The 57120-nt window shown below is 42.0% G+C and carries 60 protein-coding genes (1 of these 60 cut by a window edge); 23 read left to right on the top strand and 37 right to left on the bottom strand.

From position 1 onward, the window contains the following. Positions 1 to 653, bottom strand: partial view of a phosphoethanolamine transferase family protein gene (locus HR060_RS05175; protein WP_174199217.1) — the 5' portion only. The gene continues 883 nt to the left of window position 1, outside the view; only the first 653 of its 1536 coding nucleotides appear in the window; the start codon lies at positions 651 to 653; its stop codon lies beyond the left edge, outside the window. Beyond that, entirely contained in the window at positions 638 to 1438 is an 801-nt protein-coding gene (locus HR060_RS05180; protein ID WP_174199218.1) for a PI-PLC domain-containing protein, read from the bottom strand. The genes HR060_RS05175 and HR060_RS05180 overlap by 16 nt, the downstream gene beginning before the upstream one ends. A 509-nt stretch (positions 1439 to 1947) precedes the next feature. On the opposite strand from HR060_RS05180, the gene HR060_RS05185 reads away from it, so the two are divergent. Both HR060_RS05185 and HR060_RS05190 read left to right on the top strand, forming a co-directional pair. Continuing rightward, positions 1948 to 2757 carry a PhzF family phenazine biosynthesis protein gene (locus HR060_RS05185; RefSeq protein ID WP_174199219.1) on the top strand — a complete coding sequence of 270 codons (810 nt, stop codon included), beginning with the start codon at positions 1948 to 1950 and terminating at the stop codon, positions 2755 to 2757. A gap of 114 nt (positions 2758 to 2871) precedes the next feature. Then, a complete protein-coding gene (locus tag HR060_RS05190; RefSeq protein WP_174199220.1) occupies positions 2872 to 3327 on the top strand; it encodes a hypothetical protein in 456 nt (151 codons plus the stop codon). A 47-nt stretch (positions 3328 to 3374) separates the two neighbouring features. Here HR060_RS05190 and HR060_RS05195 read toward each other — a convergent pair whose 3' ends face one another. Both HR060_RS05195 and HR060_RS05200 read right to left on the bottom strand, forming a co-directional pair. After that, positions 3375 to 3659: a hypothetical protein gene (locus HR060_RS05195; RefSeq protein WP_174199221.1), complete on the bottom strand. Its 285-nt coding sequence runs from the start codon at positions 3657 to 3659 to the stop codon at positions 3375 to 3377. Next, on the bottom strand, positions 3656 to 4333 hold the full coding sequence (locus tag HR060_RS05200; protein ID WP_174199222.1) for an HAD-IA family hydrolase: 678 nt from the start codon (positions 4331 to 4333) through the stop codon (positions 3656 to 3658). Before HR060_RS05200 ends, HR060_RS05195 begins: the two co-directional genes overlap by 4 nt. Positions 4334 to 4540: 207 nt before the next feature. Here HR060_RS05200 and HR060_RS05205 point away from each other — a divergent pair, with 207 nt between their 5' ends. From HR060_RS05205 to HR060_RS05215, 3 genes are all read left to right on the top strand, one after another. After that, positions 4541 to 5299 (top strand): DeoR/GlpR family DNA-binding transcription regulator, encoded by a 759-nt coding sequence (locus tag HR060_RS05205; protein WP_174199223.1) that lies wholly within the window; start codon positions 4541 to 4543, stop codon positions 5297 to 5299. 82 nt (positions 5300 to 5381) lie between these two features. Continuing rightward, positions 5382 to 6227, top strand: a complete 846-nt coding sequence (locus HR060_RS05210; protein ID WP_174199224.1) for a GGDEF domain-containing protein — start codon at positions 5382 to 5384, stop codon at positions 6225 to 6227. 184 nt (positions 6228 to 6411) lie between these two features. Beyond that, complete coding sequence (locus HR060_RS05215) at positions 6412 to 6918, top strand: GNAT family N-acetyltransferase (RefSeq protein WP_246283086.1); 507 nt, start codon at positions 6412 to 6414, stop codon at positions 6916 to 6918. A 6-nt stretch (positions 6919 to 6924) separates the two neighbouring features. Here the strand turns inward: HR060_RS05215 and HR060_RS05220 are convergent, their stop codons facing one another. The 6 genes from HR060_RS05220 to HR060_RS05245 form a co-directional block, all read right to left on the bottom strand. After that, positions 6925 to 7617 (bottom strand): pirin family protein, encoded by a 693-nt coding sequence (locus HR060_RS05220; protein WP_174199226.1) that lies wholly within the window; start codon positions 7615 to 7617, stop codon positions 6925 to 6927. A gap of 212 nt (positions 7618 to 7829) precedes the next feature. After that, the gene (locus HR060_RS05225) at positions 7830 to 8018 is read right to left on the bottom strand and encodes a DUF6435 family protein (protein WP_174199227.1); all 189 of its coding nucleotides are present in this window, start codon (positions 8016 to 8018) and stop codon (positions 7830 to 7832) included. A 60-nt stretch (positions 8019 to 8078) separates the two neighbouring features. Beyond that, positions 8079 to 9698 carry a cryptochrome/photolyase family protein gene (locus tag HR060_RS05230; RefSeq protein ID WP_343044169.1) on the bottom strand — a complete coding sequence of 540 codons (1620 nt, stop codon included), beginning with the start codon at positions 9696 to 9698 and terminating at the stop codon, positions 8079 to 8081. A 2-nt stretch (positions 9699 to 9700) separates the two neighbouring features. Next, positions 9701 to 9853: a DUF2256 domain-containing protein gene (locus tag HR060_RS05235; RefSeq protein WP_174199228.1), complete on the bottom strand. Its 153-nt coding sequence runs from the start codon at positions 9851 to 9853 to the stop codon at positions 9701 to 9703. A gap of 63 nt (positions 9854 to 9916) precedes the next feature. Further along, positions 9917 to 11383 (bottom strand): FAD-binding domain-containing protein, encoded by a 1467-nt coding sequence (locus HR060_RS05240; RefSeq protein WP_174199229.1) that lies wholly within the window; start codon positions 11381 to 11383, stop codon positions 9917 to 9919. Positions 11384 to 11392: 9 nt separating this feature from the next. Next, on the bottom strand, positions 11393 to 12763 hold the full coding sequence (locus tag HR060_RS05245) for a DASH family cryptochrome (RefSeq protein WP_174199230.1): 1371 nt from the start codon (positions 12761 to 12763) through the stop codon (positions 11393 to 11395). 223 nt (positions 12764 to 12986) lie between these two features. Between HR060_RS05245 and HR060_RS05250 the strand changes: the two genes are divergently transcribed. The 10 genes from HR060_RS05250 (at position 12987) to HR060_RS05295 (ending at position 22238) form a co-directional block, all read left to right on the top strand. Further along, on the top strand, positions 12987 to 14243 hold the full coding sequence (locus HR060_RS05250) for an MFS transporter (protein WP_174199231.1): 1257 nt from the start codon (positions 12987 to 12989) through the stop codon (positions 14241 to 14243). Between the two features lie 24 nt (positions 14244 to 14267). Then, entirely contained in the window at positions 14268 to 14585 is a 318-nt protein-coding gene (locus HR060_RS05255; protein WP_174199232.1) for an antibiotic biosynthesis monooxygenase family protein, read from the top strand. 22 nt (positions 14586 to 14607) lie between these two features. Further along, positions 14608 to 15246, top strand: a complete 639-nt coding sequence (locus HR060_RS05260; protein ID WP_174199233.1) for a glutathione S-transferase family protein — start codon at positions 14608 to 14610, stop codon at positions 15244 to 15246. Positions 15247 to 15393: 147 nt separating this feature from the next. Next, positions 15394 to 17226, top strand: coding sequence for a ChbG/HpnK family deacetylase (locus HR060_RS05265; protein WP_174199234.1), 1833 nt, complete (start codon positions 15394 to 15396; stop codon positions 17224 to 17226). A gap of 110 nt (positions 17227 to 17336) precedes the next feature. Beyond that, entirely contained in the window at positions 17337 to 18059 is a 723-nt protein-coding gene (locus HR060_RS05270; RefSeq protein WP_174199235.1) for an alpha/beta fold hydrolase, read from the top strand. 144 nt (positions 18060 to 18203) lie between these two features. Beyond that, entirely contained in the window at positions 18204 to 18872 is a 669-nt protein-coding gene (locus HR060_RS05275; protein ID WP_174199236.1) for a hypothetical protein, read from the top strand. 162 nt (positions 18873 to 19034) lie between these two features. Beyond that, positions 19035 to 19223, top strand: a complete 189-nt coding sequence (locus tag HR060_RS05280; RefSeq protein ID WP_174199237.1) for an AraC family transcriptional regulator — start codon at positions 19035 to 19037, stop codon at positions 19221 to 19223. A 504-nt stretch (positions 19224 to 19727) separates the two neighbouring features. Beyond that, a complete protein-coding gene (locus HR060_RS05285) occupies positions 19728 to 20168 on the top strand; it encodes a GyrI-like domain-containing protein (protein ID WP_174199324.1) in 441 nt (146 codons plus the stop codon). A 73-nt stretch (positions 20169 to 20241) separates the two neighbouring features. After that, positions 20242 to 20778: a DinB family protein gene (locus tag HR060_RS05290; protein ID WP_174199238.1), complete on the top strand. Its 537-nt coding sequence runs from the start codon at positions 20242 to 20244 to the stop codon at positions 20776 to 20778. Positions 20779 to 20903: 125 nt separating this feature from the next. Continuing rightward, positions 20904 to 22238: an ABC1 kinase family protein gene (locus HR060_RS05295; protein ID WP_174199239.1), complete on the top strand. Its 1335-nt coding sequence runs from the start codon at positions 20904 to 20906 to the stop codon at positions 22236 to 22238. Between the two features lie 20 nt (positions 22239 to 22258). Here the strand turns inward: HR060_RS05295 and HR060_RS05300 are convergent, their stop codons facing one another. Continuing rightward, positions 22259 to 22702, bottom strand: a complete 444-nt coding sequence (locus HR060_RS05300; protein ID WP_174199240.1) for a hypothetical protein — start codon at positions 22700 to 22702, stop codon at positions 22259 to 22261. Positions 22703 to 22853: 151 nt separating this feature from the next. Beyond that, positions 22854 to 23396, bottom strand: a complete 543-nt coding sequence (locus HR060_RS05305; protein WP_174199241.1) for a prepilin-type N-terminal cleavage/methylation domain-containing protein — start codon at positions 23394 to 23396, stop codon at positions 22854 to 22856. Between the two features lie 220 nt (positions 23397 to 23616). On the opposite strand from HR060_RS05305, the gene HR060_RS05310 reads away from it, so the two are divergent. Further along, positions 23617 to 25923: a TonB-dependent receptor domain-containing protein gene (locus HR060_RS05310; protein ID WP_174199242.1), complete on the top strand. Its 2307-nt coding sequence runs from the start codon at positions 23617 to 23619 to the stop codon at positions 25921 to 25923. Between the two features lie 182 nt (positions 25924 to 26105). Here the strand turns inward: HR060_RS05310 and HR060_RS05315 are convergent, their stop codons facing one another. From HR060_RS05315 to HR060_RS05325, 3 genes are all read right to left on the bottom strand, one after another. After that, positions 26106 to 26693, bottom strand: a complete 588-nt coding sequence (locus tag HR060_RS05315) for a hypothetical protein (RefSeq protein ID WP_174199243.1) — start codon at positions 26691 to 26693, stop codon at positions 26106 to 26108. A 14-nt stretch (positions 26694 to 26707) separates the two neighbouring features. Further along, positions 26708 to 27160 (bottom strand): hypothetical protein, encoded by a 453-nt coding sequence (locus HR060_RS05320; protein WP_174199244.1) that lies wholly within the window; start codon positions 27158 to 27160, stop codon positions 26708 to 26710. Positions 27161 to 27292: 132 nt separating this feature from the next. Continuing rightward, positions 27293 to 28207: a LysR family transcriptional regulator gene (locus HR060_RS05325; protein ID WP_174199245.1), complete on the bottom strand. Its 915-nt coding sequence runs from the start codon at positions 28205 to 28207 to the stop codon at positions 27293 to 27295. 131 nt (positions 28208 to 28338) lie between these two features. On the opposite strand from HR060_RS05325, the gene HR060_RS05330 reads away from it, so the two are divergent. From HR060_RS05330 to HR060_RS05340, 3 genes are read left to right on the top strand one after another with little or no spacing between them, the layout of a single operon-like run. Beyond that, positions 28339 to 28956 (top strand): glutathione S-transferase family protein, encoded by a 618-nt coding sequence (locus HR060_RS05330; RefSeq protein ID WP_174199246.1) that lies wholly within the window; start codon positions 28339 to 28341, stop codon positions 28954 to 28956. Between the two features lie 2 nt (positions 28957 to 28958). Further along, positions 28959 to 29333 carry a nuclear transport factor 2 family protein gene (locus tag HR060_RS05335; protein ID WP_174199247.1) on the top strand — a complete coding sequence of 125 codons (375 nt, stop codon included), beginning with the start codon at positions 28959 to 28961 and terminating at the stop codon, positions 29331 to 29333. A 14-nt stretch (positions 29334 to 29347) separates the two neighbouring features. Further along, positions 29348 to 29563 carry a 2-hydroxymuconate tautomerase family protein gene (locus HR060_RS05340; RefSeq protein ID WP_174199248.1) on the top strand — a complete coding sequence of 72 codons (216 nt, stop codon included), beginning with the start codon at positions 29348 to 29350 and terminating at the stop codon, positions 29561 to 29563. Here the strand turns inward: HR060_RS05340 and HR060_RS05345 are convergent. The 3 genes from HR060_RS05345 to HR060_RS05355 form a co-directional block, all read right to left on the bottom strand. Further along, complete coding sequence (locus HR060_RS05345; protein ID WP_246283092.1) at positions 29560 to 31221, bottom strand: ABC transporter ATP-binding protein; 1662 nt, start codon at positions 31219 to 31221, stop codon at positions 29560 to 29562. The two genes, HR060_RS05340 and HR060_RS05345, sit on opposite strands and share 4 nt — an antisense overlap. A gap of 241 nt (positions 31222 to 31462) precedes the next feature. Beyond that, entirely contained in the window at positions 31463 to 32665 is a 1203-nt protein-coding gene (locus tag HR060_RS05350) for an acyltransferase family protein (RefSeq protein ID WP_174199250.1), read from the bottom strand. 175 nt (positions 32666 to 32840) lie between these two features. After that, positions 32841 to 34901: a TonB-dependent receptor plug domain-containing protein gene (locus HR060_RS05355; RefSeq protein WP_174199251.1), complete on the bottom strand. Its 2061-nt coding sequence runs from the start codon at positions 34899 to 34901 to the stop codon at positions 32841 to 32843. A gap of 104 nt (positions 34902 to 35005) precedes the next feature. Here HR060_RS05355 and HR060_RS05360 point away from each other — a divergent pair, with 104 nt between their 5' ends. After that, positions 35006 to 35863 carry a LytTR family DNA-binding domain-containing protein gene (locus HR060_RS05360; RefSeq protein ID WP_174199252.1) on the top strand — a complete coding sequence of 286 codons (858 nt, stop codon included), beginning with the start codon at positions 35006 to 35008 and terminating at the stop codon, positions 35861 to 35863. 2 nt (positions 35864 to 35865) lie between these two features. Here the strand turns inward: HR060_RS05360 and HR060_RS05365 are convergent, their stop codons facing one another. The 8 genes from HR060_RS05365 to HR060_RS05400 form a co-directional block, all read right to left on the bottom strand. Beyond that, complete coding sequence (locus HR060_RS05365) at positions 35866 to 36210, bottom strand: hypothetical protein (RefSeq protein WP_174199253.1); 345 nt, start codon at positions 36208 to 36210, stop codon at positions 35866 to 35868. Continuing rightward, positions 36210 to 36776 (bottom strand): hypothetical protein, encoded by a 567-nt coding sequence (locus tag HR060_RS05370; RefSeq protein ID WP_174199254.1) that lies wholly within the window; start codon positions 36774 to 36776, stop codon positions 36210 to 36212. Before HR060_RS05370 ends, HR060_RS05365 begins: the two co-directional genes overlap by 1 nt. A gap of 165 nt (positions 36777 to 36941) precedes the next feature. Then, positions 36942 to 37622 (bottom strand): pentapeptide repeat-containing protein, encoded by a 681-nt coding sequence (locus tag HR060_RS05375; protein WP_217434878.1) that lies wholly within the window; start codon positions 37620 to 37622, stop codon positions 36942 to 36944. A gap of 73 nt (positions 37623 to 37695) precedes the next feature. Next, a complete protein-coding gene (locus HR060_RS05380) occupies positions 37696 to 38919 on the bottom strand; it encodes a S41 family peptidase (RefSeq protein ID WP_174199255.1) in 1224 nt (407 codons plus the stop codon). A 25-nt stretch (positions 38920 to 38944) separates the two neighbouring features. Next, on the bottom strand, positions 38945 to 39325 hold the full coding sequence (locus tag HR060_RS05385) for a hypothetical protein (protein WP_174199256.1): 381 nt from the start codon (positions 39323 to 39325) through the stop codon (positions 38945 to 38947). A gap of 3 nt (positions 39326 to 39328) precedes the next feature. Continuing rightward, positions 39329 to 40105, bottom strand: a complete 777-nt coding sequence (locus HR060_RS05390) for an alpha/beta hydrolase (protein ID WP_174199257.1) — start codon at positions 40103 to 40105, stop codon at positions 39329 to 39331. A gap of 111 nt (positions 40106 to 40216) precedes the next feature. Next, positions 40217 to 40588, bottom strand: a complete 372-nt coding sequence (locus HR060_RS05395; protein ID WP_174199258.1) for a hypothetical protein — start codon at positions 40586 to 40588, stop codon at positions 40217 to 40219. A gap of 238 nt (positions 40589 to 40826) precedes the next feature. Further along, positions 40827 to 41867: an alpha/beta hydrolase gene (locus HR060_RS05400; protein WP_174199259.1), complete on the bottom strand. Its 1041-nt coding sequence runs from the start codon at positions 41865 to 41867 to the stop codon at positions 40827 to 40829. Between the two features lie 243 nt (positions 41868 to 42110). Between HR060_RS05400 and HR060_RS05405 the strand changes: the two genes are divergently transcribed. Next, entirely contained in the window at positions 42111 to 43154 is a 1044-nt protein-coding gene (locus HR060_RS05405; protein ID WP_174199260.1) for an AraC family transcriptional regulator, read from the top strand. Here the strand turns inward: HR060_RS05405 and HR060_RS05410 are convergent. From HR060_RS05410 to HR060_RS05440, 7 genes are all read right to left on the bottom strand, one after another. Further along, the gene (locus tag HR060_RS05410; protein WP_343044173.1) at positions 43138 to 43698 is read right to left on the bottom strand and encodes a sugar O-acetyltransferase; all 561 of its coding nucleotides are present in this window, start codon (positions 43696 to 43698) and stop codon (positions 43138 to 43140) included. The two genes, HR060_RS05405 and HR060_RS05410, sit on opposite strands and share 17 nt — an antisense overlap. A 75-nt stretch (positions 43699 to 43773) precedes the next feature. Beyond that, positions 43774 to 44673, bottom strand: coding sequence for a carbon-nitrogen hydrolase family protein (locus HR060_RS05415; RefSeq protein ID WP_174199261.1), 900 nt, complete (start codon positions 44671 to 44673; stop codon positions 43774 to 43776). A gap of 3 nt (positions 44674 to 44676) precedes the next feature. Then, complete coding sequence (locus HR060_RS05420) at positions 44677 to 46008, bottom strand: adenosylcobinamide amidohydrolase (protein WP_174199262.1); 1332 nt, start codon at positions 46006 to 46008, stop codon at positions 44677 to 44679. Next, positions 45998 to 46351 (bottom strand): DUF2149 domain-containing protein, encoded by a 354-nt coding sequence (locus tag HR060_RS05425; RefSeq protein WP_174199263.1) that lies wholly within the window; start codon positions 46349 to 46351, stop codon positions 45998 to 46000. Before HR060_RS05425 ends, HR060_RS05420 begins: the two co-directional genes overlap by 11 nt. Next, on the bottom strand, positions 46344 to 46838 hold the full coding sequence (locus tag HR060_RS05430) for a MotA/TolQ/ExbB proton channel family protein (RefSeq protein WP_174199264.1): 495 nt from the start codon (positions 46836 to 46838) through the stop codon (positions 46344 to 46346). The genes HR060_RS05425 and HR060_RS05430 overlap by 8 nt, the downstream gene beginning before the upstream one ends. A 4-nt stretch (positions 46839 to 46842) precedes the next feature. Then, on the bottom strand, positions 46843 to 51294 hold the full coding sequence (locus HR060_RS05435; protein ID WP_174199265.1) for a cobaltochelatase subunit CobN: 4452 nt from the start codon (positions 51292 to 51294) through the stop codon (positions 46843 to 46845). A gap of 395 nt (positions 51295 to 51689) precedes the next feature. Continuing rightward, complete coding sequence (locus HR060_RS05440) at positions 51690 to 52076, bottom strand: hypothetical protein (protein WP_174199266.1); 387 nt, start codon at positions 52074 to 52076, stop codon at positions 51690 to 51692. A gap of 213 nt (positions 52077 to 52289) precedes the next feature. Between HR060_RS05440 and HR060_RS05445 the strand changes: the two genes are divergently transcribed. Next, entirely contained in the window at positions 52290 to 53012 is a 723-nt protein-coding gene (locus HR060_RS05445; RefSeq protein WP_174199267.1) for a response regulator transcription factor, read from the top strand. Positions 53013 to 53061: 49 nt separating this feature from the next. After that, entirely contained in the window at positions 53062 to 53244 is a 183-nt protein-coding gene (locus tag HR060_RS05450; protein WP_174199268.1) for a hypothetical protein, read from the top strand. 122 nt (positions 53245 to 53366) lie between these two features. Here the strand turns inward: HR060_RS05450 and HR060_RS05455 are convergent, their stop codons facing one another. The 4 genes from HR060_RS05455 to HR060_RS05470 form a co-directional block, all read right to left on the bottom strand. Further along, positions 53367 to 53921 (bottom strand): hypothetical protein, encoded by a 555-nt coding sequence (locus HR060_RS05455; protein WP_174199269.1) that lies wholly within the window; start codon positions 53919 to 53921, stop codon positions 53367 to 53369. After that, the gene (locus HR060_RS05460) at positions 53921 to 54913 is read right to left on the bottom strand and encodes a cytochrome d ubiquinol oxidase subunit II (RefSeq protein ID WP_174199270.1); all 993 of its coding nucleotides are present in this window, start codon (positions 54911 to 54913) and stop codon (positions 53921 to 53923) included. Before HR060_RS05460 ends, HR060_RS05455 begins: the two co-directional genes overlap by 1 nt. Continuing rightward, complete coding sequence (locus HR060_RS05465; protein WP_174199271.1) at positions 54906 to 56303, bottom strand: cytochrome ubiquinol oxidase subunit I; 1398 nt, start codon at positions 56301 to 56303, stop codon at positions 54906 to 54908. The genes HR060_RS05460 and HR060_RS05465 overlap by 8 nt, the downstream gene beginning before the upstream one ends. A gap of 130 nt (positions 56304 to 56433) precedes the next feature. Beyond that, complete coding sequence (locus tag HR060_RS05470; RefSeq protein ID WP_174199272.1) at positions 56434 to 56976, bottom strand: GbsR/MarR family transcriptional regulator; 543 nt, start codon at positions 56974 to 56976, stop codon at positions 56434 to 56436. Positions 56977 to 57120 lie beyond the last annotated feature (144 nt).

Consider the following 57120-nt stretch of genomic DNA (forward strand, 5'->3'; position numbering starts at 1 on the left):
GATTCACCTATTACAACAACATAAATATCTTTTTGAATACCTTGATTTGATACATCTAACCAATCAGATTTCACATGCTTTAATTGTTCATTTTCTATTTTTTTATAATGACGATAATCTTGTATAGATATAAAAGGATTGGTAAAAATATTTTTCTTAAGTAACTGAAATCCATTTTTAATAGAATGGTGGGAGTAGAGTATTATTGTTAATAAGACAAAAGGGAGGGTGAAGCAAAGTTTAGAACCAAAGCTGAGGTTGGCAATTAACTGATCAGCCTTTGTGATAACAACTATAAAAATGATGATTAGAACTATTGTAAAAGTGATTAGCAATTTACTAGTAGATTGAAAAAATTCTAATGCTTCTGTTCTATTGGTCTCTACGATTGATGCTATGACTCCTACATCCATAGATCCGTAATTTATAGAGTAATATAGGTTAAACCCGTAAATAAGAGATAAAGTTAAATAGATCGGTAATTTAAATATACTTTTGTTTAGTGCAAAAAAAGCTATAAGGATACTCAAACTGTATGTTGTATTTAAGAATACGCCGCCTAAGCTTCTCCCTTGGTTTATGGTTAGCAGTAAAATACAAAAAAATAGAATTGATATGTAAATGAGGGCTTTTTTAATTAGTAGGTGTTGCATTTTTCACCTTTTGCAATGCAGGATTTGTTTTTTAAGCTCCAATAATCTGTATAAAAGGCCGAAGCAGTTACCCCTAGATTGTCCCTAATATAATTGTCATTATTAGATGTATACACTAAGCTGAAAAAACCCGCTTTAATGAGGTCTTGAGCTTTGTTTTTAGCAAACTTTTCTTCTAATAACTTTGAACTAAAAGTTATTGTTTTTATTTTATTTCTTGTTAAATACTGTTTCAAATCCTTTCTTGTGAAGTCTTTCAAATTTAGTGCCACATATTTTAAGTTTGCTTCTTGAGCTTTTTTACACTCATAAAGATCAAAGCACTCGACAATTACTCTGTTAAGAAATTTAAATGATTTTGCAAGTAGTTTGTAGTCTCTTGTTTTGTCTGTAATTAGTATTAAGTCAGGATGATTTTCAAAAATTACATTCAAGTCAAATATATCAACTGGATAAAAACGACTCCTTAATCGATATTTTTTAAAATCATCATACGATATGGAAGCATTTGTTGAATCGTTTGTGATTTTTAAGGATTTTTTTAATTTTTTCCATGTATGCGCGCCAATCAAAATACCATCTGACGTTGTTTTTAAATCGATCTCAATTAATTTTTTTCCATCATTTATGCTATTGAAAATAGCTTGTCGACTGTTGGTGTATGATTGAAATTTACTGTCCGTGGTTTTTATTGAGCCACCAGCATGAGCTATCACCGAGTTACTACTCCCGTAGCTTACGTTTTCGAATAATTTATTTAAAGTTTGTTCTCGATTGTTTGCCACGGAAGAATGCTCTTTAACATATGTTCTATTAACATGAATCATATTGCTGACGATATTTCTGGAAATGTCGTAAAAAGAATAAGCAAATGTTCCTTCAAATGGAGCTATGAACAATAAACATAAAATGTATATTCTCTTAATTTTTTTAATATGTAGGGTTAAGAGTTTTGAAAAGGTTAGTAAGGTTATAGTGTAAAAAATAACTTCGAATTGAACCCTATCAAGATTGTATAGAGCATCTTCAAACTCAAAATATCCTAATGAGGAGCTGTGTATTGTTAGAGCGTATATTTGAAGGTACGAGTAGCAAAATAATAGAGAGAATATAAACTTTTCTAATTTACTGTTTAGTGCAATTGAAATATTCATTTTACACACAAGTAACACCGTCAAAGGCAGAATTAGTAAGTTAAGTAGTCCTAGGGCCATTTAAAAATTACTCGTTTCCATATAGTTATTTTCTATTTTAAACTCGCCGATATTTAATTTTACTGTTTTTAATAATAAAGATGAAATTAACTGTTCATTTTATTGATGCGTTTAGCAAAAAGCAGTTTCAAGGTAATGCTGCTGCAGTGATTATTACTGAGCATTGGTTAGCTGACGACACAATGCAAGCCATTGCAACTGAGAATAATCTCTCTGAAACTGCTTTTATCGTTCCTTTACCGGACGGTCGTTATCATATTCGTTGGTTTTCACCATTAACCGAAATTGATTTTTGTGGCCATGCTACGCTCGCATCGGCCTTTGTTTTATTTCAGCAATTTCCTCATTTAGCACAAGTTGATATTTTCGCCGAAGCGGTTGGTAATATGCCCGTGTTAGCTAAATCAGACGGTGCAATTGAAATGTGTTTTCCAAACCGGGCCCCTGAGTTACTTGATGATGTCCCCAACTCATTATTAGCAGGTTTATCGATTGCACCTGCAAAGGTTTTGAGAAACCAGCAAGCTTATTTTGCCGTTTATGCTAATCAAGCCGATGTTATTGCATTGCAAACTGATAATCAGGCTTTAATGCAATTGGCGCCTTTTGATGTTGTGGCCACAGCAGCTGCAGATATAGAGAGTGAATTTGACTTTGTTTCTCGATACTTTTGGCCAGCTAATGGCAGTGATGAAGACCCTGTTACTGGTTCTATACATACTGGTTTAGCACCATTTTGGGCCGCTCAGTTAGATAAGCCTGATTTAGTTGCTTATCAAGCTTCAAAACGCGGTGGAACCCTTTATTGCCAGGTATCAGAAGATAAGGTCACTATTTCTGGATACGCTGTTCGTTACTTAACCGGTGAAATTGAGTTAACCCATTTGTAATCAATAAATTCCGTTACTGGTCGCAATTACGGGCGAGCTTTAACTCAGGTCTCTTTACAACCTGGTTGTTGTTGGCTAAAAAGTGCTTGGTTCCATCAATTTAATTCAAAAACTATGAAATTATCTTACTCTGCAAACAAATGTTTGGTGCTTGCTGCTATTGGTAGTGGGCTTGCAGCATTATTACATTTAGCTTGTATTGCTATCGGCCCTGAAGCATACCGCTTTTTAGGTGCAGGGGAGCAAATGGCTGAAATGGCACAAAGAGGTGATTGGTATCCGGGGATCGTTACTTTAGTGATCTCTTTGGTGCTGTTTGTTTGGTCACTGTATGCGCTATCTGGTGCCAAACTGATTCGTCCATTACCACTGTTGAAAACCGTGCTTTGCCTTATCGCCCTGATTTATATGGCACGCGGTTTAGGTTTTGTCGTTTTGGTCGATTATTTTCCAGAGAATAGTTTGAATTTTTGGTTGATTAGCTCGGGTATTTGTTTAGTCATTGGTTCTTTATATACCGTCGGCTTATTACAATCTTGGTCAAAACTAAGCAACAAACTTTGTCATTAACTTTAGCTTTAAACTGCAAAAGGCCGTGTTAACACGGCCTTTTTACTTTAAAGCACAGCCAGTAACAGCCCTGCTTGTAGCGCCAATGCGATGGCGTTAGTAATAATGATAGCGGCGCGTTTAAAAAACAAACCATAGGCAAACCAAAAGCCAAAAACCAGTAAGTAACCCAGTACAAAACTGATGGATAAACTACTTTCTCCTGTTCTTTGCCATTCACTGATCACTTGAGTTGATTGGGCAAAGCAGCCCATTAACCCTACTAATATGCCCATTAAATCCCAGCGTTGTTCTGCACTGAGTTGGTTGATGTTAAATAGATTGGCGATCATGCTGTGGCTACCTGCAAACTGAATGGTTGATGTGACAATTGACTTTTTATTTCTTGATAACTGTTGATGCGGCCAATGATTCTGGGGTGTTTAATGTCTACGTGATCACCAATGACAATGACATCACAGCCTGCTAGTAATGCGCCTTTAACGCCATTATGTGAATCTTCAAACACTAAACATTGATTTGTCGGTTGGTTTAATGCCTGAGCTGCAAGCTCAAAGTGCTCTGGATCTGGTTTACCACGGGTTACTTGATCACCGGTAATGAAAACATCAGGTTCTGGTAATTGAGCGGCATTTAACCTAACACCAGCAACAGGTACTGGGCTTGATGTTGCAATACCCCATGGTTTTTCTATTTGATTGAGAAATTGCAGTAATTGATTTGCCCCAGCGATTTCAACAATACCTGTTGTGACCACTGCTTCTTGGCTGACAAAGTCGTCTTGCTCTTTTTGCGCATCTAAGTGCGGGGCGAAGCTGGGAATTATATCGAGAAGCCGACTGCCGTGACAGGTTTTTAGTACAAACTCTAAATCGAGCCCGTGTTTTTGACACCAAACTTTACTGACTTTGCGGATCGCTTCAGTTGAATCGAGCAAGGTACCGTCCATATCAAAGATAAAAGCGGCATAGCGATTTAACAGGCTTTCTAACTCAAGGTTTTCCATAATTGACTCCGTATGCATTTATTTTGAGTGTTAGTGCATGATTTTGTCTTTTTTTTTGTAAAAAACGCTTATTAATGCATTTGTGTGCATAAAATAACCTTGAGTTCGGATAAAGATCAAGTAAAATCGGCAAAAAAATGCAGGCTTTGTTTTTAATCATGCAATATCATGCAACTTGTTTAGTATTTTCTGAGATTTGAGGTAGCCATGTTACTAGCCGAACGCCAAAACTATATTTTAGAGCAGCTCAATACCAAAGGGCGGGTATCTGCAACCGATCTGGCTAATGAATTGGCTGTATCAGAAGACACGGTTCGACGTGATCTCAATAAATTGTCTGACATGAAGTTACTAAGACGCGTACATGGCGGTGCTTTACCATTGCAACTTGAAGTGCCGGATTATGCCGATAGGTTAGAAAAACGTAACCCAAACAAGCAAAAGCTGGCACGTGAAGCCGTTAAATATATCGAACCTAATCAAACCATTATGCTGAACTCAGGTGAAACCTGCCGCTACATTGCGATGGCCTTACCGCGAGACCTACCATTAACTGTTGTCAGTGCATGCCCATTAATTGCTTGTGAATTAGCACATCACGATAAAATTGATGTGATTTTGTTGGGCGGAACATTTTTCAAACCTGCATTAAGGTGTTTAGGCACAATCGCCGCCGATATGATTCGAAAAATGCGTTTTGATATTTGTTTTATGGGCTTGTGCGCTTTGCATCCTGAACGTGGTTTTTCAGCTAAATATATCGAAGAAGCAGAGATTATGCGGGTGACGATTGAACAAGCTGATCGCACGATAGTGATGGGCGGTCATACGCGTTTGGGGAAAGTATCAAGTCATCAAGTGGTGTCAATTCACGAACTCGATTTATTAATTACTAATGATTTAGCTGAGCAAACCGTGCTGGATGCGTTTGGCAAGCAAGGTTTAGAAATTGTCCAGATAAGTTAAGTTAAAAGCGCCGGCCTCGCTTGTGATTTAACTCAAGCAAAACAATACTTAAAGCAATTGATGATCAGGCTAGGTGCAAACCATGTCGCTTTATGCTCTGTTTGTTATTATTTGTTTGCCTTGCTTTTATTATTGGCGATTTCCCTTAGTCGCCAATATTGATTGGTATAGCTTTGCGCTTGAATTCATCATGGCGCTGACAATCTTAGCGTGTGTGCACTTTCTCAGACTCGATAAAAAAACTTACACCTCCAACCAATTTCTCTATGTCGGCTTTTCACTGTTATTTACCGCTTTATTGGCCGATACACTCGATGAAATTTTTCTGCCTTCAGCTTTAGTAACAATATTGCTCGAAAAACTTTTTCAAATCACGGGGTTTATTGTGGTGTTGCTCGGCATCAGGTTATGGCTTATCAATCAAAAACAGCAGAAAAAATCATTAGTGGAACTGGCGACAACCGACCCGCTAACTGGGTGTTTTACACGCCGTTATTTTGTCGATAAAGCACAAGCGTTATTCGATAGTGAGCGAGGTTTTAGTCTGTTGTTGATGGATATTGATCACTTTAAAAAAATTAATGACAACTATGGCCACAGTACAGGTGATACGGCACTCGTTGAATTGACGAAACTGATTAAAAAGCACATCCGAAAAGATGATTTATTAGCGCGCTGGGGCGGAGAAGAGTTTTTTCTACTGTTGCCTGATACTGAGCAACCTTGTGCTTTTGAACGCGCCAATAAATTACGAAAATTACTCGAAGAAAAAGTGATTGACTATCCAGCTGGTCAATTCCAAATGACGATGAGTATCGGCTTGGCTGAAAAAAGTCCTGAGGTGGCTGATTTGGCCAGTTTATTTGAGTTGGCCGATCAAAATCTCTATCGCGCAAAAGATCGCGGCCGCAATCAAGTTGTCGGTTAATCTGTTTTTAACCTTTTGCACTCTTTTAGTGCCTAACTTCTACTTTTGTGTGCATAACCTTGGTAACTAACTGAGGTTTAACCACTTTAATCCAAATTTTCCTATGTTTTATCTGCAAATAAATGGCGCAATGTTTGCTTTAACTATAGCTAGTCATTAATTCGTTATGAATTTTAGGTGTAGATTGAAAATTGTAGAACTTACCAGTATCCAAGGTGTTGAAGAGCAGCTAGTCCGCTTATTTGTCGGTTGTATTGATGACGGTGCATCTTTGGGCTTTTTGAAACCTGCGGAAGCTGGAGAAATATTGAGTTATTGGCATGGAGTTGAGCAAGATTTAAAAGCTAATCAACGCAGGTTGTTTGTCGCTATGGATCGCGGTGAAATTGTTGGTACTGTACAATTAGCACTGAGTGTAAAAGCGAATGGGGCGCACCGCGGTGAAGTACAAAAGTTAATGGTGGCTAAATCATCACAGGGCCAGGGTTATTCCAAACAGTTAATGATGGCACTTGAAGTACAAGCCAAAGCGTTAGCGCTTTCATTGTTAGTGCTCGACTCACGACTTGGAGATATTGCCAGCTTGTTGTACAAAAAGTTAGGTTTTAGCCAAGCCGGCATTATCCCTGATTACGTTTTAAATTCAGACGGTCTATTAGAAGCGACCGTGGTCTTTTACAAACAAATTTAGTGATGCTTAGTGTTTTGGCAAATCAAACCAAAGTGCTTCAACATCTTCAGTCGCGGTGACATTAATGGTCTCGTCTTTCGCTGCGCTAAAGGCATCTCCTGCTTGAAATAGATGACCATTAATAGTTAATTCACCAGCTATTAGGTGTAGATAAGCTATATCTTTAGAAGTTTGTAACTGCTCACTATCACCTTTTTTTAGGATTAAACGGTCAATACGTGCATCTTGGTTAATAGACAATGCCCCTTCATGGCCGTCGTAATTAACTAATGGCGTTAGCGTGCGTGTTTGAGTTATTTCTCGTTGCTCATAGCTAGGTGTTATTCCGGTAAATTTCGGCTTAATCCAAATTTGTAAAAACTCAGCTTCCTCGGTTGCAGAAGGATTGTACTCTGAATGCAAAATACCACTGCCAGCACTCATGCGCTGCACTTCACCTTGCTTAATTGTTTTCACATTGCCTTCACTGTCTTTGTGTTCGAGTGAACCTCTTAATACATACGAGATAATTTCCATATCTCGGTGACCATGTGTTTCAAAGCCACTATTGGGTGCAACCACATCTTGGTTAATCACTCTGAGTACGGATACACCCATGTGTTTAGGGTCGTAATAATGACCAAAAGAAAAACTGTGTTTGCTTTGCAGCCAATCTAAATTAACTTGGCCTCTTTCTTCACTGCGACGAATATATTGCATTTCAAACTCCTAACAATCTGCTGCTATCGATTAACGTGTTAACAGTTTATGTTCTACTAATAAGAAATAAAATTAGTATTAAACGATGTTTATGTTCGTATAAATAGAAAGGTTTGTTGGGGCAGTAAGGACCAAATAGGAGTTATGATGATGGGGTTTGCCAATTGGCTAATTAGCCAATTGGCGATATCAAGCTAGAGTAGACTTGTGTTTTAGCTCGCGTTTGATGATTGCTGGCTTTCTAGTGACTCAATTTCTTGCCATAGCGTCTCTGCTTCGGCGGTCAATTGTGAGTAAGTTCTAATGTCGCCATTGCGTTGTGCATGCATTGCATCAGTGAGTTTTTTATCGTATTGACGGCGTAATTTAGTAATTGGACGTCTTTTGAAAAACGAAAACATAAATCCTCCTATTTAGCATTCAGTATCATTACGCATGGTTATCGCATTTTGATCATCGAGTTACAACTGATCCAGATTAGCGAGTAACTTTTGCGCGTGCTGCAATACATGTTGTTGTGTCTCTGGAGCTTGTTTGTCCCAATTGCGATAAACCATGCCAATACGCGGGTTCTTGGCCAGTAACTCTCTGTGTTTGATCATAAATTGCCAATACAAACTGTTCAGTGGACAAGCGTTATCGCCTAGTTTTTGTTTGACATCGTACTGACAGCTCGAGCAGTAATCGGTCATTTTATTGGTGTAGTTACCACTAGCGGCATAAGGTTTGGAGCCGACTATACCGCCATCAGCAAATTGACTCATACCTCGGGTATTGGGCATTTCTACCCATTCAATCGCATCGATGTAGATACCTAAGTACCAAGCATCAACTTGATCGGGCTGAATACCTGCTATTAAGCAAAAGTTGCCAGTTACCATCAATCTTTGAATATGATGTGCGTAGGCATAATCGAGTGATTGTTTTATCGCGTGGTGCAAGCAATTCATTTTGGTCTCAGCCGTCCAAAACCAATTGGGCAAGTCGCGTTCAGCTTTGAGGTGATTGTAGTTTTGGTAATGGGGCATGTGGGTCCAATAGACACCGCGAACAAACTCTCGCCAACCAATAATCTGTCTGACGAAACCTTCTACTTGCGCCAAATTGATGCTTGGGTTTTGTTCGTAGTGTTCAATGGCCGTTTTGACAACTTGCAGCGGATGTAAAATTTTGGCGTTCAGAACAAAAGACAAACGTGAGTGATAAAGGCTCCATTGTTTATCGTCTATTGCGTCTTTAGCCTTACATGTCATTGCGTCTTGAAAATGACCAAACAAAGGTAGGCAAACTCGGCAAAAGTGATCGAGTAGGGTTAAGGCTTGCGTGCGATTAATGGGCCAGAGTAATTGGTCGCTTGCCTGTCCAAAACACTGGACTTGGTGTTTTTCCAGTCTTGCTCTGATCTCACTGACATCATTACTAAATACCAAAGCACTAGGTAAATTAGCGATGTCCTGTTTGTTTAGCTTTTTGCGATTGTCAGCGTCGTAATTCCACTTATCACCTTGAGGTTTATCGCCTTGCATCAGTAAGTCATAACGCTTTCGCATTTTGCGATAAAAGGTTTCCATTCGTTGGTTTTTATCGGCACTAAAGTAGTTTTCTAACTCAGTTTGCGCCACTAAAAAGTGTTCTGTTTCATAGATAAAACTGAGAATACCTTGTTGGCTTAATGCCGCTTGAAACTGACTTAATTGATCCGCTAAGCGATACTCATCAGGCTGTTGGTATTCAAACTGTTTACAAGCGTAATGGTTGAGCAAGGCACTGAGTAAATCGGGTAAATTGCCATAGCCACAGCTCTCATCTAACGTCAGGTGCAACACGTCAAACCCCGCCTCTGATAAGGCTTTGGCAAACGCTTGCATCGAAGCGAAAAACGCTAATATTTTTTGTTCGTGGTGTTTTACGTATGTTGTTTCTTGTGGCAACTCAGCAATGAGGTAAAGGCAGTCTGTTTGCTCTGATGAGTTTTTGAACCAAGAGTGGTTAGCATTGAGTTGATCGCCAAGGATTAAGCGAATTTTTGAATAGTTGTTTTTCAGTTCAGTCAACTTAACTGAGGATAATAAAGCAGACACAGTTAACCCTTATTTCTCCGACAACGTTCAGAACAATATTTAACGTCCTGCCATGAGTTTTGCCACTTTTTTCGCCAGTCAAAAGACAAACCACAGCTTTGACAAATTTTGCTTGGTAAGTCGGCTTTTTTTACCGTTTTGCCATTGCGTTTCATACATATTGTTCTCAGGTTTTTTTTACCGATACGTACTGCGATACAGTTTAGATTAGCAGAGGGCTATCTGACGTGGCGGGCAAGGATACGGGCAACCTCTTTTTTAACGGCTGGCTTTTTACGCCATTGCCATAAAATATCTCGTGCTTGTTTTCCCGATTGTTGAATATCGATAATCGGCTCTGGGTAGTCTTCTCCAAGTCGTACTTGATATAAGGCTTGCTCCATTGGCGTTAGCAACCAAGGTGTGTGGATTAATTCGTTTGGTACTTGTGCTAGCTGTGGCAAGTACTGTCGAATGAAAATACCATCAGCATCTTTTTCTTGAGACTGTTTAACAGGGTTGTAAATACGCAGCGTATTGATACCTGTTACACCCGCTTGCATCTGAAATTGCGGGTAGTGGATACCTGGCTCAAAATCGAGAAAGAGCTTAGCGAGATAAGGTGCACCTAAACGCCAGTCTATTTGCAGGTGATGGCACAAAAAGCTGACCAACATGGCACGCATTCTAAAGTTGATGTAGCCGGTTTCAATTAACGCCAACATGCATGCATCGACTAACGGGTAACCCGTTTTACCTTGCTGCCAAGCTAGTAGCCTTTGTTCTGCTTCATCGCCCGAAAGATAGCTAAATTTGTCGTAACCTGAATTGATTGGCCGAAACTCCATCGAGGCCTCACTTTCAAACTTTTGCATAAAGTGGCAATGCCAATGCAAACGAGAGGAAAGGGCGGATAGCGAACGGCGCCAACCCGGTGTTTTCCAATGTGCCAGTATACTCTGGTAGGCCTGTCTTAAGCTGATATTGCCCCATGCGAGGTAAGGCGATAGCCGAGAGCAGGCATTGCGGCTTTTATCTGGGCTCGATATCGAATAGGCGTAATCTTTACCCCTTTGTTGATAAAAACTGTTCAGTACTTCATTGGCCTGACTTTCACCACCAAGCTGGAATTCACTTACACTTTCCTGCCAGTCTTCTGGTGCTGAAAATAATGGCAATGCCGCTAATTGTTCTGTGCTCAGTTGCAGCCAAGGAATGCGGGTTGTGTCAATGGGTTCAATCGTTTGACGCATATATTTATGCCAAGCTTTATCCCAATTAGCCCTTGATTTTAGCCCTCTTAGTACGGCACCTGTTTGAAATTCAAACCAATTTTTATCAGTTTGCTGGCACCACTTTTTTATTGCTCTATCGCGAGCAAATGTCACCTCTAAACCTATTTCTTGGTAGCTCCAAATTGTGTTAATTGCGTAAAGTTGATTGAGCTGTTTTAGGCAATCAAGTGCATCACCCGTTAGCACATAAAGTGCGGCGGTTGGTAGCCGTCGGGCAAGATCGACTAACGACTGATAAACAAATCGCCAATGGCGAATGTCGTAATGGGGATCATCGAGTAATTGGGGTTCAACTATGTACAGCAGTAAAACGGGTAAGTCAGACTGTTGGGCACACGCTAGCGGCTGATGATCAGACAGCCTGAGATCGCGCTTTAACCAGACAATATTGATCGCTTGTTTATTTGGCAAAACGTGACTCTAGTTGACCTGACAAGGTGATTTAAAACATTGTGCTGGTTCTGCAATTGGCCAGTCATCAATATCGACTGAATCTAGGTTTGGGTCGGTAACTTGACCGCGCCATCGCTCAATATAGCGATGATCAGGGTCAAATTGCTCCGTTTGTTTGTTCAAGTTGAACCAACGGCCACCCCGCGGATCGGCTCCTACACCAGCAATGTATTGCCAGTTGCCCCAGTTACTTGCGACATCGTGATCAATTAACTGTTGTTGAAAATACGCTGCCCCATAGCGCCAATCGCCTTGCATTTCATTAATCCAACAGCTCGCTGCAATTTGTCTCGCGCGATTAGAAATAAAGCCTGTTTCATTGAGTTGATGCATAATGGCATTGACCAGCGGGTAAGGCGTGTTACCCGCACACCATTTAGCAAAGCGTTCACCATTAAAGCTCGTCAATGGCTTGTTGTCGGACAGCCCAGAAAATTTGAATACTTGGTTTTGATGAGCGGCTGTGTACCAATGAAAGTATTCTCGCCACAGCAGCTCGAATTTAATCCAATACGTAGAGTCGTTGGCTTCTACTTGGCTTTCGTACTTTGCCAATAGATGCCAAATTTGCCTGACTGATACACAACCAAGTGCCAGCCAAGGGCTAAATTTGGTTGATGATGACCAGTCATCAAGTGCGTTGCGCGTTTCCTTGTAACTTGAAGGCGCACGTGTTGAGAAGTAATGATTAAGGTGTTTTAAACCTGCCGAGCAACCGCCTTCAAAAGGCAGTGAATCAGTATTTGGGGTGATGCCAAAACCCGTCAGATCAGGAATGGGTGTTCTCAAGCTAATGCTCTGAGGGAGGCTGACAATCTTCTGGCTTTGGCTAATGTTGAGCGGTACCTTTTCTACTTTTCTGCGAAAAGCACTAAAACTGGCAGGCAAGCTTTGAAGCTCAAATGGCAGTTGGTGAGATTGAAACAAGGTATGTTGCCAAACTAAGTCCACCGAAATGAGTTGTTCTCTGAGCTTATAAGCTAAAGATTGTTCAAAATGATGCTCATAGACACCAGAGTTTCGACTCATGGCTACATAATCGATTTGGTGCTCGTCGATGTAGCGATTAATGATGTTAAGCGGGTCGCCAGTCAGCACTTTTAAATCTTGCCCAAATAGGGCTAATTGCTCGTCTAGTTGATGTAGTGATTCGAGCAAAAACTGGCTTGGCACGTGTCCTTTTTGTTGGCAGGTGTAGCGATTGGGTTTGTAGTCATTTGGGTTGATGATGTACAAGCAATCGAGTCGGGCGACTTTGCTCGCAATCAATGCCAGTGCTTGATTATCTTGCACTCTCAAATCGTTGGAAAATAAAAATAAACCGCGTGCATGTGCCATTGTATTGCTCCTAAAAGATCCAACAGATTTATACGAAGTAAACAGCCAAAGTGATCGCCGTAATCTGTAATCTAAACTTGACTGTTTTTGCAGGCTTTTAATGGTCACTTATCGCTTATTACTAGGCAGAGTTATGACTATTTGCTATAAAGGCCACATTGGTGCAAAGCCTTGTTATTTCTTCTTTTTTTACCTTAATTATCCCTTTTAAAAGGATTTTTTCATGGAAAGCGATATTTCTTTCGCTCGCGTGAAGCAGTTCCCGTTGTTAATGTGGATCCTGCTATTTGGCTCATTTATTACCCGGGGCAGTTACTACATGGTCTGGCCGTTTTTGGCGGTCATCTTATATGAGAAATTTGCCCTCTCTGCTACTCATATAGGTTTCATTTTATCAGCTGCCGCCATTGTTTCTGTCATCATCAGTTTTGTTGGTAGTGCGCTATCTGACAAGCTAGGTCGAAGGCCTATGATGTACGCTACAGGTATCCTCTATATAGTGGCTTTTAGCTTGTTAGCCGAAGCTGAAACCGTTTGGGGATTTAGCATAGTGATTACCTTGTGTTCTATTGCTACTTCACTTTGGCGACCGCTGACATCGGCATTAATTGGTGACATTTTACCGCAGGCTCAAAGCCGTGAATTGGCGATGCAGGCCATGTATTTTGCCGTTAATGTAGGTTGTGCCATTGGCCCTATGGCGGGTGTTTGGCTGGGGTTAACTGGAGAGCAATCAAGCTTTTACATCACTACAGTTGCGTTCGCTGTATTGTTAGTCATGTTGTTTATTGGCTTTGTTAAACACGACAAAACCCAAACAGAGCAAACCCAATTTGATCCAGAATCGACGTCAGCTGCCTCGAGTGAGGTAGGTTTGAAGCAAACTATCAGTGTATTGGCGCAAGACAAGCTATTACAGGTGCTGATCTTGGCTAACGTACTTTGTTTATTTATTTACGGACAAATGGATAGTTCGTTGGTGCAATACCTAACCCGTGAACAAGTACCTCATTTGTTGGAACTTATATCGTCGATGATTTTGACCAATGCACTCATCATCATTAGTTTTCAATTTTTATTACTTAAGTTGATGGCCAACCGGCCAATAGAAGTGCGTATTCGCATTGGTTTGGTATTACTCGGTTTATCCCAGTTGGGTTTTGCATTTAATCCACTTGATTGGTTCTGGGGCTTTATTGCCATCGTCATTGTGATGAGTTTAGCCGAAGCCATTACCTTTCCAACGATGAATGTGCACATCGATCGCATTGCGCCAAAACACCTAAGGGGAGCTTATTTTGGTGCGGCGACTTTTTATGATTTTGGATTTGCCCTAGCACCGATTGGCGGTGGTTTGATATTGGATTATTTCTCAGGCACTGGCTTGTTTATTGGTTGTGCCGTGTTAAGCCTGTTGGTGCTGTACTTGTATTCTTTGGTGGATAGCTTATCTCGACCTGAATTAGCTAAATCACAATAACTTTAATGATGTCGCGGAGTGACTATGTCGTTAATAGCAAAAACCCCAGAACCGCCTTACTACGCGGTTATTTTCAGTAACCACAGAACCGAAGTCGCAGACGGCTACGCAGAAACTGCAGAGCGCATGGTTGAGCTAGCAAGCCAGCAACCAGGCTTTTTGGGTATCGAGTCGGTACGGGAGGACTTAGGTATTACGGTTTCATACTGGCAAGATTTAGCATCTATCAAACAATGGAAGGCCAATGCTGAGCACTTAGAAGCGCAGAAGTACGGCCACCAAAAATGGTACAGCGCCTTTAAAACGCGCATTGCCAAAGTAGAAAGAGATTACGGTATTTAATTGATTAAAGGAAAATAACATCATGTATCAACTTTACTACTATCCAAATAATGCGAGTTTATCCCCGCATCTAGTATTACAAGAAATTGGTGTGCCATTTGACTTATTGTTGGTCGATAGGCAATCCAATGCGCAAAAATCGGCTGAGTATCTTAAGCTCAATCCAGCAGGGCGCATCCCAACATTAATCGATGATGGTCAGGCCATTTTTGAAAGTCCTGCAATTTGTATGCATCTAGCGGATAAACATTTAGATGCTGGTTTGGCGCCAGCATTGGGTTCTACTGAGCGTGCACTTTATTATCAGTGGATGACGTATTTGACCAATACAGTACAAGCTGAATTGATGATTTACTATTACACGAGTCGACATGTGCCGTTAGATACCGACTTTGGAAAGGTAAAGCAAATTCACGAACAACGCATTGGTGAGATGCTAGCGTTATTAGATCGCGAATTAGCCACACGCCCATATATCGCAGGTGAGCAATTAACGGCCTGTGATTACTTCTTATTTATGTTGGCGATTTGGTCAGATGAATTTGCTAAGCCGCCACTGAGCTATGAGCACTTAGGCGCTTATCTTCGCAAACTTGCTAAGCGCGATGCGGTTATCGCAGTATGTGAAAAAGAAGAGATTAGTTTAGCGCTCTATCAGTAGTTCGCGTATTGCGATATTGATTGCTGTTAAAATTTATTAAATATAATTAAACCTATTCAAATTCAAGGCCTTGCGCTTGATTTTGAATAGGTGCTTTTTTAATTATCTGTACTGTGTAATTCATTCAATTATGTAGTTAAGGTAATTATGTTGAAACTCAATTCCGTCCTAAAACACTGGTTCATTGGCTTGAGCCTTATATTATTTACGAGCTTTGTCTCGGCTAAACAGCTCAATGGCTGGGATGTACTCGTTGTTGCGCCTCACCCAGATGATGAAACCTTAGGCACTGCTGGAACTATCATGCAGGCGCTAAAAGCTGGAAAAAAGGTCGGGGTTGTGGTGTTAACTAACGGTGATGTTTACCCTTTAGCTGCCTCAAAAGTCAGTGGTATCGCAAAAAGCGATTTAAAACCTGACCATTTTGTCAAACTCGGTAGTGAACGCCAGCAATATGTCGCGCAAGCACTGAAAAAAATTGATTTTCCATTATCAGAGTTACACTTTTTAGCTTACCCAGATGGCGGTTTGTTAGCCATGTATCAAGCTGATAATGCGAGGCCTTATACCAGTGAACAAACACAGCAAAGTACCACTTACCAAGCGTATTATTTAGATTATCGCACTAAAGTATCTGGCCGCTCAGCGCCTTACACTAAAGCGGCACTGTTACAAGATTTAACCGATATTATTGCAAGTAAAAAGCCTTCAAGTATTTATGTGACGAGCCAACAAGATGGCCATCCCGATCATCAAGCTGCTTATTTATTTACCGCACAAGCGGCAAAAGCAGCGGGTTATCAGGGCGTATTAAACACGTATTTAGTGCATGCAAAAGATCCCGACGCCACTTGGCCTTATCCGCTTAAACCTGATTTCAAAGGGCTGTTTGTTCAACAAAAAAATGCTAATGGTACTGTGCCAGCGAATTTAATATGGCCACCACAAAAACGCACACCGTTGACTGAGCAACAAGCCATACAAAAACAACAGATGATTGAGAGCTTTAATGTAGAAATGCAAACAGCAGCTGAGTATATGCTGTCATTTGTTAAGGGTGAGGAAGTTTTTTGGCCCGAGTCTGTAAAGGCTGACAAAAAGCCTGAACTATTAATTAGGGTTGATGATGTTGGTATGTCACACGCTGTTAATTTAGGTGTGGCTGATTTTATTAAGACAGGGATTCCGTTTTCAGCCTCAGCTATGGTTCCAACACCTTGGTTTAGTGAAGCGGTAGAGATTCTTTCTGGGCACCAACACGTGGCTGTTGGTTTGCACTTAACTTTGACTTCGGAGTTTAAGCAATACAAATGGGGGCCAACAGCTGGGGCTGATAATGTGCCTAGCATAGTCAATAAAAGAGGGGAGTTTTACCCGTCAGTTCGCGAGTTTTTGCAAAGTGATTACTTGCTGTCAGATATCGAAATAGAGCTCAGAGCACAGGTTAAAAAAGCCATCGAAATGGGGTTAGAGATAAGCTATGTCGATCATCATATGGGGATCGCTCGTGCCACGCCTGAAATTGCTCAAGTCGTCGAAAAAGTCGCTGCAGATTATGGCTTAGCCGTCTCTCGCTATTATCGAGAAGCGCCGATTAATTTGTTCCACTACTCGGTTGCAGATAAACCACCAGCGTTTTTTAAAGAGATTGCCTACTTACCGACTGATCGTCTGAACATGTTTGTAATGCACCCAGCCCGAGATAACCCTGAGTTGGCAGTACTGACTGATATGAACAGTACCGCTATGTTAGACCCGTTGACGGGGCTATCGACCATGTCTAAACACAGACAAGCTGAGTTAGATGCTTTGCTGAGTCCTGAGTTTTTAGCGATGTCGAACAATATAAAATTTGTCACTTATCTCGATTTGGTTAAGCAAAAGGGACTGGCCTCACAGCAAAGAGGAGGCATTTTGTATACCTCGAAACAAGATTCGATAAACGCCGCGAAAAAGATGCCGAAAGTACTTGCTCGCTAAATCTTGAAATTCAAAGCCGCTCAATTGCCTAAAGCTTGGGGTGAGTGGCTTTTTGAATTGCCCTTGGTGTCGTTAAGCTAGATTTTTAGTTGTATTTCAAAGGTAAAGCGATGTTGGCAATGGAGTGCTTAAAGGCTGGGAGTGGTGATTTAACGCTGGTGTTTATCAATGGTTTTCGGATGCCATTTTCAAGTTGGGATAAGGTTTATCCGGTATTGAGTCAGCATCATAGCGTGTTTTTATACAACCGCTATGGCATAGGCGAATCAACCCAAGCCAAAACACCACAGACTGCTGACAGTGTAGTAACGGATTTACACAACTTACTGGCATGGCATCAAGTACAAACCCCAGTGGTACTGGTTGGGCATTCGTTAGGTGGCTTGTTTGCCAACTTATACGCTAGGCGCTACCCAGAGCAAGTTGCGGCTGCGGTGATGATTGATGCATCGCAGCCCGATGAGATTATCGCTCAGCAAGCATTTGAGCCTCCTAAGCTGCTCAATGCGCTAAATAAAACTGTGCGTAAAGTGGAAACTTGGTTTGATCCTTTTCGCTATTCAGAAGACGACCATATAGAGCTCAGTGTTGAACAAATTCGACAAGCCGGTGAATTTCCTGATATTCCGCTCACCGTAATATCAGGAACGAAGAAGATGCCTTTTGTTCCGCAAACGGCTTTTGATTTACACCTGAGCTACCAACAAGCGTTATTAAAACTAAGTGCTAACTCAAGGCAAATTATGGCTGTGAAAAGTGGCCATTTTCCACAGTTGAGTGAGCCTGATTTGGTGATTGAACAGATACTAAATACGTGTCAATCAGTGAGTTAATGATAAGGACATTGGTTCTTTATCGCAGCCAATTGTGCATCTGGCATCAGGTGCGACCAGTGGTTACAAAAGGATACATTAGTACTTAGAAAATGTTTTTTAATAGCGGCAATTAAACACTGATTTCAATCAAAGGATGTAAAAATGAAAATTAGCAAAGCTTCGAAGTTACTTGGCCTGTTTATGTTTACCAGTTTAGTTACCGCTTGTGGCGGTGGCTCTCACGATATTGATAACCCGGTTAGTTATGATGCAAAAATGACATTTGTGAATGCAACCGATGACATGACAGATTTTTATGTAAAAAAGACCAATAGCAGAAGCCGTTCAGACTCTGTTTACGAGGGTAAATACCGCAAAGGTAATGATGTGGCTATGAATGATGTGGGTGGTACATACAATCACAAATACGATATTGCCAAAGTGCGTGTAGTTGTGGCGATCAGCGACAGTAATTCAAATACTGATCAAGTACAGGTTAACAAACGCGTTGATGACGGTGACAAATGGTGGGTTATTGCTTGGCAAGATGGCATTGATAAAGCATTAACAATTGCAGGTCGCAAGAGCAATAATCGCGCTGATGAAATCAATGTTCGTATCCTAGCCGATGATAATTACGACATCGTCGTTGAAGGCGATAGCTCATCATCAACTCAAGCCGGTCAAGTTACAGGGTTCTTTTCGGTAGAAAGCTGTAGTACTGGTTTAGAAGTTGGTGGCAACACTATAGACCTGTGTGATGCTAACTATGGTCAGTCATACCTGTTAGTTGTCGATGCCGATGGTAAGCGATTAATGGTTAGAGAATAACCCTGTTGAATTAAAGCTTGCGATTTCGCCCTTTCATTAAGATGATAGGGCGTGTTAATCGCAAGCTAGCAAGTCAATGGATATCAATCAAAGCAGTCTCGCCTATTATCAACAGCGCATCAACAAGGCGTTAGATTACATCGAAAAACACCCTAACCATCATTGTCACTTGATGAAATCGCTGAGCAAAGTCACTTCTCTACCTATCATTTTCATCGTATTTTTCATGCTTTAGTGGGTGAGAGTGTCAACGATTATGTGTTTCGCAAACGGATGGAATTAGCGGCCAATCGCATCGCCTGTAAAAGCGAGTGGAGCATTACCGAAATTGCTCATATGGGCGGTTTCTAATCCAGTGCTAATTTTGCTAAAGCCTTTAAAAGTTACTTTGGCATTAGCCCGAGTCAGCTGAGAAAACCAAAAGAGCAAGCAGTTAGCAAGATTGGAAAACTCTATCACAAGTATGGAAAAGCATTTGATGCCGCTGCGCTTTATTCTCAATTTGTCACTGAGCGAACAGTGATTAATCAAAACAAATTAGAGGATTTTAAGGGGGGTAATCCCCTTTAATTTTGCGGAATGTTGAGAGATAAAATATTACTAATCGAGGCACAAATAGTGTGGTTTAGTCATCTAAAAAAGCTGTTTGCAACAAAGAGTAGTGATATTTTAGCCTCAACCCCATGGGCTGGGGCTATTTATTCCCTCTACTGCGTTATCAGACTATTCAAATAGGAATGCTATTCTCAAGTCTTCTGCCTTGTTGAGCGAAATAAATAGCCTCCAGCATTTCAAAAATTAAAAGGGAAATACACCCCATTGCAAGTAAGCATAGTTGAGCGCTAAGAAACCCCCATTGCTTATCTAACGGCGCCGAAAGGATATGATGTACCAGCCATTTTCCAAACTTGGGACAAACTACTTAATTGGGCCAAAGACAAAGGAATTTTTGATAACAACCGTTATGCGATTTGTCACGATAATCCATCGGTTACACCAATAGAAAAGTGCTGCTATCAAGCGGCAATTGAGCTGAATTCAGATACCCAAGTTTATAGCCTTTTGATACCAAAGCGTTTTCCTGCTGGCCAATATGCAAAAGCGTATTTTGAAGGTTTGGGGGATGAGGTCAGCCAGTTTTATATGGAGTTGTATTCAACTTGGTTACCTCAAAGTGGTTACGAACCTGACAATCACCCGCCGATTGGACACTACCTCAATGACTCTCGAGCAGAAGGTGAAAACGGTATAGTGAAGATGGACCTTTACATTAAAGTAAAGCCATTAGCGCTATAGATTTGTAGCTATTACAGCCGCGGTCATATTGATGTTGGCCGCTTATTTTAAACAAGGATACAAGCAGTCAATAATGGATTACCTGAACCATTTTCATCTGTTAGCTGACTATAACGGTCGGCTTAACCAACAAATTTATCAAGCGTGCCAATCACTATCGAATAATGAGTTAAATCGAGATCGCGGGGCGTTCTTTTCATCCATTTTAGCCACGCTTAATCATATCTTAGTCGGTGATTTAATTTGGCTAAATCGCTTCTCGACACACAGTAAAAACTATACTGCATTAGCTGATTTAGCCGATATTGGTCGTCCGCAATCATTAGACCAAGTGTTATTTACTGAGCTAACGACCTACTGGCAAGCAAGATCGAGCTTAGATAATAAAATTAGCACTTGGGTAAAGCAGCAATTATCCGAGCAAGACCTGACGCGTGGGCTGAGTTATTGCAACATGGCTGGGCAGCGTAGTTGTCAGAATTTTGCTGAACTGGTGAGTCATTTCTTTAATCATCAAACTCACCACAGAGGGCAAGTATCTACCTTGTTATCACAACAAGGTATCGATATTGGGGTAACCGACTTTTTGTTCGATATACCCAAGCTGTGATAGGGAATGCGTTTCATTTAGCCATGCGATAGGGTGAGTGGCTGACAAAAAAGGTTGAGCTAATTGGGCAATGTCTGCGTAGATACTACCCTATACAGACATTTTAGTTCGATTTTGTAGGTGATATGAAAGGTAAAAAAGTACCCACTTCCAAGTTAGCCCGTTTTGGTAAATTAGGTGGCTTAGCAGCACAAGTCGCGGGCAATGTATTGGTGGGTGGCGCCAAACAACTTTCAAAAGGTCGTTCACCTAAATTATCTGAATTGGTATTACAGCCAAAGAACATTGAGAATTTGGCAGATAAGTTAGCACAACTTCGCGGTGCTGCGATGAAAGTGGGCCAGCTGTTATCTATGGATGCAGGTGATCTATTACCTGAAGAACTCAGTCAGCTGCTGAGCAAATTGCGATCTGACGCGCACCCTATGCCGCACAAACAGCTTATCCAAGTATTGAATGAGAACTGGGGCCATGATTGGCTCGATCAGTTTAGTCACTTCGAACTTAGGCCGTTTGCCTCTGCTTCTATTGGTCAGGTCCACCTTGCTTATACCGAACGCGGCGCCAAACTGGCGGTTAAAGTACAGTATCCCGGTGTGCGTGAATCCATTGATGCCGATGTTGATAACGTTGCTAAATTACTCAAGTTATCGGGCTTAGTGCCAGAGCAAATTGAGTTAGATACCTTGCTTGAAGAAGCCAAAAAACAGCTGAAAGTGGAAGCTGATTATCAGCAAGAAGCGGCTTTTGTTCGTCGTTATTTTTCTGCGCTTAATCAAAACTCGCACTTTGTTATTCCTGAAGTGTTGTTGGGTAAAAGTACTGAAAACATCTTAATGATGTCTTACCTTGACGGGCAAGTGATTGATAAAGCGGTAGGTCAGCCACAAGTACAAAGGGATCACATTGCGACTCAGTTAATTAAACTGTTTTTTGCCGAGCTCTTTGACTTTAAATTGATGCAAACCGATCCCAATTTTGCCAATTACTTGTATCAAGCCAATACCCGTCAGATTGTGTTGCTTGATTTTGGCGCAACACGAGAAATTCCTGATGCCATCAGCGCTGGATACTTGGCGCTTATTCACGCAGCCAGTGTTGGTGATGAAGAGGCAATGAAAGCAGCTGCAGGTCAAATAGGCTTTTTTAAACAAGATATCGAAGCCGACTATTTACAGCAAATTTTAGCTATTTTCCAATTAGCCACAGAGCCTTTACGTACCGAAGGCGAATACGATTTTGCCGCAACAGATTTAGCCTATCGTATTAAACAAGCCGGGATGGCAATTAACCGCAGACAAGACCAGTGGCACACCCCACCTGTTGATGCTATTTTCATTCACCGCAAGTTAGCCGGACTCTACTTATTAGCGGCAAAATTAAAAGCAAAAGTTGATGTCAAAGGGTTGTTTGCGCCTTACTGCGCAAAGTTAGAGAAGTCGGCAGAAATAACCAATTAATGGCTATTTCAGCCTGATGATTACTTACTTAATAACTCATTGACCTTCGCTTGGTCTGCGTAGTTAGCGTAATTTGTTAACGCTTTCATCGTTGCTGGATTTGTCATTAACTCTTGCATTGCCACTTGGCCAACTAATTCAAATGCTTTTTGAATCGCTAAAGGGTCAACTTTATTGGCGGCTACTAACTCTTTTGGACAATTAACAGTGAGTAATTTAGTGATCAGCTCACCTACATACTTATCACTTGTATCTACATCGTTAGGTGTTGCCTTTAAATACTGATTAATTTCAGGGTGTGAACCAATAGCGAAATAAATCCACTTAGCGAGTTGCTTTCTTTCCTTGCCATTTAATGAATCGACTAAACATGTGCCGAGTTGCTCGGTTGGTGTTGCAGCAGTAGCAACTGACGTAGAAAGTAAGCCAATTGCCAGGACCATCATTTTTGCAAAATGATTCATATTAATACTCCATCTTGTTGTCGTTGTTATTATTTTAAGGACTGAATCTAACCAAGGTAAATTAATCAGAATTACTTAATTATTATAAGGTTAGGTAGTTTCAATTAGAGTTTAATGGTTGTGAGTAGCATTTACGAGTGATAAATGTCACTTAACACTGATCGGTTTGAATTGTTAATAACGGTGCAGCTGGTGTCACTGTGACTGGGTTTTCGTAACGAATTTGGCAGCGAAAATTCCCCCCTTTTTGGCTGTAGTCTTCAGTGAAAAAGATATAAATCTGATTATTACTGGTTGATTTATCGGTGAAGAATTTAGCGGAACTGCGATTGCGCCTTGCTGTATTGCGATCGACGGCGTCTATATCTAACCAAGCGAGCACTTGGTTGTTGATATCGACAAAAGTATCACGGCCATTAACGGCAGGGTAGCCATTGTATAATGTGATGGTTTCGCCGTTTATTTCTATGCTGCCTGAACCGGTATTTTGACCATTAATTTGCGCTTTCGCATAAATTAACGTCAAACCGCTTTTCATCGATGCTGCCACAGCTTCTAAGCTGGTTACTTTGGCGTCATCCGCAATATCAACAAACTTGGGCGCAGTGGTCACCGCGACAATGCCAATGATGACAATGACGCTAACTAGTTCAATCAGGGTGAACCCTTGTGTTGTCGAATGCGTATTTTTCATAGAGTGATCAGAAGGCTAACTGACTGTTCAGTATTACCTAGCTCTTAATTTATTTTTGCTCTGCTTTTAAAGCTAGAGCAGTAACGAGATAAGTCAATTGACTTAATTTAAATTAACCTACTGATAGCACTACTTTTATCTGGTTTTTTATTGTTGTTTTTTCAGGCAAACTCAGCTCAAAATGCTAATCTTAAGTGAAAGTGACAGGGAGTGTTCGTCAGTGCCAAGTAATCAAAGGTTTTGCTTAATATCGAGCTTGTTGGGGCTGTGTTTACAGCTGCCTATCAGTACGGCTTTTGCTGACGATGATGACTTGTTTGATTTGCCGCTTGAGCAATTGATGAAAATTGAGGTAACGACACGCAAGCGAGCTGAGTCGATTGAACAATTACCTGCCGCCTTTTCTACCTATCAAAAAGATCAGTTTGATATCCTCCCTGCAAATCGTTTTGAAACCAGCATTTACCGTATTCCAGGTCTAGTAGCTAATGCGGATAACCCGATTGAACCCAATTTATTTATGCGCGGTGCGGGCAGTGATATCGAAAGTGCTTCGGCTAATTCTTCAGTGGGGATCTTTCTCGATGGTATTTACTTACCAAGAGCGACTGGTTATCAACTGAGCTTACACGATATTCAGCAAATAGAGGTACTCAAAGGTCCTCAGGGTGTTCTGTACGGAAAAAATGTCAGTGGTGGCATTATTAACTTTGTCAGTAACAAAGCCGAGCAAGCTAACTATGGCACCGCTGATTTAGTATTGGGCGAAGATGATAAGATTCAGTTTAATGCGGTACTTAACCAGGCTGTAAATGACGATGTAGCCGTCAGACTGGCGGTAAATCACGACCAGCAGTCAGGCTATGCATTTAATGAGTTTACCCAGTCTGAGATGGATGATGATGCGCATTGGAGTGTGCAATCAAAACTCAATTGGCAGCTAACAACAGACTCAACACTCGATTTAACTTGGTTAGTGCAAAGTGATCAAAGTAATGGACCTTGGGTTGATATCGCTATTCCCTCTGAGCAAAACCAAGCATTGAAAAATAACAGTATTCGCCGTGGCAAAAATAATCTAGACGGTGAAATTGATACTGAGCTGCAAGCTGTGGTTGCTAAATATCAACACGTTTTTAACGAGATGACCTTGAGCTCCAACACCGCTTGGGTCAATGGTGATTTTAGTTACAGTAATAATGATGCTGGTAGCTTTATCGACTTTGGTGCTTTACCCATGACCCCAAGTGGTTTGGTCGATTTTTCTGACCCCAGTTACGATCCCAGCTACCTTAACGATGACTTTTACATCAATAATAAATCCGAAGAGGTAAGTAGTTGGTCACAAGAAGTTTTACTCGCTATCGACGGACAATTTGACTGGTTACTTGGCGGTTATTTTTTATCTGAAAAAGTCACCAGGTTGGAAAACCCTGAATATTTCTTTTCCAATTTTTACAGCCAAGGCAGTGAAATCAGTGATAGCCGCTCAGATAATCAGACATTAGGGCTGTTTGTCGATATTGCTTATCCTTTACGCGATGATCTCATTTTGCACACGGCGCTACGTTACACTCGAGATGAAAAAGACTTTAGCCTATCTCGCGCAGTAAACAATGACCCGCTTGGTCAGCCATTGGTTGATGACATGGGTCAACAAACGACTCGTTTTGATATTACAGACGATGAAACTTGGGCTGCGTGGACGCCGTCAGCCTCACTAAGTTGGCAATACAATGAACAGTTAAATGTTTATCTGAGCTATAGTCGCGGCTTTCGCAGTGGCGGTTGGAATGGTGAGGGTACAACATCGCCCCAACAAGCAACGCTGACGTATGATGAAGAATTTGCCGACAGTTACGAATTGGGCTTTAGGCACGAATCAGCAGATAGCAAAGCCTTTACTCAGTTGAACTTCTTCTGGACCGAGTACGATGATTTACAGACTCAGCAATTAGTACAAGTCTCAGGAAGTGACACGCCAGATAACCTTATTGCTAATGCCAGTAGCGCAAGCGTTGCAGGTGTAGAGTTTGAAACCGCCATTGAATTTGACAGCGCATCCACATTGATTTTGCGTTACGCCTATATGGATAGCGAAATTAATTCCAACCTGTGGCAAACCGACAGTCAATACGACCCGAGTTGTGATTGTTCGATTAACTATGTCACTAACTTATCAGGTAACCAGCTGCGTCGAACGCCTGAGCATAGCGCCAGTGTCGATCTCAATATTCGACTAATGGACTCAACACAAGGCTCGCTGAACTGGTTAAGCCATTATGCTTATACGGGCAAGTATTACTTAGATAACGATAATAACCACCGCACTCAAGTGGATGCATTTGAACTGCTCGATATGCGCTTGCGCTATCAACCACAGCAAGGCGACTGGTATGTACAGCTGTGGTTAAAAAATGCGTTGGATGAAGATATTGCCATAGGTGTGACCGATGTCTTAGACAGTGTACTCGTCACGTATGCCGCGCCTAGAACAATGGGTATTGGCTTAGGTTACACTTGGTAATGAGCAAAAAATAAAAAGGCTAAAACCATCCATTGATTTAGCCTTTGCACAGGGAGAAAAACCCAAGTTACATAATCAACACGCTTTCTATTGGAAGTGTCTTAACGACATAGATCATTACGCGTGGGTCACTGATAATCGATCAACTTAATGTTAAAAAAATGTAAATTATTTTTAATGCTTCAGTCAGGTCGATAAGGTTCTTCTCTTGGCAAGTAACTGACCAAGAGCTTGAAATAGAGTAGGGGCAAAAACCACTCCATGCCGGGTGGAATAGATAAGGCATAAAAGCTCAATACCAAAGCGAAAATATACATCATCTGAGCTACCGGCCGTTGCAAATACACAGGCACACTTAAGATACACAAAGCAGCGATCATCAAGAATAAAGCGGATGCTGCGAACCACAGCCAATTCATCGATACAAACAACCAAGCGACGATCAATAAGTGAATAATATGTGTGGCGACAAACTTTATGTGGCTTGCTTTTGTTTGCTCTGCTCTGTGATACCAACGCTTAGCACTGGAGGTTGCATTCGTTAGAATACCGCCCACCATATCACCAGCAAATAATCCGCAAACGAGGTACTGCCAGCCAGACCAATTTAGTTCATAGAAATAAGCGTAACTGGGGGCTAGCACCATGACTAAAACAGGCAAGACATATTGAATGATTTGCTCTGCTTTGGTGGCACCTGGACCAATGAATTTATCAAAGCTGCCATTTAGGCCTGTCCTTGGTGCGGGATAGTTCCAATCTATTTTCATTGACTGCCTTTAATTTAATGACTGGACAAGACGATGTAACACAACAGCATGCCTAAAAAGGTCAGGCCATGAGGCAGGACAACATGAGGCCAAAACATAATGCGATAAAACCGCGAGCGCGGTTGGTTGTTATAGGATTGATTCCAGGTGTGACACATTTGAAAGACAGTAATATCGGGTAGCTCCCCTGCCATATACTCTTCAATTTGCTTAATGCGACGATAGTTAGCGTATTGAAAGTTTTTCCAATAAGTATCGATATACCAAAACAACAAGCTGGCTAATGATGCAAATAACAGTAATTCGTAATGTTTAGTAAAAGCACCTGCACCACCTAACGTACCGGCTAGTGTCACGTTCCACGCTTTTATTGTCAGTGATTTAGCATCAAATGACTCGACCACTTGGTTTAGGTGAAAGTACTCTTTTTCGAGTAAATTGAGTTGTTGCTCGGCAGTTAAATCCATTGTGCATCCTTGTCTTTTTCTTCGCTTAGCTAAGACGGTTTTGACCTTATATTAAGTGTTTACTTTAACTAAGATTAATAGCCCTGTCTTAGCTTATTGGAGAAAAATAACAAATCAATTTCAGTGACTTAACTAGTTAACTAATGGTTGCTGTACGTTGATCTCAGGGCTGTATTTCTTAGCGATCCAATCGGCAAAAAAATCGATACACAGGTTCAGCTTTTGCGGCAAATGGTGCCTTGCAGGATAAAGCGCATAGAGTTTTAGCTCGGGTGTATCGCTATTCGGCAAAAGTTCAACTAACCTGCCATTGGCCAATTGATGGCGGCAGCTAAAATCAGGCATCATGGCGACACCTAAGCTGTCTTCGACAAACTGCCTAATAAATATGATGTTGTTGGCTTTAAGGTTGCCTTCAACACTGATGCCTTGGTCGATTGGCCAAGCACTCTTACCTAAGCGATAACTGTAAATAAGGCAGTTGTGATGGTTTAAGTCATCAATCGACTTTATTTTGGGGTTGTTGGCAACATAGTCAGGACTAGCGCAAAGTCTATACTTAAAGGTATGCAAGTGCTTACCTATATAATCTGACATAATAGGTTGGCTCGAAACCCTGAAACCTAAATCAAAACCTTGCTCAACTAAATCTAATCGTTCATCACCTAAGTGAATATCGAGTTCTACACCCGGGTAAGCACGGCTAAAGTCACTAAATAACTGGTTTAAGTCGGTTAGCCCTAATGACATAGGGATATTGATTTTCAAGTTGCCGCTGATTTCACCTTGGTTTTGCTTTAGCGTTTGTTCAACTTGTTCTATTTGTCTGAGGGTTGAGTAACAAAGCTTGAGGTAATCACGACCAGCGTCGGTCATGTGGATATGGCGAGTTGAGCGCTGTAATAAGCGAATACCAAGATGGTCTTCTAATTGTTTAATCGCTTTACTGACGGCTGATTTACTGGTTTCAAACTGCTCGGCAACTGCGGTAAAACTACCTACTTCTGCCAACTCAGTAAAATAAGTCATGGCTTTGAGTTTATCCATATTGTTTCCATTTTCGCTACATACCATTTCCTTTCAGGTTATATATCAAGCTATCGAGTTTGCCTACACTGCTTTCGTCGGTCGAGATGAAGACCAAGCTGAACTTACAAAGTATGACCAAGGAGTGTTTTATGTACCGCTTATATTATTTTCCAAATGCCTGTTCATTAGCGATTCAAGTTTTATTACGCGAGCTAAACCAGCCGTTTGAATTAATCGATAAAAATGCCGTAGACGATTTTTCTGCTATTAACCCGACTGGCAGTGTGCCTGCACTGGAAGCCGGAGGTCAGGTTTATACAGAAGGGGCGAGTCTCATTCACCTTTTAGTTAACCGTCACGCTGGTGATATTTGGCCAACGGATTCGGCTCGAAAAGAACGTGCAGTAGAAGCGGTCGCATTTGCCAATGCCACGGTTCACCCAGCTTATAGCAAATTATTTTTTATTCTGCACAACATGCCAGAAGGTGCTGAAAAGCAAGCTCTGCTGCAAGTTGCTGCCGATCGCGTTAGCCAGTTATGGCAAATTGTTGAAGACAGTTTAACGACTGCGCCTTTCATCGGCGGAGACAGCTTCAGTCCGGCAGATATTTTGCTTGCAGTCTATGCTCGTTGGAATGCATTTTTTGATGTCGATATTCAGATTGGCCAGAAAACCCAAGCCATGCTGTCGCGTATTTATGCTTTAGATAGTTTTAAAGCATCGCTTGCAGCTGAAGCTGAGCACAGTGCTGAGCAAGTGGCCTAGTCATGAAAAAAGATGTTTTTGCCCATCAAGCAGACTTTATTGATGTGCAACGTATAGCCGAGCAATACTGCCTCGGCTTATACACCGCCAATACTGAATTACTGCGTAGTTTGTTTGATGACAATGCGCACTTACAGGCACCCGGTGTCAGACGTTCATTATCTCAGTGGTTGGACTTGGTGGCGAGTCGCGATATTCCCGAGCAATCTAATAGTGCCGATGATTTTGTTATTCGCCAGTTGGCTATTTTTGGGCAACAAGCAATAGTGCAACTCGAATGCCCTTTATTTGAGCGACGTTACCTCGATCATCTTACCTTGCTCAAAGAACAAGGGCAGTGGCTCATCGTCAATAAAACTTATGCAGACTTAACATAAAAAGGAGTACAGCAATGCCTTATATCAATATCAAAATTACCGATGAAGCGGTCACCAATGAGCAAAAAGCGCAGCTGATAAAAGGCACGACTCAGCTAATGGTCGATGTGCTTGGCAAAAGCCCAGTAACCACTATGGTTGTCATTGATGAAGTGAACACAGATAACTGGGGGATCGGTTATCAGCAAGTGACTGAGCTACGTGCCGAAGCCCAAAACGGCACTAATTAAGTGCCGTATAAAACTTGGTAAAACCCTGTTTCGCTCAGTAATGCTTGGTGTTGTCCTTGCTGAGTAACGGCACCTTTTTCTATCACGTAAATCTGATTGGCTTGTTTGATAGCACTGAGTCGATGAGCAACAGTGATAATGGTTTTCCCTTGTAAAAAGGCCTTTAAATTGGCGTGCACCTTAGCTTCAGTTTCGGTATCAAGCGCCGATGTCGCTTCATCTAAAATCACCACGTTGGGGTTTGTTAACACCATGCGAGCAATGGCTAAACGCTGTTTTTGACCGCCAGATAGCTTAACGCCAGAGCGGCCGACTTGAGTATCTAAGCCTTTGTCTAGTGCTTTGATGGTATCAGCCAACTCAGCTACAGCTAGTGCTTGCCAGAGCATTTGCTCGCTAAACTCGCTACCCATTTGCAGGTTTTCTCTGACGGTGTCATTAAATAGCATAGGGTGTTGCATAACGGTGGCGACGTTTTCGCGGATCGTTTGATAACCAATTTGCTCAATTGGTATGCCTTGTATCAGGATATCGCCTGATTGTTTTTGATAAAGTCCCAACAACAGTTGCACCAATGTCGATTTACCACCGCCAGATGCGGCGACAATCGCAATGTGCTGGCCTTGCTCTATGGTTAACGACAAATTAGTCAGTACGGGTTTATCTGGCTGATAGGCAAAATGTATCTGTTTAAAGTCAATAGCCACTGCTTGGTTTTGCTTGAATGGGTTCTTGAGGGCTTGATTTTGTTTGCTAAAGTCTGGCTCTTGTTCAAAACCGATTACCTGATTAAGGCGCTTTAACGCAGCGGTTGCACCATAGTAGCTGTATTGCACTGATAGTAGCTCTTGTACTGGCCCCAACATAAACCAAAGGTAGCCAAATACTGCAAATATTTGGCCAACGGTTAAATCAGAAAACACCACCATTAACATGGCAATGGCGCGAAATACCTCAAAGCCCAATAAGAAAATGGTAAAACTTAAGCGATTAACGGCATCGGTTTTCCAATGTGATTGAATGGATGCTTGTTTTAATTCACTGGCGGCACCTAGTACGCGTTTGAAGTATTCTTGCTCTCGTCTGGCCGTTTTGAGTTGAGCGATGGCATCGAGTGTCTCAACCAAGGCATTTTGTAAAGCTTCAATACTGGCATTTTCTTTTTGTTTGAGCTTTTTAACGTGTTTACCAAACGAGCGTGAAAACATGATAACCGCGGGGTTGAGCGTGAGAATAATTAACCCCAATAGCCAGTCTATCCAGAGCAAAATCACCGCCGTACCAATGATCATTAAACTGCCGAGTAAAATGTTCGACAGGCTCTTGCTGATAAATTCATCCAAGGTTTCGATATCAGTAATACAGCGCGAGCTAATGCCAGCAGAGCCTTGATCTTCAAACTCTTTTAATTGCACTTTAGCTAAGTGATTAATCAGTCTTTGCCTTAGCGTCAAACTAATCGATTTACTGATAATGGTAAATTGTCGGGTTTGCCACACAGTCATCACCATAGAGGCAAGTCGCATCACAATCGCCACTAGCAAAATCGCTAAAATGTAAGCTGTGGGGCCATGCCAAGCTTCTGGCAATATCTGGTTCATCGTAGCGACCGCAGAAGCTGGTTTTTCGAGTAAGACTTCATCGACTAGCAAAGGCATCATTAACGGAATCGGTACACTGATTAAGGCACCTATTAAAGCGATGATATGCGCTTTGATAAGCGGCTTTTTGTGACTGAGAATGGCGGTTTTTATCGTTTGCCAATTGATACTAAATGGCTGGTTCAAATGCGTGACCTAAATGATTGAAAACAAGATGTATTAGCTAATACGTTTAGGCTTTTACTTTAACCCAGTTTGCAGCGATTTTTATATGATTCGCTGCAAACTAGGCGAAAAATTAGTTGGCGGGCAAATTTGTATTTGTCGATTCAACAATAGGTGGTTGTCTTTTGCCATTTAGCATTCTACCAAACCAAGTAGGGCGTATTAGCAAGCTGTAGCTAATTAATGATAAACCAAACACACTAACTAGCGCGATTAAGAACTTCACCGCAATAGGGGCGTTGCTGTCGATCAAATAGAGTTGAATAAATGCCAGCAATGGGACGTGAATAATATAAACCCAATATGAAGAATCGGCTAAATAGCGACTCCACTCGCTTTGCTTATTCAAGAGTTGGTAACCAAAAACTAAGCTGTATAGGGTGAAATAAATGCTAGCAAATGCTTGTAAGGTTACTGTGATAAGTTGCTCTTTACCGGTCGGGATATCAGGTCCGTTGATCACCATTTCTCTAATTTCAGCAAGGCTGATATGACTTGGAATACGCAGGTAAAACAAACTATAAGCCGCTACTGCGGTTAACAACAAATACCAGCGCCAGTGATACAAGGTATTGATAAGCTGAGGGTTTTGATAAATCAGCGCACCAGCTAAAAAGATCAAACCGTAAAAACCAAAAGACCAGAGCTCGGGTTGAATAAATTCTGGTGCTGGAAAGGGCGCTATTTGGCTATAAAGTGCTGGAATGACAGCTAGAGGTAATAGTACGATCAGTATAATTTGATAGCTGGTTTCGGTTAGATCTAAGGTTTTATTTAACCAAGTAAAAACACCAAGACGCACAAGCAGTGCATAACCTGCGCAGAACATTAATAGGTTGTAGATAAACCACAAATGGGCAGTGGTTGCTTTGTCGTTAGGCAGTTGGCCAGTTTTTGCCAATTGCATAAAGGGAGGGATATTTTCAATGTCATTGATACCAATTTTAAAGACATAGAAAAAACAGACATATACCAAAGGCAAAAACAGCACAAATGGCAGCGCTAAGCGCACGGCCCGATTTTTCAAAAATCCACTGAGCCCTTTTTTATCAATTAATAACGCAGCAAAAAAGCCAGCAATAAGGAAGAACAAAGGCATGCGAAAGGTATGTAACCAAAATAAAAACGGGTCAATCCAACTGGCTTTTACCGGATCGGCGACCAGCCACAAGTTATGCATCAGTGGTGAATAAGCCAGCCCAAGGTGAAAAATCACGCCAGCAAACATGGCTAACGCCCTGAGGTTATCCATGTAGTGATATCTTGAGTTGTCCATAAGATGTCCTTATCTAGCAAGCTACGAATATGGTTGCTTATAATTTATACACTTTGCAATAATTAAGCGATTAACTGCACAAATCTAAGATTATTGGTGCAGGATAAAAAAGCCGGAGCCTGCAGCTGACTCCGGCACGCTACATTAACCCTCAAACGAGGACTAAATTCACCAACTAGAAGTTGATTGTGACACCGACCGAAGGGAAAGGCTGATCAGGGAATTGATAGTCTTTTTCGTAATCTGAATAATCTTCGAAATACTCGTATTCTTGAATGGTTTGTGAACCGTAAACGTTCAAGACTTCAAAATAGTAGCTTGCGTCATAGCCAAATAAACTCGATTGATAATCGGCTCGGATATCTAAACGGTGATAACCCTTTGCTTGTTCGGCGTTAAACTCACCCCATTGTGGAATGTAGAACAAAGGCTCTGATTCTCCTGGCTCTGTGTATGGCGTCGATGAGATAACATCTGTGTAACGGCGACCACTTTGATATCGCCATTTAGCGCCAATTGTCCAGTTGTCGCTCCATTGATAGTTAATGACGACGTTCGCAATCCAAGGTAAATCAAACTCACTGTTGAAAGACTCTCCTGTGATGTCATTTTCCCTTTCCGTTTTTGAATAAGCTAAACTCGCCCAACCTAACCAATTATCACTAAAGGTTTTGTTGACTAAAATCTCACCGCCGTAGGCTTTACCTGATGCCGCGTTAAAATAGGTCGTAACGTTATCTGGGATGATTTGACCTGGACCATCTGCTTGAGCTGCAGGGTTAGCGACGACTAGGTTATCTAAGTCTTTGTAGTAAAGTTCAGTGCGAACTTGCCAGCCATCTTCTAATTCACTGTCTAGGCTCAATACATAGTGGGTTGATTCACTGGCTTCTAGCTCTGGATTACCAAGTTCTTGAGTCAATAAGCGATAGTCTTTGATCCAAGTATGGTGCTGGCCATAACTCAAGGTTAACCGGTTTTTATCGTTCATTTGCCAAGCGAGGCTGGCTCTTGGTTCTATGTAGTCTTCGTTATTAAAATCATTGCCGATGGCCGATACGCCAAATTGATAGCGCCAGTTTGCACTTAACTCACCTTCTAAATTGGCGTACACGTTATAATCGAGTTGATCGATACTACCTACATCTTCAAATGTTGGGCTGAAATAAGTGGGAGGGCAAACCTCAAATTCAGTATTACAAGGTAAGGCGCGGCCAGCGTAAACATAATCGACTTGGGTATCGGTAATTTGCAGACCTAAACTCAAGGTGTAATCATCTGCAAAGTACTGGCTGTGATTTTTGAAAATGATTTGTTTGATGTCGGCATCCCAGCTGAAAATATCACCTTCACGTTCTTGTTGATTGCTGTCCAAGTGATTCAAGCTCGTATTAAACTCCCAATTATCTTGCTCGCTTAACCAACTGACAGCTTGGCTGTGATAATAAACTTCTTGTCTTTCACCACTGGCTAAATCTGGGTTTTTACCTATGTCGCGTCCGTCTTCATCAAATTCAATTTCGACGTAATCTTTGGCGCCATGAGCGGTGAAGCGCAAGCTATTGGCCGAATCTAACTGCCACAATAATTTGCTTTGATAATCTCTATTGCGCGGCGCTTCTTTAAATGAAAACTCTTCATCTTCAATAAAGTTATCGACATAGGTATGAACTAAACTTTCTCGAAATGACACATAAAAAGCTAAATCGTCGCTAATGCCTGATTCATATAAAAAGCCAGAGCGTGCAATGCTTAAATCGAGTACTTTTTGCGATCGTTCTGCGTCTGGGTCACGTAATTGTGTGACGATAACACCACCGTTGGCGTCGGCATATTGTGGCGACCAAGCACCGGTTTTTAATTCAAAGCTTTCGATCAATAATGGGTTGTAAACACTTAAACCGTCGTTGTGAAAGATGTAACCCATATCTAAGCCGTCAGTGATATAGAGGTTATCTTTACTTGAGCTACCTCTAATGGCGGGTTCGCCTATTGGACCACCACTATTTGAGGTTGCTAAAACGACCCCTGGTAAAGCTTCGAGTGATTGAATCGGATCGTTAATCGTTCCAGGTAATTTAATTAAATCACTGGTGCTGATTTTGATACCGTTACTTTGAGTTGCTAATACTGTAATGCGTTCGATATCTTCCTCAGGTAAGTTATCGTTCGCTTGTGCGTATGTAGCGCAATTTGCTGCAATCGCGATTGAGATAAGTTTTAATTTTGTTTTCATAATTTTGTTTCTGAGTTGTGTTGAATCTTGTTCGTTTGATACGCCCAGAATACAGCGTGGATTTTCGTGTTTTTGGCTTTTGAATAGATGGGCAAAACTATTGTATGAATAGGCATTTCAGGCTGGGGGATATCAGCCCTCTGCATTATTTCTCGAGCATAGCTTTTGTGCTGGGCTGTATTTTCACCTTCGTGTCAGACGAAAACCAATATCCGTTTGGCATTACCTTTGTGCAGTGGCAGTTGCAAACCTTCAGTGCTATTGGCTTCTTTGTTTTATCGCATTACTTGATATTTGGTCGCTTGGGCCGTCTGCCAGAGTGGATGAGGCTGATTATTGCAGGCTTTATCGCGTCTTTGTTCTTCACACCTTTCTCACTCGCCATCGATGTTTACTGGCTTGGTATCGAAGGTTTTACCCTAGGCTTTTTAATTGAAGAATGGATTAATATGGCGCCGCCCAGTATTTTTTGCTGGTTTTTTATGAACTTACCTTGGTTATTAGGTGTTGAGTTCCGCACTCAAAAAGGTAAAGCTGAACAGCAAGATTCGACACAACTACTGACGCCAACTGAGCATGCTTTGCCCATTGATGAAAAAACATTAACTGACCATGAGTCAAACATGAATGGGCAGACATTACCGCACTTTTTTAATCTATGTGAGCTCGATAGCCTGGACGATTTAATCGCGCTGAAGGCTGAACTGCATTATTTGAGTGTGATCACTGCACATGGACAAAGCCTCATTTTGTATAACTTAAAAGATGCGATTGCCGATTTAGCGCCATTTTTGCCCAGCGCCCAAGATTGGCAAACCCATCGTTCATATTGGGTTAATTTGAAAAAAGTTGAGCAGTTAGATAGGAAAGGTCGAGAGGGAACCTTGATTTTAGAAAGTGGCGCAACTGCACTGGTCAGTCGCGCCAATATGGCCAAAGTGCGATCTTGGCTTGAAGCTTAGCGCTATAAAATTGCACCTAAAGCGTCGTTAAACGTTTCTCTAAGTGAAGCAAAAATAGCATTAATCGCGTTTTGTACCGCAATTAACGTTAATGTTGAGACGGCCACGAGCACGCCCTCTGTTGCATTGCGCTGCATTTGCAATAAAAGCTTACCTGTTTGTGCAGAGTAACCTTCATTGTCATTAAGTTGATACTTAGCAACGTTTTCGGCTATTTCGACAATTTGCGAACTGATTTTTTTAAACTCTGCCGGGGCGTACGTTTTAATCGAGTCCCAGCCGTCACCAAATGCACTGGCAGCTGAATCTAATATATTGGCTAATACTTGCTCAAAGTTGACAGACATTATCCGTTATCTCCATTTTTCTTTGCAGTTTCTACTACCCAAACGGCATTAATTGATTGGTTGGTGATCTTCATTGCTGCTTTACTTGTGGTGGCGCGTAAACAAGAGATCTTCGTGCCACGAGGGCTTGCCATCGCATTACATTTATCAGCGCTTTGATGAATGTTTTGCAATAAATCCAGCTGATCTTTAACTAAAACTAATAACCGTTCAGTGCAGCCATAGCTGTCACCTTCTTCGGTCTGAATCATAGGCTCTGGCGCAACTTTAGCTAATTGCGCTGAAATACCTTCAGCTAATCGACAGCCGCGTCCAGCTGATTGCAGATTAGCGCGCTCAATTAACAAATCAATTTTAGATTCTAATGCATTGTAATGCGCCAAGTTTGCTTCGTAAGTACCCGCTTCAGTACCTGCCTGATCACCTAAGTTTTTGGCTAAGGTGTTAATTGATTCTTTGTATTCTCTAATGCCGTTATCAATCACAGGATCGTATGGAGTCACATACTCCACCGAAACGCAGGCAGATAACATGAGTACCATTAATGCCAAGGTTAAACGTTTCATATTCTTTTCCTTTTTATAAATACGTTTTACTAGAAGTGTTCACGCCGACTACCACTTCCCTGACGTGCTCAACCAATATAGCTGAATTAGTGAGCAGATAATATGACAAGATTAAATAAGCGACCCAAGAATATGGGTTAGCCGCTTAGGGTAATGTTCATTAATTTAGTTCGCTTGAGCTCTTTGCCAATCTGACTGCATCCAACCCGATTTTGTTTCACTGCGATCTACGCGGTTACCGCGATAGGTTTGGCAAAACTGCTTTCTTTGTTGATCGTCATAATCAATGCAAGCCCCAAAAGATTGATCAGCTAATACGGCTTCACACAATGATGTACCTTGAAGAATCGGTTCGTTTTTACTGAGCTTGAGTAGCGAAGCGTGATAGAGGTTGGCTTGGGTAAAGTCAGTATTGGCCAAGTGGCTTTGATCCAACTTAGCACCGTACAAATAGGCATATTTAAATTTAGCCCCAGTTAAGTTCGCGCCGGTTAAATCTGCACCCGATAAGTCGGCACAGGTAAAATCTGCATCTTGTAAATCGGCATGCCTTAAATCTGCTTGATGCAGGTCGGCACCAACTAAGTTAAGCCCTTTTAAATAAGCATTGGCTAGCGAAACCGCAGTGAGATCAACTTCATCTGAATTTAAATCTTGCAAAGCGTGAATTCGGCCACCATCACCAATTGAGCCATTGGCACTATTGATCACTTGCCAAGCGGTATAGTGTTTGGCTTTTAATCTGTCTTCACTTTCTGCGTACCAAATAATACCAGAGTATATGACGGTTAAAACGGAGAGAAAGATCCCGGTGACTTCAAAAAATCGTAGTATTTTATTACCCAAGTGCCTGTCCTAATTGAATTTTTTATCGAATGTAAGACAAGCCGCTGGGTAAGTAAATAGCTAGATGTGATGGTTATTGCCAATCGGCTTGTTTCAATACCCAGCGCAATTGTGGGTCGGTTTGATTAATGTAGTTTTCGATGCTCATGGGTATAGTGTGGTCAGGATAAACCGCATCTTTGCCTGAAGTTTGGAAGTGGTACAAGCGTTTTGAATAAGTCACTTTGAGTTTGCTATTTGGCAAAGTGAACTGTCCCATATCCTGATAGCCAGATGGTTTAGCGCCCGTTGGTTCACCTACTAAAGTGGCATTGAGTATTTGAGCAAATTGCGCAGCATTACTCATTGCAGCTGAGAACGTCACATTATCAATTAATACAAATACCCCTGAACGCCAATCTAAACTGTCGGCCAGTACTAAGTGTTGGGCGAGCTTTAAGCCGGCAAAAAAATCGCCGCCGTAGTTATCGCGTAAATCAATAATTAACTTTTTAGATTGGTTGTTATTGATGTAGTCCAGTAACTTTTCAGCAAGTGAGTCCATTTGTGAAACACTGGCATAGTGGCGAAATTTAAAATAAACCGCTTGTTTATCGGCTGAACCGGCAAACCAGAGATCTTCAGTTGCGCGTTTTTCAATACGAAAACGCGCTTCATTGCGATAGCTAATGAACTCAGTGTATTGGTATTTGCGGCTGCTTTTAAGGGTTTCTACATGCTGCACTTTGTTATTGCGAAAAGTAAACTCAGCTTGTGCTGAATCAGCGATAATGCCCAAGCCATTGAGTATTTCTGCTTTGGGTAAGTAACGCGCTGTTCTGACGTTCAACGAGTATGGGTTTTCGACAAATTGGGCCACTTGGTTAACGGCCTGAGCAATTTCTAAAATAGGTTGGCCATCAATTGATACTAACTCTGCACCCAGTAATTTTCGATAATCATGAGTAGTATGTGTCACATAGAAACGGTTATTAATATGGGTGAGTTCAAAAGGAAAACTGTTTAGTTTTGCCGCCCATAATGGAAAAGCAGTGTGACCGTCGCCAATACTTTGGGTGATCTTCATCAATTCAACCAAAACTTGGTTGCGCGTCATGTTAGGTAAGTTAGCGGTTAAATCCGCAAGTTTTTGCTCGAATTGGGTTTCGCTTTGTGAGTGGAATAAGTCAATGTGATTTTGCTTGAGCTGTGCGGTGTAATATTGGATATCGCTTTGCCACTTTTTCACATCGAGAGCATCACTGGCAAACAGCTTAAATGACGCGATAAATAGCATGATCAGCAGGTAAAATCGCATGGTTATATCCTTTTATCAATCTTGTTTAGTAATGTGCGATATGCCCATCAACCATGGCCCATTCCGGGCTGCCTAAAAGCTTATAGGGTAGAGCGGCTTCTGCATAGGGGATTTCTTCCAAGGTTATGATAAGCCAACCTTTGTTATCCGATAAAAAAATCATCAAATCTTCTTTGGTATTAACATAACCAAAGCTCGATTGCTTGATGTTATCTTCAATTTCAGCTCCCCAACCGTACTTTATTTCCAATTTATAGCTATCTTGCTCTACTTCGTGATAGCGACCAATTAAAATGGTTTTCGATTTATTAATTAGCTCCAACCAATACTCTGTTTCAGATTGTTCTGCGACGGCAAAATTGGGTAAAAAACAACAAACCAATAAGTAAGCCAGTAATTTTTTCATTGGTTATCCTTTTAATGGTTGGGGATTATTTTGACCGGTTTTTTGCGTTTGGATTGCTTCGTTGTCTAAAAAGCGCGTAATAGATTCAGTCATGTGTTGCGTTAACCAACTCGGGCCTAAATCTGTCATATCGTTGTGTTTTGCATCTGCTATTTTGACAACACAAATAGCGTGCTTTTGTCGGTTATTAGCCTCGGGTAAGACGCCTTTATCAGCAGGGAAGTCACTGGCGCGAATCGATAAAATGGGCAAGTTGGGGTTACGTGGTAAAGGGACTCTGCGGTGATCTAAAGTGATAATTTTATCGACCAATGCAGGCTTTTCAGTTGCGTACCAAGCGGATATATCGCCGCCATTTGAATGCCCCACTAACAATATTTTTTTAAAGTTATAGCTGGGGTATTTGGCTGCCAAGTCTTGCTGCAAAAAAGCTAAAGTGGCTGCGCCGCGTTGCCAGTTTTCACTTCTGTTTTTAAATAGGTCCCCCGATACTGCCAGTGGCGGATCGTTTTTTATTTCATGGCCTACCGACACTGTTAAATAACCCGCCTGAGTTAGTAGCTCGACTAAAAATTGATATTCAGTGTGGGGAACACCGTAACCATTGCTAATGAAAGCAACTGGGCACTGAGTTGTCGTTGAACATTGAGTTTGCTTGTCAGGAAAGTGAATCGCCGCTGGTATGGCTCTATCCCTGTGCTTATCAAAAATAGTTGTAGCATTAAGCGGATTGATGGCACAAAAGGCGAGTAAAAAACTTGAGATAAATTGCTTTAACATTAAAAAATACGTTTAAAAATCAAAGCGCTATTTTGTAACTATTGTAGGTTTTAAAGTCAAACAGCAAAGGTTAATAAAACCTATAGCTTCGATAAAGTAAATAATCTCACTTTAACTTGTGATGGGTTCGTTATTTGAGCATCTCATGTAATTAGCAATTAATTTATCGATAGTGTTTTTCGATGCATAAGTAATTGAAGTATCCGGAAAATATTTGTACTCACATAAATCTTGGTATTGGGACAAAGTTTTGTGGCACTGTTCGACAGATGAGCCACCTGTTACTTGGTATAACTCATCATTACACAAGTGGTTGAGTGTTTGATTGGCAACAGCCAATACCTCGTTGCCAGATACAGGGATATTGCGCTCTAGTTTGCCGCTGATACTCATGAGCTGAGCGTCGGTCGCATTTTGGCTATTGTAGGTTTGGAATCCAAAATAACCGGCTACCACTAGGCTTAAGAAGATAAGCTTATCCATGTTTTCATCCTTGCTATTATTATTTTACCTAAGGCTTTTACTAGCTCTTAGCAATAACCATTCCCAGTTAAAAAGTATAATAAATACAATAGGTTAAGTTTTTTTAAAATTGGGCTTTAATAAATCTGTAAACAATCTCGACAGCGTGAATACCTGTATTAAATGCAGGTTTATCAAGCTGTTAGCAGATGACATTTACAGTGGGAGCACGATTTAAGTGCTCCTTTTATTAAACCTGTTATTTAAATTCTTGGCCGATAAATACCAATGCTTCGGCTATGCGTTCTTTTAAGTTTTCACCGTGCCCGCCTGGGTATACTTTACTCGATAGATCTAAACCTAAGTTACTCAACTCATCGTTGATAAAAGCTAGGCTTTGTAAGCTTTGTTCGCCTTCTCCTTCACCCATACCGGTGAAGACGGCAAGGTGACTGTAGTCGTTGTTAGCGATTTCAGGCTGGTTAATTTGATATTCGAGGGATAAGTTCGAAATAGCTTGGAAATCGGCAAAGCTAAAGTTCTGTTTGATAAAGCTAGGTGGGTTACTAACATCATGCGAATTCACTTGTGCTAATGCCATAAAAATATGGGCAAAGTAGGTCATTTCTTCGCGTTTACCCGTGTAGTTAGCCAGTTGTGGTTGGATGGCACTATAAACACCGGCAAAAGCAGGGGCAGGTAAAGTGCGCAGTAACATCCAAGCTGGGCCTGATGCTGTGACGGCACTAAAGAGTTCAGGTCGTTCTAGCATGATACTCAAAGCGCCGTAGCCACCCATTGACTGGCCAAGTAATGCGCGGTTATCTGGCGTTGCTAAGGTACGGAACTTAGTATCGATTTGCGGAATTAAATCTTCGATAAAGTAATCACGCCAAAAGCCAGTTACTGGCGAGTTTTGGTACCAGCCACCAAAGTGGCGAGTATCAAAATCGGCCACAACCACAATTGTTTCAGGCATATCGCCTGCTGAAATTAAACCGTCCAGCATAGGCTGTAAGTCAGGTTCTACGATATTGGGGTCATCGTTAAAGTATGAACTGGCTAAGCCACCCGCCCCGTGTAACACATAAACAACAGGGTAGTGTTTTTGTCTATTTTCATAATAACCACGTGGTAAATAAACGATCACTTCTCGGCCATGATGAAGATGCAATACATTGTTTTTCAAGGCATCGCCTTTGATGTAATGACTTTCGACTAACCCGTGATCTGGATAGACATCCGCTTGGGCAGTAAAACCAATTAATGAGAGTAAAAATAGCGCCATTTTAAATTTCATTTTTTCTTCCTTACTTATTTGAGTGATTGGCTTTATTAACGTGATTGCTTGTTTTATGAACAAGTCGTAACATCAAGCTTTAATAAAGTTGATTTACCCTAACCGATTGCAAGGTGTGGAATTTGTCGTTCGTTAAAATGACTTGTTTTTTATATTTATTATTGTAAAACATAGTGTTAACTAAGTAATTCTTAGCTAAGTGACCATAGATTCACACGGAAAAAGATAGATAAGAGAGTAAATATGTTGGCTGAATCACTGAAAGCGTTTTATTTAATCAGCGCAGTGTTGGTTTTCTTTATTTCACTGTCGTTAGTGCTGATTCAGAAGGGAATATCTAGGCAGCAAGGCATTCAACTCAGCGTCTTTTGGATTTTGATATTAACCCCATTATCTGAGTATTTTTATCTAGCGTTTGGTCATTTTCCTTGGGTCATTGGTGCGATTACCTATGGCTCTATTTTATTGATCGGTCCGCTTATTTACATTGCTTATCGCTTTGAAGAACAGCCCGATAACCCTTTACCTAATTACTACCTGCATTTCTTACCTTTTGTTGTGTTTTACACCGCGGCATTGATTGACCCTAAAGGTATTCCAAATGCGTTAATCATAATGTATATCGCACAAATTCTGGCTTACCAATATGTTCTTGGACGTCGTGTATGGAGCTTTTTTGCCAATAAGCAGCCTCTGGCTAATAACCCGCAAAGCCTAGTAAATATCAATGCACTTTGTTTGTTTTACCTATTGGTTGCCACGGCTTATCAAACCCAAATTACCCTATATGCGATGCAATCTGATTTACTCCGGTTGATTTGGGATATCACCAATATTTTCACCTTTATTTATGTGGTGTTATTGGCCGCGGGTTACATTCGTTTTATTCGTTCGCAATTGGCTAATAACAATAAAAAAGTACGTGAACACGAGCTCAGTAACACCGTAGTGGTTGAACAAAAAACAGCGATAAAACAGTTGTTTGAGCGAGAGAAATTACATTTAAATAATGAACTATCTCTCAGTGATTTAGCTGAGCAACTCGATCTGACTCAGCATCAAACCTCAGAGCTGCTGAATGAACATATGGGCACCAATTTTTATGAGCTGCTCAATCAGTATCGAGTGCAAAGTGCTGCAGAAATGCTAAAAAGCCGACCGCAGGCTGAGTCGATGACAGATATCTTTTTAGCTGCGGGTTTCAACAATAAAAACACCTTTTATCGCGAGTTTAAAAAGGTGTATTCGATTCCACCTGGTGAGTTCAGAGCTAAGTTGCTAAGTTAGTTTTTATCACCCGCGCTGGATTACCAGCAATGATCAGGTTATCAGCAAAGCTTTTGGTGACCACAGAACCTGCGCCCACAATGACATTGTTACCCAGCGTGACGCCTGGGTTGATGGTGACGTGTCCACCTAGCCAGCAGTCATCACCAATCGTGATAGGCTTGGCATATTCCAAGCCATTGGCTCGCTTTACTGGGTCTAATGGATGCGTGGCGGTATAAATCCCAACTTGTGGGCCAATAAAGCAATTTTTGCCAATGCGAACTTCTGCTACATCTAAAATGACGCAGCCGAAATTAGTATAAAAATTATCTCCAACATGAATGTTCTCACCGTAATCACAGTGAAATGGCGACTCAATGTGAATACGCTCTGTTGATGAACCTAACAGCTGTTTAATTAGATGTTGGCGCGTTTCAACTTGCGCCATACTGGTTTGATTCAGCGTTTCAAGCTTTAACCTTGCGTCCATACGCAGCGCAGTTAATTGCACATTACTTGGATCATAAAGCTGACCCGCCAACATTTTAGATAACTCAGACACTGACAACCTCTGGTTAATATTGCCTCTTTTGGGTAGGACTCAATTAACAAAAATTAGTTTAGTTAGCGCACTTATTTAATTACCGGCAAGCGGATATCGCTGAATATTAGCGAGTGTTTGTGTTGCTAAGTCGAGTTCAAAAACAACCAGTTGGTCGCTTGTTGAGCTGTGCTCTAAAATGCGTTTGCCCGTTGTTGATTCGGTTGGAAAAGCTGGCTTTGCAGGAACGCTCACCACGCTTTTGGCTTGGCGCATGTCTAGGCTTTCTTCAATACCGTGGCGGTTGTTAACTATGATAGGTACACCGCTTTGTTGCGCTCTATCTTCCCAAGTTGTTCCTGGGCCATACAATCCAGGTGCCCAGTTAGCACTTGAAATCAACAGCTCTGCGCCTTGTTCAGTTAACCGTTGGGTATGTGTTGTAGGCCAAGCATCGGCACAGATGAGCAGGCCAACTTGAGTTTCATCTACCTCAACTAAGGTGGGTGTTTTGCCTTTACTCGACCACGCTTCTGAACCGGGAATGGTATTTATTTTGCGGTGACGGGCTAACACTTCACCTTGTCTATCAATTACAAATAAAGTGTTATAGCTCAACTCTGTGGTTGGATCTTTTTCGAGATGACTTAAAAACAAAACCAAGTCGAGTTGATCTGCAGTTTGTTGCAAGCTTTGGGTATAGCTATCAGTCCCCGGTTTTATCCAGTCAGTACCTAAGGTGTAGCGAAAGCGGTAGCCTGTTAGTGTCAGCTCAGGCGTAACCACCCAGTGTACGCCATGTTGCTTGGCAAGCTGCATGCCTTGCTTCACTCGTTCGGTATTGGCCGTTAAATCGGCTGTTGTGGTTGCCCATTTAGGCGCGATATGCAACAGGCCTACTGTGATTGTTGAGGCTTTGGGTTCACTGGTTTTTAACTGGGTCTGACTACAACCAATCAATGTGGTAATGAACAGAAGTGGAATCAATTTTTTCATTTTTTAGCGCCATTTATATTGCCAGCCCAATGCTAGCGCGTGAGTAAATAACTCGATAAAAGCTTGCTGTTGTTCATGTTGAGTTGCTTGTTGTTTCAGTGCAGCAGGAGGCAGTTCAAGTTGTTGCCAAAAGGTTGGCCAGTGCTGAGGTTTTGCTGATAATGCTACTGCAATTTGCGCTGCTTGGTCGCGAAATACCTCGGCTTGGATCGCTACAGGTAGCGCTTGGTATTGCCATTTATCTAATACACTTGCGTAGGCATACGCGCTGGCACTGAGTCTGGCGTCGTTAATCAGAGCATTGATATTTTGCTCGGCTAAATCGTATTCACTGCTTGGTAGATGTGTTTGTAAATGCTCTAGTAAGCGGTTTTTACTCAAACCAAATCGCGCGAGCGCATGCAAAACATTGTGATGTTGCACCGCATCCATTTTATTTTGCCAAAGTAGTGCATCAAGCACCGCTTTTTTAACCGTTTTTCCAACGAGTTCACCCAGTTTTAAATGGCCACTGGCACTGGGAAGTGCAGGACTGTCGAGACTAATAGGCGAGGCAATGATCAGCTGATCGGTTCCCGTTCCCGTGGCTAAATGGCTTGATTGGCCACTGCCGATACTCAGCTCGCTCAGTGCTGCTGATTTGGCTTCTGTCGCTAACATAGCAATTTTTTGCTGTGCTCCATGACTGACCGCCTTATTGACCAATACCATAATATTGATCGTGCCCTGATGGTCTGTTTTAGGTTGTGTTTGTTGTGGCACAGCTTTGTTCTTTTTCGGTACTCTGGGCGTTGGTTGTACTTTTTTATTTGATACCTTTTGGCCATCAATTTGCTGGTACCAACGGGTATTATCACCGGCCCTTAGAGCATTGTTTTTAACCCCTGCCGTAGCAAAGACAGTGACCGTTAAATCTTTGAAACTGTTAGATACGCTGGCCATTTGTTGCATGTTGGCCGCTGTGCCCATTAACGCCATTTCATTGGGATTGATGGCTAATCTTTTGGCTATGGTAGTGTGATAACTTTCTCGACTTTGGCTAATTTGCGCCATAAATCGCTGGTTATCACCTTTGGCTTCCATACTTTGATGATTGACCAGATAACGAATATTTTCAGACTGACCTCCGTTGTAGCTAGAAGTTGAGATCACTTGATGTGGTGTCAGTAGCTCTACAATAAAGTACTGCCCTTGGCGACTAGCTCGATAAGCGTCACTTTGGCTAATAACTGTTTGGTGGCTTAAACCTTGTGCTTGGGTGGCTGCGTTTGCCGAGCCTGATAAAACTGCCCAGCCTGTCACTAAGGCTGCGAATAACCCGTATTTAGTTGCCATTGGCTTGCTCCTGACTAATTAAGATCAGCTTGCCGGTTTTGGGGTCTTTATACACTTGACCAAGTGATTCCATGCCTTGATGGTTTCCCTGTATGGCTTGCTTAAGCGAATCTGGTGTATCGACTAATTCTTTACCGGTCGATACTTGAATTGTCTGTTGCTGATTGGGAGTGATGTTGAGCTTTTTTTGCAGTTCAGGGCTTTGTGCGACTAAAGCCAACATTAAACCCAAAGAGAACACCAACATCACATCCATGATATTGGCAAAACCTGCCAGTGGGTCATTATCGTCTTCGGCAAAATGTGAGCTTTGCCAAGATGGCTTTTGCTTTGGGTTAGCCATTGTCAGCGACCTCATCGCAATCGGTGATCAGTTGCCAAGTTTGATCGTACCAACGACGGCGCACACGCCCTAAAACATAAGCGATTAAGCCCACCAATAAACCAATCACTGTGGTATCAAATGCGACAGTCAGTGCCGTGGCTAAAATATCAATATTGCCTGAACCTAAAGCGGTTAAACCTGGGCCAAGTGGAATCAGCGTACCCATCAAGCCTAAAATAGGACCAGAGCGGGCTAGTAAATCTACTCGCTCTAATCGCTTTGCTGCATAGTTTTGAAATGTCTGCTGTAACTGGTTTTGCGCTTTAGCACTGAGCGTTTTTTTGGCAACATTGCGATAGGTTTTTAGTGTATTAAAACGCTCTGCCACTAACTGACCTAGCTCCCATAAAATGGCTATCAGCGTTAGAGCCAGCGCAAAAATAACAGGATAAAGCAGCCAAGCAACCACTTGGTGTAACATGCCGAGTATTAAGCCGTGGTCCATTTTTTTATTCCTTATCTAAGCTTTGCTGTAATCGCTGGCTTAACTGACGGTTTCGATAAAATCCCGCCAACAAGAGTAGTGCGACTACTATAGCTAAATATACCTGCCAATGACGGAATTGGGCTTCTTCACCTTGCTGATTTTCACTCGCCTCTGTTGCTTGAGAATCAACGCTTTGTTGTTCAGTTGTAGGGGCTTGTTTAGCCTTATCGGTTTCAGTTAATTCAATTTCACTGATGCGATGGACTTGTACATCTTGTTCTGCCGTATTGCCTTTTGCAGATGCTATCGCTTGTTTGATAACTTGCCATTTGTCTGCTGCTAAGTGTTCGGCTAACCAAGGTAACATAGGGTTATCAGGGTCAGTATGACCACTACCTGGTAAGCCATTTTGGTCAACTAAATCAGCAAATTCTGTGGCAAGTTGCTCAATGGTTGCAGCATCTGCTTGCCAAAAACCTTTGTGCACTGCCACTAACATGATCGCTAGCATGTTGCTTTTCACATGGGCGTTGTGGCCTTGGCTTAAAAACTTATCGAGCTCAAGTTGGTATTTATCATCTATGTATACCGCTTTGACTTCCTGCCAAGCCCAGTCACCGACTAAGGTTGGATTGGTAACTTGCCAACCCCAAAGGTATTCTAAAAATTCATTACCCATGGTGCGCGCACCAGCATAGTCATGTTTCATTAAACCTTTCAGCCACTCTGGGTTTAAGAAACGACCGCGCAATTCTTGCCTTAACGCCAAACCCAGTGGGCGGGTTTTGATTTTAGCTGGGTCGGAATGATCAATCACAAAGTTATTTGGCGCCTTACCTGTAATTGACTCTATCGCTAAGCTTAAGCCGCCTAAATAATCAAATGCATCATTGTTGTCGATTAAGCCGTACAAGTTACTAGAGCGGCCAAAGTAAGTGTTTTCGACATTCGATAATACCGACTTAAATGCTGCTTGAGCCGGTGCGCCAAAGCCTCTATTGCCGTAGCTGTGGCCTAAGCGGCGCAGGTAAACTTGCGCGAGTTCTTCGCGCTTTTGCCAAGCGCCAGAGCGTTCAACTAAGCGGTTAATACCTGCTCCATAGCTACCCGGTGCATCGCCAAATACTCTCAAACTGGCCGAGATACCGGCTTGTTTAGCATCTACATCAGCTAGCAATAATGCTTGAGCTTGTTTAACCCAATGAGCTGCTACTTGGTTTGTTGATAATGGCTCAGTCCCACCTTGTGCTAATTTACCTAAACTAGCTAGCGCTTCTGATAACGCTAAGCTGAGCGCGGGATAATCTCGGCGGATCGTATCGCTACTGGCATCGAGAGCGAGTAATACGGCTTTATCGAGCAATACCATTTGCTGACCATATAAATCTCTAAACAAGCCAGATGTTGTAAAAACAATGTCTCGTCTCACTTTATTGCCATCAATTGCGGCTGTTTGATGTTTTAACCCTTTGACCAAACCACGACTGTTCCAAATGGGTTCCAGCCCTAACATATCGAGGCCAAAAGCAATCATCACACCTTCATCTCTCACTACATCTGATGCCCATAAGATCACAGCTTCGCTTTTCTCTGCATTTTGGCTGTTGTTACTGCTAGCGGCTTGCGCCATTTCTTGACCTAACTGCCAAGCCACTCGACTGGGAATCAATGAGCTATCTAACGCATAAAAGTTACGACCAGTTGGTAAACTCGCCGGACTTCTAATTGGGTCATTACCTTGACCAGGTGCGATATAGCCACCATCTAAGCCTTTGATTAAACCGGTCATTTCTGCTTGGGGTGATTGCTTTAATAAAGCCGTTAGCTGCGCTTTGCTTAATGAGGTTGTTGTTGATGCATAGCTTGCGTTAACGGTTTCATCGTCTTGGGTAGCATTATTATCGGCACTTTTCGATAACATGGATTCGATCATCATATCGATAGCATTGGCTTGCCAATCTTGGCCAAATACATGTAAACCCAAAGGCATAAAGCGCTCTTGTAAATCGGTCAGGTAATGACCCACTTCGTGTACCAGCATGTCATCATCCACTTCATCAAAGCTGATCCCCATGACGGCCAGCTCTGCAGACATGGCTTCGGCCAGTTCGTCTTTTAGCTCCAACGCGTCCACTTTTTCTAGGATCTGCTTCATTAAACGCTGAGCGACAAGTTCGTTATCGCCACTGCTGTGATTGGCTTCAAAGCTTTCAACTAGCTGGCGCAATTGCAGTAATTCATCATACAAAGGCGTGCTGGCAAGTGGTGGCGTTAAGTGATCGACCATAACCGCTAGGCCGCGACGTTTTGCTTGAATACCTTCACCAACCCCATCAACGATATACGGATAAATCCCCGGGACATCACCTGCAATAATGCGCGAATAGTCATCTGCTGCGACACCCACAGAGCGGCGAGGTAAAAACTCATAAGTTGAGTGACGACCTAAATGCACAAAGGCATCGGCTTTAAATTGGTTTTTGAGGTAATGATAAAACGCCAAGTATTGATGCGGCGGCGGAAACGCTAAATTAGCGTGTAATAGTTCTTCGTTAATTTCCCAACCACGCGGTGGTTGTGGACCAATAAATACATTGCCAAAGGTTAAACCTGGCAGTAATAGTTGGTCTTGATAAACCATAACCTGACCCGGTGCTTGACCCCAGCCACCTAAGCCTTCGATGCCCGTTTGTTGAATGGCACTGATTAGCTTAGGTGCATTGCTCATGCACTGTGTGGTATCTACCTTGTCTATTGTGTTGTGATAACAGGTTTCTAATTCATCCAATAAGGCTAGTGCGCGTTCCCGACCTTTGTGATCAACGCCTTCTAGCAAGTGGTGCATTTCTTCAATAGCGTGGTGAACAATGTCATCTGCCAGTGCGGTTTTACCTGCTGTGATAGCGGTTGTTAGTTGTTGATGCAATAAACCAAATGGTCCTTGCTCCATTTCATAGCGCACGGTGGCGGGTAAGGTTGCAAACCATTTTTGGTAATCGGCCGCCGTCATTTTTTCTATCAGCGGGCTCATGGTTGCTAATGCTTTTGCATCTTTCGGTAAGTTAACGCCACGAGCTTGCATCATATCGAGTAATTCGGCTTGTGATGCGGGTAGCGTTCCTGTGTTATAGCCCGCGGCCTTTAGTTGATTGAGTATTTGCCAAAGCGATGCGGGTACGTCTAGGTTATCCGCACCAATATTGTGGCGACCAGGAGGGTGGTTGTAATACACAATGGCAATGCGTTTGTCTTGATTGGCCTTGGTTTGCAAAGTTTGCCAGCGCTCAATACGGGTCAGTAATGATGTGATCCCCGATGTTTCTGCCACAACGCCTTGTACTCGAATACCCGTGATTGCATCGTCAGTAGGTTGGCCTAGCGTCGCAATTACCAATGGCTGGCTTGTGCCTTGTAGCTCAGGCATCGCGACTTGGTAATACACTTTATCTTGTGCCAATCCATCTGAAGATAATTGACGCTCAACGGCCGTTCTATCTCTTAGTTTAATGGCTTTTAATACTGGAACATTGAGCGTTGTTAATACTTGTGTGACGGCCTCTCGACCTTCACCACCGCCGATAACAAAGTCTTGCAACATGATAACAGCGGTTAGCTTATCTTGGTAAGGAAGTAGTTGCTTACTTGCTATCACACCTGCTTCGCCCCAATAGGCCAGTGCAGCGATACATTGACTGTTATATTTTTTACTCGCTTGCTGGCAGATATTGCGCAGTAACTTAGCATCAGCCGGTCGTCCCCCCCCGGCGTGATCAACAATGGCGATAACAGGTTTATCTTTATCCAATAACGCCATTTCAGAATCAGTGAGTTGATTGTAAAACTGACCTTTTACGTACCAGCGCAATTGTGGGGTCGGCTCAGCTGGTTTGACCGTTAAGCTATCGCCTAGTTGATTGAAAAACCAAGCAAATAACTGGGCAGTGTTACTTGCGCCTGCCGCATGCCAATAACCTCTAGCTTGCAACCAAACCGCTTTATCTGGATAGCGAGCAATTTGCGCGGCCAAGTCGGCTTGATAGTTTGCGCCGGGTTGGCTTTTAGCGATTTCTCTAAGCTCGGTTAAATCAGGAAATAGCAGCTGGCCATTAAACTGACTGAGGGCGACTAAGCGGTGATCACTGTTAATAATAATACGTTGCTGCCGATTGGACGCTTGTTCAAACACTGACGTTAAATTGGCAACGCTGGCGCCAAATAAACCAAAGGCCAATACGCCTTGGCTTTGATTAATTAATTTTGTGCTATCAGCTTGAGGCATTTGCCATAACTGATTGGCGGTGCGGGCTTTGATCGTTAAGTGTTTTTGCTTTGGGTGGGCAAGGTGAAATAAACGCGCCGCTTCAGCAACGGTTTCTGCGTTGCGCTGTGAAGTAATAACCAGCAGATAATCCGAGTTGGCTTTAGCCCAAGCAATTTGGCTGACAAATAATAAAAGCAGTAGTAGAAAGCGCATAAATTCTCTTATTGTTATTGGAGGTATCAACGAGAATTTATTGCAAATGTCATCAGCCCCACCTACTAAAAATCAGGTGCTATCTGGCTGTTGACTATATCGAGTATTCTCGCCCGCATAGCGCTTTAAAAGACATGTATCTGGCTGATAAATACACGCTAATATTGGCGTATTTATTTACAGTTGCGAGTACAGCTTCGGGTTTTCAGTAAATGTGCTGAGCACCGAATTCCATGAGGTTACTTATTATGAGTTGAGTTATTGGGCAAACTCATAATAAGCACTTAAAAAGCGTGGCCTTTGTACCGAGAGTACAAGATAAAGTCAAATTTGCATCGCTGTTAGCGATTTAGCGCACACCATCTCAATCAGAGATGGTGCCAGCGAGTTTAGGGTTAAAGCGTTTTTGCTTGGCGTCTAAAAATATGCAGGGCGATTTGCGAGAGGGTAAATAAGCCAAAAGTGAAGATTAAGCCCGTTAGCATGATAGGCTCGTAGCCTTCAATGACAGTTGAAATAACACGGGCTGAGCCATTTAAAAAGAAATACATAGAGGCGGGTAAAATCAGCAGCCAATCTTTTCTAATTGCACCGATTAAGGTAATGATCGCTAAGCTTAATGTCGGTGCGCCCAAGGTACGCAAATTGGTAAAACCATAATTGCTAATGGCATTAAAACCACTGGGTTGATTGATGACTTCAGGGGCGAACATAGTCACCAAACCTGCTGAACCTAACACTAAAACAAATACACCTGAGAGCAATTGAGCGAAGCGAATCATTATCTATTTTCCTTATTGAAATAAGCGCTAGGCGCTTGGTTTTGATAAGGCATAGATTAATCAGTTGAGCTAATTGTCGCTTGCACGATCCAATCAAGTTTTAGCATTAAACGGTCAAACCATTGTCAATTTGAAAAAATTTTCACGTTAACTGTCAACCAACCCCAATTCAGTGCGTTGTATTAAATGAGTTGATACAAAGGAGCACAGACAATGGAAAAGCAAATATTACTCTTTAGTCCTAATCGCATTTCGGCAAAATCAGTATTTGCCATGTTAACTGACTGCCAATATCAGGTCAGTTTGATTCAGGATGAGTTGTTGTTATTGAGCTTAGTGGCTGAGCGAAGAAATACAGCCATCATTATCGATTGTGTGGGTGATACTACACAAAGCTTCGAGTTATTAAAAAATATTAGACAGAAAACTAACAAGCCTGTGGCGGTGTTAAGCGAATGCCAAAACTGGCTAACCCGAACCATTGCTTATGAATTGGGTGTTGATGACTTTATTGAAAAGCCGCTACAAGAGCGTGAGTTTATTGCTCGGTTAAGTACTATGCTGCGCCGAGTCAGTTTGGCATTTGAGCAAAATGATTCACAAAAAGTCTTGCATATCAATGGTATAAAACTAGACCCATGCGCGCGGAAAGTCTTCTGTAATGGTCAGCCCGTAGCCCTTACCAGTATGGAGTTCAACGTTTTGCACATGTTGATGCTAAGCCCAGGGAGTGTGGTTTCGAAACAAGATTTATCGACCAAAGCTTTGCATTACGACAAAGCTGAAACCACGCGTGGTGTCGATATGCATATCTGCAATATACGCAAGAAGTTCGCGAACATCTGTGACTGTGACAAATTGCAGAATATTAGAGGAGTGGGGTATTTATTTCTGCTCTCGGAAGCAAGACACGTCAACTTCTCATTTATCGAATAAGAACGTTTTATTGGAATGTGTTGAATTACAAGGAATGAAGGAGAGAAATATGGATAAACGCACTCATTCAACTCACAAGCAGAGTCCACACTCTGTACTCAAGGATGAATCTTTATCCACCACTGCAAATGTGAAATTTGAAGATTCCCGCGATCCAACAATGGCATCTGCCAATGTTGAAGCGGCTAGAATGGCTTGGTTAGCTAAGAATAAGGAGACAGACGATTCTTAGCTTTGCTTTTTGCGCCTAACTATTGCTTTTAGCCTGCCACCCGCTGTTAAAAAGCATAGTTGTCACTGGATAGAGATGAGATAGGGATTGCTCATCTCTATCCTTTTTTTGGTCTTTAGCTATCACTGTGTTGCCGGTTTAACATCGCCTGCATAATTTGATGTTTGTGATAAACCCGAACTAAATGCCAACCACCACAATATGCAATTGATAATCACTGTACTGCCTTTTGAATCCGCAGAGTAGCTGAGCAAATAGCTAACCCATGAGTAAATCAGTGAGCTAAGTGCAATCAATAATAGAATTAAACCTTGATTGTATGGCGGCAGTTTGAGCTGCCAAATTTTGTTCAAACAAAGCAGGGATAACACTGCGCCCAATAAACTGGGGATCACCATAAAGCCATATTCAGTTAACCGCGCAATCAATTGGTGCTGTTCGGCAAAGTAAATCGATAAACCATGGGTTAGCCCCAAGATGATCGACACTGCTAACGTCGCCATTAACGTCGGTTTTTTGTTAAGCGCCGTCCACAAAATAAATGAATAGAAAAAACCTGCGGTCACGCTAAACACTAGTGTTAATTCTACAAATAAAATACTAATGGCGCCCAGTGCCGATAGTATGATGGTCATAGCCATCAGTTTAGAGGTATTAAATTGAGCTTGCGTTGCCATTAGTAATACCTCAAGTCTTCAACTTTACCCCAAAATACGCGATAAGAATAAAGGGTGTAGGCCAAGATAGTGGGGATAACAAACAATGCCCCATACAGTAAAAAGTTAAGTGATTCAGCAGCCGCAACAGATTGATAAATCGTCATTTGATTGGGCACAACATACGGATAAAAACTCACTGCAAGCCCGACAAAGGTAAAGGTGAAAATTGCACAAGCAGCAACAAATGGACGCGCTTGGTTTTTACTTTGATCTATGACTTTTAATTGTTGCCACGCATAGATAAACAAGGCTAAACAAATCAGTGGGATCGGCAATAACACCAAGGCGTAAGGCATACTAAACCAGCGCTCCGTAATGTTAGGGTCGATCAATAGGTTAGTGATAGACACGACAACAATACCGGCAAAACAAATCACTAAGGTGCGTTTGCAATAACGCAAAGCGCGCTGTTGTAATTCACCTTCGGTTTTCATCACCAGCCAAGCTGAGCCGATAAAGCAATACGCGGCGCAAACCCCAAGTGCACTGAGTAGAGCAAAACTGATTGTGTTGAGGTTATATTCAAACCCCATCACATATAAGCCCAACATAAAGCCTTGGCTCGCTGCAGCAATGAACGAACCTGCTTTAAAAACTTTGTCCCAAGTGGGTTTATGACTGAAAGCGGCCTTAGCGCGAAAATCAAAAGCGACGCCGCGCAGTATCAAGCCAATCAGCATAATCGCAGCAGGCAGATACAGGGCTTTTAAGATTAAGCTGTGAGCAAACGGAAAGGCAATCAGTAAGACACCAATCGCCAAAACTAACCAGGTTTCATTGGCATCCCAAAAAGGGCCAATTGACGCGATCATCGTATCGCTGTCGGCTTGGTTATACAGCGGTAGCATCATACCCACACCGAGGTCATAACCATCGAGCATGGCATAAAGTAAAACGGCCAGCGCCATTAATCCGGCATAAATCAGTGCCAGTGTAGCTTGATCAAACATGATTGACCTCCTGAGTTGCAGACTGTGTAGCGTGAGCTTGAGTTTTGATTGGCAGCCTGTGTTCGTCGTCTTGAATTTCTTCTATTTCGACCGCGCGACGCGCCATCACAAATACTGTGTGTAAGTAGGCAACGAGCAAGATGCTATAAACGGTTAAATACAGGGTTAAAGAGATGGCGACATTACTTGGCGCTATGGTTGTCGCGGCCTCTTTCACCGTGACTAAGCCATAAACCAAATACGGCTGACGACCAATTTCTGTGACATACCAACCCGCTAATGTTGCAATCCAGCCGATAAAAGACATCGCCACTAAGGTTTTCAGTATCCAAATGGGCATGGCTTGTTGCTGTTTGTCTTGGCGGTGAAGTTTATATCTGGCGTACCACGCAACCGCTATCATCAATAAGCCAATGCTGACCATAATGCGAAAAGCGAAAAATACTGGAGCTACTGGCGGATGGTTTTCAAATTCATCCATGCCTTTTAATTCACCATCTAGGCTGTGCGTTAAGATTAAACTCGCCATGTAAGGCACTTTGACTTCAAAGTGGTTGGTTCTTTGTTCTTCATCCGGTATCGCAAAAAGCAATAATGGTGCGCCTTTTTCTGTATGCCAGATCCCTTCAATGGCAGCAATTTTAGCAGGCTGATATTTCAGCGTATTAAGGCCATGAGAGTCACCGACAAAGGCCTGTATTGGCGCTAAAATAGCCGCGGCAGTCAGCGCTACTTTTAAGGTTAACTTGGGCGCGCGTTTGTCATCGCCGCGCAAGATGCGATAGGCGCTTAATCCGGCAATTAAAAAGCTCGCAGTCAGACCAGAAGCCAACATCATATGGGTAAAACGATGCGGGAAAGACGGGTTAAAGATAATCTCAAACCAATCTAGCGGGTAAGCGACACCGTCGCGCATTTCAAAACCTGTGGGGGTTTGCATCCAAGAATTAAGCGCTAAAATCCAAAAGGCAGATAACGTGGTACCAATGGCAACGATGACAGTTGATAAGGTATGAATTTTGGGTGGCACGCGTTTGATACCAAACAGCATAATGCCAAGGAAAGTGGCTTCTAGAAAGAATGCCGTTAGCACTTCGTAGCCAAGTAGAGGCCCTGCTATGTTACCGACTTTTTCCATAAAACCCGGCCAGTTGGTACCAAATTGGAATGACATGGTAATGCCACTGACCACACCTAAAGCAAAAGTGAGGGCGAATATTTTGACCCAAAAGCGATAAGCACGCATCCAAACGGCATCACCGGTCTGATCAAATCGGACTTTAAAAAACACCAAAAACCAGCACATGGCAATGGTAATAGTGGGGAACAAGATATGAAAACTGATGTTGGCCGCAAATTGAATGCGAGACAACATTTCCGTATCTAACATAGTTGACTCCTTACTTGTTTATCGTGGCAATAAAACAAGTGTTAATTTTTAGAATCTGTCTTGCTTGTGCACTGAATAGGGATAAAGTGAAAAATCAGTTTGCGACAAGCACAAAAAAAGCGGCGCTAAATTAGCTGCCGCTTTTTAAAAATTTATCTTTCATATCGAGTACTTTGCCAACGCCAGCACCGAGCTTCATCAGAGTGTTGAGCTTGCTCGCATCCATACCTTGTAATTCAGAAGCAAAGAAGGTGGTGGTTTCGAGCAAGTCGTGTATCTCATGCATCTTAGTTTGTGCGTATTGCTCTTTTTCATTAGCTGCATCATCGAGCAAATTATCTCTGAGCAAGCTTAAGGTTGGGTCTATTTCTCGCTTGCGTCTCTCTTCGAATACGCGGTTGGCTAAATCCCAAATACTGCCTGCTGGGCTGTAATACTCTTTGCGATCGCCTGGTTTGTGTTGTACCTGAATTAATCGCCAAGAATGCAGCTCTTTAATCCCCATACTGACATTACCGCGAGAGATATTCAGTTGCTCGGCTAACTCATTGGCAGTGAGGGCTTGTTCATTGATAAGTAATAGCCCCATCATTTGTCCAATGGTGCGATTAAAGCCCCAACGGCTTCCCATTTCACCGCAGTGCAATACAAAGGCTTCAATTTTTGGTGTCATTTTGTTTTTTCTAAACTTTCAGAAATTACTGAAAGTTTAGGGGTTTTTTGATATAGATCAAGTTTTAACCTGACCAACTGCCAAAAAAGGCGGTTAAATAGCAAAAATGTTAAACTTAGAGGCTTGTTTACAAAGGAAAAAAAG

Origin of the sequence: Marinifaba aquimaris, from assembly GCF_013328345.1 — a bacterium.
Classification (GTDB): domain Bacteria; phylum Pseudomonadota; class Gammaproteobacteria; order Enterobacterales; family Alteromonadaceae; genus Marinifaba; species Marinifaba aquimaris.

Bases quoted from the DNA above. Each gene is read 5' to 3' on its own strand.
- HR060_RS05185 (WP_174199219.1), top strand. From the start codon at position 1,948: ATGAAATTAACTGTTCATTTTATTGATGCGTTTAGCAAAAAGCAGTTT.
- HR060_RS05190 (WP_174199220.1), top strand. From the start codon at position 2,872: ATGAAATTATCTTACTCTGCAAACAAATGTTTGGTGCTTGCTGCTATT.
- HR060_RS05195 (WP_174199221.1), bottom strand. From the start codon at position 3,659: ATGATCGCCAATCTATTTAACATCAACCAACTCAGTGCAGAACAACGC.
- HR060_RS05200 (WP_174199222.1), bottom strand. From the start codon at position 4,333: ATGGAAAACCTTGAGTTAGAAAGCCTGTTAAATCGCTATGCCGCTTTT.
- HR060_RS05205 (WP_174199223.1), top strand. From the start codon at position 4,541: ATGTTACTAGCCGAACGCCAAAACTATATTTTAGAGCAGCTCAATACC.
- HR060_RS05210 (WP_174199224.1), top strand. From the start codon at position 5,382: ATGTCGCTTTATGCTCTGTTTGTTATTATTTGTTTGCCTTGCTTTTAT.
- HR060_RS05220 (WP_174199226.1), bottom strand. From the start codon at position 7,617: ATGCAATATATTCGTCGCAGTGAAGAAAGAGGCCAAGTTAATTTAGAT.
- HR060_RS05225 (WP_174199227.1), bottom strand. From the start codon at position 8,018: ATGTTTTCGTTTTTCAAAAGACGTCCAATTACTAAATTACGCCGTCAA.
- HR060_RS05235 (WP_174199228.1), bottom strand. From the start codon at position 9,853: ATGAAACGCAATGGCAAAACGGTAAAAAAAGCCGACTTACCAAGCAAA.
- HR060_RS05245 (WP_174199230.1), bottom strand. From the start codon at position 12,763: ATGGCACATGCACGCGGTTTATTTTTATTTTCCAACGATTTGAGAGTG.
- HR060_RS05250 (WP_174199231.1), top strand. From the start codon at position 12,987: ATGGAAAGCGATATTTCTTTCGCTCGCGTGAAGCAGTTCCCGTTGTTA.
- HR060_RS05255 (WP_174199232.1), top strand. From the start codon at position 14,268: ATGTCGTTAATAGCAAAAACCCCAGAACCGCCTTACTACGCGGTTATT.
- HR060_RS05260 (WP_174199233.1), top strand. From the start codon at position 14,608: ATGTATCAACTTTACTACTATCCAAATAATGCGAGTTTATCCCCGCAT.
- HR060_RS05265 (WP_174199234.1), top strand. From the start codon at position 15,394: ATGTTGAAACTCAATTCCGTCCTAAAACACTGGTTCATTGGCTTGAGC.
- HR060_RS05270 (WP_174199235.1), top strand. From the start codon at position 17,337: ATGTTGGCAATGGAGTGCTTAAAGGCTGGGAGTGGTGATTTAACGCTG.
- HR060_RS05275 (WP_174199236.1), top strand. From the start codon at position 18,204: ATGAAAATTAGCAAAGCTTCGAAGTTACTTGGCCTGTTTATGTTTACC.
- HR060_RS05290 (WP_174199238.1), top strand. From the start codon at position 20,242: ATGGATTACCTGAACCATTTTCATCTGTTAGCTGACTATAACGGTCGG.
- HR060_RS05295 (WP_174199239.1), top strand. From the start codon at position 20,904: ATGAAAGGTAAAAAAGTACCCACTTCCAAGTTAGCCCGTTTTGGTAAA.
- HR060_RS05300 (WP_174199240.1), bottom strand. From the start codon at position 22,702: ATGAATCATTTTGCAAAAATGATGGTCCTGGCAATTGGCTTACTTTCT.
- HR060_RS05305 (WP_174199241.1), bottom strand. From the start codon at position 23,396: ATGAAAAATACGCATTCGACAACACAAGGGTTCACCCTGATTGAACTA.
- HR060_RS05315 (WP_174199243.1), bottom strand. From the start codon at position 26,693: ATGAAAATAGATTGGAACTATCCCGCACCAAGGACAGGCCTAAATGGC.
- HR060_RS05320 (WP_174199244.1), bottom strand. From the start codon at position 27,160: ATGGATTTAACTGCCGAGCAACAACTCAATTTACTCGAAAAAGAGTAC.
- HR060_RS05325 (WP_174199245.1), bottom strand. From the start codon at position 28,207: ATGGATAAACTCAAAGCCATGACTTATTTTACTGAGTTGGCAGAAGTA.
- HR060_RS05330 (WP_174199246.1), top strand. From the start codon at position 28,339: ATGTACCGCTTATATTATTTTCCAAATGCCTGTTCATTAGCGATTCAA.
- HR060_RS05335 (WP_174199247.1), top strand. From the start codon at position 28,959: ATGAAAAAAGATGTTTTTGCCCATCAAGCAGACTTTATTGATGTGCAA.
- HR060_RS05340 (WP_174199248.1), top strand. From the start codon at position 29,348: ATGCCTTATATCAATATCAAAATTACCGATGAAGCGGTCACCAATGAG.
- HR060_RS05345 (WP_246283092.1), bottom strand. From the start codon at position 31,221: ATGCCTTTGCTAGTCGATGAAGTCTTACTCGAAAAACCAGCTTCTGCG.
- HR060_RS05350 (WP_174199250.1), bottom strand. From the start codon at position 32,665: ATGGACAACTCAAGATATCACTACATGGATAACCTCAGGGCGTTAGCC.
- HR060_RS05355 (WP_174199251.1), bottom strand. From the start codon at position 34,901: ATGAAAACAAAATTAAAACTTATCTCAATCGCGATTGCAGCAAATTGC.
- HR060_RS05360 (WP_174199252.1), top strand. From the start codon at position 35,006: ATGAATAGGCATTTCAGGCTGGGGGATATCAGCCCTCTGCATTATTTC.
- HR060_RS05365 (WP_174199253.1), bottom strand. From the start codon at position 36,210: ATGTCTGTCAACTTTGAGCAAGTATTAGCCAATATATTAGATTCAGCT.
- HR060_RS05370 (WP_174199254.1), bottom strand. From the start codon at position 36,776: ATGAAACGTTTAACCTTGGCATTAATGGTACTCATGTTATCTGCCTGC.
- HR060_RS05380 (WP_174199255.1), bottom strand. From the start codon at position 38,919: ATGCGATTTTACCTGCTGATCATGCTATTTATCGCGTCATTTAAGCTG.
- HR060_RS05385 (WP_174199256.1), bottom strand. From the start codon at position 39,325: ATGAAAAAATTACTGGCTTACTTATTGGTTTGTTGTTTTTTACCCAAT.
- HR060_RS05390 (WP_174199257.1), bottom strand. From the start codon at position 40,105: ATGTTAAAGCAATTTATCTCAAGTTTTTTACTCGCCTTTTGTGCCATC.
- HR060_RS05395 (WP_174199258.1), bottom strand. From the start codon at position 40,588: ATGGATAAGCTTATCTTCTTAAGCCTAGTGGTAGCCGGTTATTTTGGA.
- HR060_RS05400 (WP_174199259.1), bottom strand. From the start codon at position 41,867: ATGAAATTTAAAATGGCGCTATTTTTACTCTCATTAATTGGTTTTACT.
- HR060_RS05405 (WP_174199260.1), top strand. From the start codon at position 42,111: ATGTTGGCTGAATCACTGAAAGCGTTTTATTTAATCAGCGCAGTGTTG.
- HR060_RS05415 (WP_174199261.1), bottom strand. From the start codon at position 44,673: ATGAAAAAATTGATTCCACTTCTGTTCATTACCACATTGATTGGTTGT.
- HR060_RS05420 (WP_174199262.1), bottom strand. From the start codon at position 46,008: ATGGCAACTAAATACGGGTTATTCGCAGCCTTAGTGACAGGCTGGGCA.
- HR060_RS05425 (WP_174199263.1), bottom strand. From the start codon at position 46,351: ATGGCTAACCCAAAGCAAAAGCCATCTTGGCAAAGCTCACATTTTGCC.
- HR060_RS05430 (WP_174199264.1), bottom strand. From the start codon at position 46,838: ATGGACCACGGCTTAATACTCGGCATGTTACACCAAGTGGTTGCTTGG.
- HR060_RS05435 (WP_174199265.1), bottom strand. From the start codon at position 51,294: ATGCGCTTTCTACTACTGCTTTTATTATTTGTCAGCCAAATTGCTTGG.
- HR060_RS05440 (WP_174199266.1), bottom strand. From the start codon at position 52,076: ATGATTCGCTTCGCTCAATTGCTCTCAGGTGTATTTGTTTTAGTGTTA.
- HR060_RS05445 (WP_174199267.1), top strand. From the start codon at position 52,290: ATGGAAAAGCAAATATTACTCTTTAGTCCTAATCGCATTTCGGCAAAA.
- HR060_RS05450 (WP_174199268.1), top strand. From the start codon at position 53,062: ATGGATAAACGCACTCATTCAACTCACAAGCAGAGTCCACACTCTGTA.
- HR060_RS05455 (WP_174199269.1), bottom strand. From the start codon at position 53,921: ATGGCAACGCAAGCTCAATTTAATACCTCTAAACTGATGGCTATGACC.
- HR060_RS05460 (WP_174199270.1), bottom strand. From the start codon at position 54,913: ATGTTTGATCAAGCTACACTGGCACTGATTTATGCCGGATTAATGGCG.
- HR060_RS05465 (WP_174199271.1), bottom strand. From the start codon at position 56,303: ATGTTAGATACGGAAATGTTGTCTCGCATTCAATTTGCGGCCAACATC.
- HR060_RS05470 (WP_174199272.1), bottom strand. From the start codon at position 56,976: ATGACACCAAAAATTGAAGCCTTTGTATTGCACTGCGGTGAAATGGGA.